A 56419-nucleotide genomic window follows, 5' to 3' on the forward strand; every position below is an offset into this window, starting at 1 on the left:
TGGAATCGAGAAATACATCATACACCTTCACGCCTTCTGCGGGACGATAGATCCGTGCCGCAGACACAGTCTTCCAGCCCGCATCCGCTGCAGGAAGCTCATCACCGGGCCGCAGATCACGAGCAGCCACAAGCCCGCGACGACTCACAAACGGATGAAGGCTTGTCACATGAAGGATCTGAGTACCCAACTTGATTTCCACCATGGCTGTGGGCGGCGCTGTTTCATGAACATGCAGAATCCTTGCGGCTTCCTTGAAGCGAGGATTCCAAACCTGGTCGCCCAAGCGCAGATCGGAAATTTTCTTGAACGATCCATTCGCCATCTGCACCTGCGTTTCCGCTCCCCAGGAGTCCGTCGGAGAATTCAGAGCAGGACCGCGGTTCACATGCAGACCGGCCACGCATTTGCCCATCGAACCATCAGGCCCAGCCACATTCAGCTGAATCCATTGACTGTTGGCGGCAACGAATTTGATATCACGAAGGCCCGCATCGACCGCCTCGACCCGATGAGCACCGGGATAAGGAATCGCCTGCGAGCTTTTGGGGATTACCCCTGAAGCAAAATTCAAGGGACCTTCAAGTCCGGTCGCCTGCTGAATCGCGGCATCGACCACAACGCCGCTTCCAAAGAAATGCGCGGTAACTTCCTGGCCCGCGTCCGTATCAAAGGCCCAGCCACGGGACATGCCGGGACACTCCTGATAGGTCGCGGGTTTCTCGACCGTTTTGGGTTTGCCGGTAGCAGGATCCATTTCAGGAAGTCCCGTTTTGGGATCGACGACCTCAACTTTTTTAGCCGGCGTTTTCACACAGGTGAAAGGCTGAGTGGAAGGCGTTCCGGTAAAACCAATTTTGCAGCTCGGCGGTGGCGGCGGCGCAAGACTCACGGTGGCTTTCGAATTGATGTTCTTATCCGCTTTGTTCAAGGTCATATTCACACCCGTATCCGCCTTCACAGCCGCGTGTGTGATCAGATAAGGCCTGGCCGCGTTTTTGGCTTCCAGCTGCGTGGACTTGATATCCGTGGACGTCCGCTTTCCTTTGGGATTGCCATGATAGGACGTCGAGAAAATCGTGACCTGATCCGTGGCGCCCTTCCAAAGATTATTAGGCGCCGCTTTCGAGCTGACCACCATGCGGGCGCTTTGAATCGGCAGATAGGGATCGGGATAGATCGCTGGCGTTGGGCCCGCAGCAAGGGCTTGATAGACGCTAAAGGCGTTGTAGTTCAGATCACCAGCTTCCTGGCTCGCGTTGCGCACGTCCGAGGCTTTCAGCACGGACTGGGAGCGCAGCACGTTGTAGCCACCCACAACACCCGCAAGGCCTGCTACAATAATCACGAGGCCCATCGTACTGAATCCGGATTCCCGGTCGCAAGAGCGTCGCATGTTGACTCCTGAATGAAACTGAGCTGCAAGTATCGAATCGGCCGTCCTTTCCAACGTCTTTATTGTTTTCCCTAAAACTTCGGAATTCCTCAAGGAATCAACCCAAAAGAGGAAGGTTTAAATATTCCGACTGCGCATGTCGAAAAGAAGAACGGCAAACCTGAACCTGACGAGGAAAGCTTGAAAAATCAGATAAATTCAGGCTTTAGCTTGATTGAAATGTTGGTGGCCTTGGCGATCTTCGGACTGATCGCGCTGGGCACGCGAACCATGCTGCTGCGGGCGCAGGAGGGCAGCGTACGGGAAGGATTGCGTAAGAATCATGCGGAGATGTCCCAGGATCTTGCGCGGCGGCTCAATCATCATTTCAAACGCCAGACAGCCCATACGATCACTGCCGCCAATCGCCTTGTGATGATGCTTCCCAGTGGTCGGGTTGTGGTGGAAACACTCTGCGTGAAGAACGAAATCGATTGGCAGGCATCCGAGGCGCTTCTGAACCGCTGCATCAAATGTGGCGAAACTCAGCACCCGGTCATACGAATTCAGGATCCTGCAGGCGCTCGAATGTTCCCGGCTGGCCAGCAAAAGCCGGATCGCCCCGCAGCCGCTTCGATTTGCTTTGGCAATGGCTCTGACCCCAATGAAGTCGCCACGACAGTGGAGATGCTGGTGGTGGACCCGGTGAATAGGAAGGAAAAGAAGGTCAGCAAGGTGGAAAGCTTTTTGATCAAGGACTCCAGTTCTTTCACTTCATTCGAGTAAACCATGAAGGCAACGCAGTCCAAGGAAGCAGGCTTCTCGCTGGTGGAAACACTGGTCTCCCTTGTGCTGCTCAGCCTTGTAGGCTATTTCGTGCTGGTGTCGCAGAACAAAGCTCAGAAGGCCATGTTCAAGGGCACGAGCCGCGATGCGCACGCCCAGATTGTTTCCGTTGTAAAAAGCAAGACAGGCAAAGCCCTGGAAAAAATCCTGGCTTCCGCCCTTATCAGCCCAGGCGGGCTGGCTCCGCTCTTTAACAGCGAACTTGCCTTTGGCGAAGGCATTCGATTGAAGTGGGCCAAGCCTTCAGATCCCAGAAAAAAGACGGTGATCATGGACTATGTGAGCAATCCCGATAAGGTTGCGCAGGAGGCGCTGGAGAGCTGCCGCCAGTCCAAGACTTATATCCAGGCCTGGACGGGCCAGGAACTACCGCAGCGTCTTGCATCCCAGAATCTCACTTTTTGCGGTCAAATGATCATGCCCGCGAATCCCGATAGCAACTATGGTGCGCAGAACATTGCTCAGGCCAAGGTAGGATTCGTGGCTTTGGATGTGAGCTTCACCAAGGTCATCGATGGTTCGCCTATTCCGCTTTCACAGTTCGGCGTTGGAGGAACTCTGGCCACGGTTACCTGGACCATGCTCTGGAGCTATGAAAAAGGCCAGGAAAACGTTCAGCAGTTCCGCAAGGGTATCTATCACATCGTCCCCTGAGTCCTTCGACTAGAGCTTTTGCTTTTCAAACCAGCGGGCCACCAAGGCCCTTTCCTCATCGGTCATTTGAGTGATGTTGCCGAGCGGCATCGCCTTCAGCTGCACGACCTGAATGAAAATCGTATTCGCATGCTTCCTGAGGTCTGCTTCACTTTCAAAGACCACAGCTTTGGGCGGCGGGCCACTCATCAGAGTCGGCTGCGTCGCATGACAGCCCGTGCAGCGGGTTTGGAGGAGAGCGAGCATGCGGGCATCATCGGGAACCTCCGCATCCTGCGCCTGAACGGATGCAGGGCGGGGCGCGATCCAGATAAAAACAGCCAGCATGATGGCCACACCACTCAAAGGGAAATACCAATTGATCTTTCGTTTGTGTTTCAGAAGGAAGAACTGACGAATCAGTACACTGCCGATCATCATCAGCACCAGAACCAGCCAATTCATAGGGTGGTTATACATCATGCTGTAGTGATTCGAAAGCATGGCGAAGAGCACAGGCAGTGTCAGGTAGGTGTTATGCACACTCCGCTGTTTTCCCCTTTGGCCATAGATGGGATTGACCTTCTCTCCAGCCCGCATGGCAGCTGTCACGCGTCTTTGTCCCGGAATAATCCAAAAGAAAACATTCGCGGTCATCATGGTCGCAAGCATGGCGCCGACGATCAGAAAAGCGGCGCGCCCTTGAAAGATCTGCGTGCTGAGGTAGCTCGCCGCCGTGATCAGCAGAGTCATGGCTGCAGCGACGAGCCAGGGTTTTTGGCCTGAAAAACGGCAGATGGCTTCATAAACAAGAAGTCCAGAAGCCAAAAAGCCAAGGGCGAAGAGCACCGCCGTGGATGCCGTCATCGGGTAAATCTGCGGATCAATCATATATGTGCGGGCATTCATGAGGTAGAGCGCCACAAAAAGCGCAAAACCCGAAAGCCAGGTGGAATAGGATTCCCAATAAAACCAGTGGAGATTGGCCGGCAACGTCTTCGGTGCCACTAAATATTTCTGCGGGTTATAGAAGCCGCCGCCATGAACGGCCCACAATTCACCATCGACACCTTTCTGAAGAAGGTCGGGCGCCTGGGGTTTTTCCAGACTGTTATCGAGCCAGACAAAGTAAAAGGACGCCCCGATCCAGGCAATAACCGTAATCACGTGCACCCAGCGCAGCAGCATGAGTGCCCAGTCCATCATATAGGATTCCAACGAAACCTCCTCAGCTGCCCCGGTAGGTGGAATAGGACCATGGTGATACCAGAAGGGGCACATGGTAATGGGAAGCAGCATCAGCGATGCTGAAGCGAATGGTGATCACATCGAAAAAGGGAGGTTCACTGACCTTGGCGCCGATTTTCAGAAAATACGGCGCGACTTCAAAAGCCAGCTCATAGGTGCCCACTTTGAAATGCGGGCCCTGCAGCAAAGGTTCCGGCGTCCGGCCATCTGCATTGGTCTGTGTCTGGGCCAGTTCCTCCAGACTCTGATCATGGCGAACCCGATAAAGGGTGATCATCATCTCCGCTGCGGGTTTCCCGTGCGCCGTATCCAGGACATGCGTGGTGAGTCGGCCCATGGTTGGTCTCTTTCCTGCTCAGGGACTTTGGCTTCAGCTTATCGAAGGCCAGGGGCGGCGGTCAAGGCCTCAACAGGCTTTTTGTCGATGAATCCTCGCTTCCTTTCGTGCGAAGATGATAGGACTATCCTGCGCCCTTGTAACGGATTGGAATCAAGATTGAGGTGGTCCATGGCAGATATTCCTTATTACGCAAAATTTCTGTCACCGCGGGTGAAAGAACACCTCCTGCAGCGGGCTCGTCCTGTGAAGGGCGTGACGGGACTTCAGGAGATAGGAGTTTCAGGCGGTCTTGAAACCCCTGCCGCACTGCAGTTTCTCTGTGAGCTGCATGATGAACTCCTGCCGCATCTGAATGCGGTTCTGGATCAGCGTGAGGCGGACCGTGCATTCCTGGATCAAAGATGCCGGGCCCTGGCGCAATTCAATCAGGATCATGGCCGGGACTATCAGGCGTCCGATTATCAAACTGTTTTGGGTCTTGAAGACGGCAATGGCCGCATCGTCTTTGGTCCGAAGCGCCCGGATTATGTGAAACAGGGTGGGGACCCGATCGCGCCTTTGCCAGCCTATCTGAAAGGTCCGCATGTCACTCTGTTTGGGCCGCCCGATACAGCGAAGATGGCGATCAATGCGGTGAACTGCTACCACCGAAAACTCCCGGGTGAGCCGCCCATTGTCGCCGAAATTCTAGGGGACTGCCCCTATCTGCCGAAATGGGGAGCGGATGATGAGGACTCCAAAACTCCGCTGCGCGAGGATCTCATCGCAGCTGGTGAAAACCTGACCCGCTGCTTTGATAAGAGTCTTTCGGTGGTTGATGCCGCCACGGGCAAAAAATATGAAATCCAGCCTGAAAAGTCCGCTCTACCCATCAAGCGTTTTCCTGGTCTGGCCTTGCCCTGCTCCTTTCTTTTTCGCAATAAAACGCCCATTCCTCTGCATCTCTATGACTTCGCCCTGCATGTATTCCACAACTGGTCAAAGCCCGAGGCGCTGGTTCTTTACGTGCCCAAACTAGAAAACGAAGAGGAAGCGGGCTACATCCATCACATGGTTAGCGCGGCTGAAGCGCGTCTGCGAAAAAATTTCCCGCAGTATAAACTGGGTACCATCCGCCTTATGATCGTGCTCGAAAATCCGCGCGCCATCTTCCGTGTGCATGAAATCATGGACGCTCTTCATCCTTATTTTGCAGGCGCTTCCTTGGGCTGGCATGATTACCTTGCGTCCACGGCACGTCTTTTCAAGGAAGACCGGAACTACCGGATACCTGCGAAAACCGATCCGCACATCGTGATCCGCTATATCAAAGCCTCGCATCGGCTTCTCGCTGATGTCGTGGGACCGCGCGGCGGCATCAAAGTCGGTGGAATGTATGGGGTTCTGCCTTCCGGCGCCGAGCTGAATCATCCTTCCTTTCAGGTGACCCTTAAAGGTTACATGAAGGATGTCGTGACTCAGTTCAAGCGCAGTCTTTCCGGATTCTGGGTCGCGCATCCCGACTTTGTGCGCATCGGTCTGGCTTTGGTCACGGCCTGGGACAAGCATCTCGCTGGCAACAAAGAGCCTTTGCAACAGCTGGTGCACGGCCTCTTGCAGGAGCCGCATGCTCAGGAGGTGATGAACTTCGTGAATGGTCCCGACATTGAGGGACTGGATCGGGATCATCCTCTTTACCCACGATCTTTGATTGTCGCGGACCTGAAAGCCGACGAAAAAACCCTTAATCATACACCAGACGAAGTTCGCTATAACGTTTTTCAATGTCTCCAGTACCTCGCCGACTGGCTCACGGGGAACGGTTGCGTGGCTCTGCCGGCCAGCCTGGAAGGGATTCCCGTGCGTGTGATGGACGACCTTGCGACAACGGAACGCTCCCGCTGGGAAGTCTGGCATGAGATTCGGCATGGACGTTTTCCTCTTCATGACTTTCTGCGTATTGCGTTCGAGGAACTCACCTTCATTCGTAAAGATCTCGCGACGCCACAAAAATCCGTGGCGGTAAAATGGAACGAGCAAACGGCCAAATGGTATCCCATCGCCTTTAAGCTCATGATCCGCTTCATGACCGATGCAAAACCCGTGGAGTTTGTGAGCGAGCTGCTCCTGCCTTTCACAGTTCCTGAACTGCGGACCGCGTATAATCCCTGGCAGGCGCTGGAAGCCATTGATCCCGAAATCCTTGCGTTTGAGCCCGCAGTCGACCGCTTCATTACCTGGTTTGAATGCCTTGGTCATCAGGACTTCGCTGCGACCATGGCAGCGGACCTTATTCCTGATTTGGCCAAGGGCGAGGCCTTCGTCCGTCAGCTTCCCCTGCAGGGCCTTGTAGCCGCCGCCGCCTTTCACGGTGACATTGGGGAATCGAAGAAGACGCTCGATCATAACGCGGCGCGGGAGCAGGCTGCCGTCTTTAAGGACGAAGAGAAAGTGCGCGCCGAGTTGCAGCAGCTGGGCCAGGAGTATAAGAAAAAGTTCGGCATTAAGTTTTTGGTTTCAGCGCAGGGAAAAAGTGGCAAAGAGCTGCTCCGGATTCTGCAGCAGCGCCTTCACAACAGTCAGGAGAAGGAACTCGATAACGCCCGCACGGCCCTGTGGGAAATCGCCCACAAACGGTTCATGAGCAGCCCTTATGCGGCCCGTCTGAATCTGATTTCGGACATCAAAAACCGCTATAAGATCCCTGCAGCCATGATCACGCTTATCAGCCCCGAGTCATGCCAGGACCTTTGTCTTGATACCCAGCCTCACACCCTCTTTGAGATCGCTTCGCTGAGTAAAACCATAGCCTCGGCCTTTGCCATCGAGACCTTCACCAAAAAAGGCATCAGCCTTCAGACTTCGGTCAATCAACTCCTGGGAAAAACCCGGTCCTCATTCCGCCTCACAGGCCCTTGGGGTGACAGGGTTACCCTGGCTCATCTTATGAATCATAAGGCCCTTAACCTTCATTACGTGAACGGTGTACCCGCAAACGAGACGATGCCACCGATCCAGGACTTTTTAAACGGCAACGCACAGTATGGCTATGAACCCGTGGCTGTCGTGAATCCACCCGGAGAAGTCTTTAAATATTCCGGAGCCGGCTTTCTGGTTCTGGAGCATCTGATCCAGGAGTTGGAAGGGCAGTCCATTGAAGCCTTGACGCGTCCTTTCCTTGATGCGCTCGGCATGCAGGACTTCACATTTCAGCAGGAAACTCTTCCTGGTCGATCCTATGCCGAAGGCCGTCGTGATGATGGCCAGATGGTAGCGGGTGGCCGCCTCATGTTCCCGGCATTCGCCGCGGGTGCCATGGCCACAAGCTCAGCGGTGGCCCGGTTTTTAATGCACCTGGGACGGGCGTATCATTCCCTGGATGGATCAGGCCCTCTTTCTCACGACACCGCCCGTCTTATGCTGCATGGAACGGATCTCGGCTGTCAGGACTTTATGGGCTGCAACATGGGCCTGGGCGTCTTCGTCGCGGAAGCCGGGGATAATCGCCTGGCCATCCATCAGGGCGCGAATGATGGCTTTCGTTGTCTTTACGTCTATTGCTTTGCCGGCCCCGACTCCGGCAAAGGTCTGGTCACTCTTTGCAGCGGTGATTTCTCGGGAGTTCTCTTCAATGCCGTCGTAGCTCAAACAGCTTTGAAACTCCTGGATATGAAGGGGATCGACTTTACCCAGTTCGCCGAGCGTTTCGAACCCAGAAATTTGAAACCAGAGGAAATCGTTAACATCGGTTACCGCGATCTTGTTTTCAAAGCTTTCCGCCCGCGCCTCCCGGAACCCATCCTGCGCCAGGGCCCGCGCTCGCCACTGGCTCACTTGAATCTGCTCACAGACGCCCGCATTGGGAAAGTCAGCAATCAGCTCTTTGGTCGCGCCGAGAATTTGATCAGTCCCTATGATCCCACCTTTGATCCTGCGCTCTTCGGTAGGGAAGGCAAGATCATGGATAGCTGGGAAACCGTGCGGCATAATCAAAAGCCTTGTGATGAAATGATCCTGGACCTTTCAAAACCAGGAACCATTCGCTACGTTTCGCTCTCCACGCGATTTCATTTGGGGAATCAGGCCGCATACATCCGGCTTGAAGGGCTTGCAGATGGTGAGTGGCACGAGATCCTGCCCAAGGTTCCGATGGAAGGGCATGCGCTTTTGAGGGTTGATCGTGGTGACGATCCACGGGTCTATACAAGCATCCGCGTTCAGAACTATCCGGACGGAGGATTTTCCCGCCTCGGTCTTTACAGTGATCTTCCCGAGACGGAAAAGAAATTCTATCAGCCTTTACAGTCCGCAAAGTGCGAGCGTTTCCCCGACCACATTCCCCAGACGCACAAGCCCATGAGTATCCCTTATCGCGCGCAAACCGAGGACATTAGAAAAAATCAGGCCCGACTTCGCGCGGGTGAACTTGTCAACGTTGCCTCGGCGGCTCTGGGTGCAAGGGTTCTGCGAGCCTCGAATGAACACTACGGTCCGGCCATCCAGGTTATCTCACCGTTCCCGCCCTTGAATATGTTCGATGGTTTGGAATCCGCACGGAGCCGCAAGCCTGGGCATCATGAGGAGGTGATCATTCAGCTGGCTCAGGCAGGGCGATTGGAAAAGATCGTCGTGGATTTCAGCTATTTCGTGAATAACAACCCTCTGGAGCTTGCTGTGCAAGGCCAGGCAGGAGACGATTGGTTCGAACTAGTGCCGCGAACATGGGTTAAAGGTTTTGCCGCAAGCCAGAAATCCTTTCTCATTCATGAATCGCGCGCCTTTGAAGTCATTCGTGTTCAAACTTTTCCCGATGGTGGTTTGAATCGCGTGCTGGCTTTCAGTCGCTGGAAGGTCTGATCCCGGCCTTCCGACCGATGATGGCTCCTGGTGCATCCCGCGCCAGGAGCAATTGGGCGGCGATGCTGATTGCAATCTCCTCAGGCCTTCGTGATCCAAAGTCGAGTCCAATCGGACTATGCAGGCGTTGGATGCGTTCGGGACTTAAACCGGCGCGGCCCAGGTCGGCACGCATGGTTCGTGCCTTGACTTTGCTGCCGATGGATCCCACAAAAGGCAGATCATCGCGCGCGAGCAAAACCTTCAAAACCGGCAGATCCGTTCCATGGCCCATGGTCATGACCGTGCAAAAGCTTCCTGGAGCAAGGTCTGCAGCCCAGGCCGCCATATCATCGACGACCAGTTTTTTAAAATGCGGTGCCTCGGGCAGGCGTTCCACCCAGTCCGCACGGGTATCCACGCAGCTCAGCCGGCAGTTTAACGGCAAAAGCACGCGAGTGAGAGCCTGCGCAACATGCCCTGCTCCGAAAATGCAGATGGTCCAGGCGTGGGTGCCAAAGACTTCGAAAAGCAAGGTCGCACGTCCACCACAGGACATGCCGATATCCCTCTGCAGATCCCAATCGTGGATGATAGGCTGCGAATCTGCAGGCGGTTGCTCCAAAAGGGAACGAGCGGTCTGAATAGCCTTGTTTTCCAGCTTACCGCCGCCGACCGTGCCTTCACAAAGCCCTTGCATAGTCAAAAGCGCTTTGGCTCCTGGTTCCTGAGGGGCATGCCCCATGCTGGAAAGAAGCGTACAGACCACAAAAGCCTCGCCCTTCTCACTCAGTTCATGCATACGCCGAAACAAAGCTAAGGCTTTCATGACCCGTTCTCCCAGGCAGCAAAGGCATCGGGATAAAGGGAACGCATGATCCTTTCCTTGCTCGCGGGTATGGGCAAGCTGGGATTTCGAATCGCCTGCATGATAGCCGCCCATACGGAAAAGCAGAGCAATAGAGGAGGTTCGCCAACGGCCTTGCCGCGATGGAGAGTTTTCGGCTCGTCAGTATCCAAAAGATCGACCCGGAAATCCCGCGGAATATCATGAATGGAGGGGATTTTATAGGTACTGGGTGCATGGGTCAAAAGCCTGCCGCCTTTATCATAGACCAGCTGCTCTGTCGTTACCCAGCCGAGGCCCTGAATGAAAGCGCCTCGTATCTGGCCCACTTCCAGATCGTAATTGATCGGCCGCCCCAGATCCATCAGAATATCCGTGCGCAGTACCTTGACCTCGCCCGTATAGCGGTTGACCTCCACCTCGCTGCAGGCCACGCCCTGGCTATAGTATAGGAACGCATTGCCCTGACCTGTGACCTTATTGAAGTCAAGGCCTTCCACCTTATAAAAGCCGTACTCACTCAGGGAAACCCTATTAAAATAGGCTTCCCGTATCACGTCCAAAAGCGTCAGCGCGCGTTCCGACTGATGCTTTGCAAAAATTCGGCCGCCCTCGAACATGATCTCCTGTGTCAAAGGCTTATCCCACACAAGGTCCGGCCGGGTGCCGGGACCTATCGTGCGACTCGGCCACAGCTCAGGATCCAGATCCAAAAGCGCCACAAACATTTTACTGAGGCGTTCCTTCAAAGGCCGGCAGGCCACCAGAGCCGCAGCTCCATTCAGATCCGTTCCGCTGGAAGCAGCCGTGGCCGATGTGTTGGCGTTCTTATCCGTTTGGGTCGGCATGATGCGAACGCGATCAGGCGTGACACCAAACTCCCGGGCCACAAGGCTCCCGATTTTGGTTTGAACCCCTTGCCCCATCTCCACCGCGCCCGTCGAGACTTGAAAACTCCCATCCTGATGCAGGATCACCAGGGCATTTCCCTGATTCAAAAAACGCGTGATGAAGGAAATTCCAAACTTCACAGCGGTCAATGCGATGCCGCGAAGGGCAGGTGACTTCGGATTCGCTTCATCTAGAATGCGCTGACGTCGGGCCTTATAATCACAGCGTTCAGCCAGTGTTTCAAAGAGCTGAGGCAGGGCATCACCTTCAACAAGCTGTCCATAAGGAGTCGTATTACGATGCGGATGCCGATAAACGTTTCGCATCCGCACATCATAGGAATCCATCTTCAGATGATGGGCGATCCTTTCAAGGGCCTGCTCGATCATGGCCACACCCTTCGGTCCCCCAAATCCACGGAAAGCCGTATGCGGATGAATATGCGTTCGGCAGACCTGACCGCGAAGACGAACGGCAGGCAAAAAATAAGCATTATCCGCATGGGTCAGCGCACGTTCCATGATAGCCGTGGAAAGATCCGCGCAGGCTCCGCCATCCGAAAAGAGCATGGCATCCAAAGCCACAATCTCCCCATCATCCCGGAACGCGATATCGTAATGAATCTGAAAGGGATTCCTCTTCCCGGTGATCATCATATCCGTGTCCTTATCCAGGACAAGGCGCGCCGGTCTTTGACAGGCGCGGGCAACCAGGGCCGCATACACAGCGAAAGGAGCGGCCTGCGTTTCCTTCCCTCCGAATCCACCCCCCAGACGTTTGACAATGCAGACCACATCCTTCTGCGGAAGGCCCAGGGCTTCGGCAACAAGATGCTGCGTTTCCGTCGGATGCTGCGTGGACGAGTGAACCTCGATAAGGCCGCCATCCCGCGGATAGGCAATGGCCGCCTGATTCTCCAGGTAAAAATGATCGGCACCATCAATCTGAAGGGTTCCCTGCAGACGATGCGGTGCAGTGGCCAGGCCCTTTTCCCAATCACCGCGCTCGATTTTCCGCTCCACTCCAATGAAGCTTTGCTGCTTCACGGCGGCATCAATGGAAAGGATCGCCGGCAGCACTTCATAATCAATCCGAATAGCCTGCAGCGCGGCCTTCAGAATCGCGGGATCTTCGGCAGCCACGACCAGGACGACTTCGCCTACGAAATGCACCACATCCTGGGCCAGGAACTCCTGATCATGGAAGATACTGCCCCAGGTGTTATGAGCCAGGGCTTTATAATCAAAGATCCAAAGCTGTCCGCTCCATTTTTGAACACGGCTGACATCAATGGACAGCACCCGGGCATGCGCATGAGGGCTCCAGATAAGCCCCACTGTCAGCTCCCGCGCTTCACGGGGCCTGTCATCCACATATTCCGCCGAACCCTGAACGTGCGCGCGGGCCGATTCATGCGCCGGCCCGTGGCTCCCTTTAAGAATGGACATGGGAAAGCTCCTGGCTTTGCATGATTTCATCACAGTACTGCTGAAAAAATCCCTGGACCAGAATACGGCGATAGGCGGCGCTGCCACGCAGGTCGGAAAGAGGCTCGATCTCTTCCTGCAGTATCTTATGAGCCGCTTCGACAACCGAAGCATCCAGGACTTTATCCTTCAGCCAATCTTCCAGGCGTTTGATGCGAAGAGGAATAGCCGCCACACCACCGAAGGCCACGCGGGCGGATTGAATCACGGGCCGGTTGTCCTTGCGGCTTTTTTTGAAATCAAAAAGAAAGGCGGCACTGACTGTGGAAATATCGAGGTCCTTGCGCGTCGCTGCCTTATAGAGACGGAGCACCTCGGTTTTCTGTGGCGCACGAAAGGAAACGGCCCTTATCCATTCGCCGCTTTTCAAGGCCATTTTCCGATAGCCCTGGAACAGTTCCGTCAAAGGAATTTCTTTTTTCGCAACGGCCACCCGTCCATCAACGACCAAAAGAAAGGGCAGCGTATCACCAATCGGTGAGGCATTGGCAATGTTGCCAACCAGCGTCGCAGAATGTTTAATCTGCGGCGAGGCGAATACATTCAAAAGGGAACTGAACTCCGGAATGCCTTTGTCGCAGCGGCGGCGAACCTCTTCCAGGTTGACCTTGGCTCCGAATTGATAAACGGCCCCCTTCTGTCCGGATTCATAAAGCTCAGGAATCAGATGCAGACTGATAACATCCCCAAGAGCGCGTTTGCCTTTATTGATCTGCACGCCCAGGTCGGTGCCGGATGCCAGGATCATGGCCTTGGGATATTTCTTCAGGAGCGTGCTCACATCCGCGATCTTAACCGGCGCAAAAATCTTCCCCTGGTCGGTTGTGATCGCAATCGGCTGAGCCAGCGATTCTTTCAGTGCTTTTGCCAGCGCCCGGGTGACAAAGCGTTCCGCCAAGGGCGGCAAGGCTTTGGGATCAAGGCTCATGGCTGCTGCGACGATCGGTGTATAACCCGTGCAGCGGCAAAGGTTTCCGGTCAGATGATTCTTCACGGTCTGTTCATCCGGTTTGGTGCTGCAGCTTTCGAAAAGACCGCAGAGCGCCATGACAAAACCCGGTGTGCAATACCCGCACTGGCTTCCCTTGGCTTGAACCATGGCTTCCTGAACGGGGGCCAGGACTTTATCCTGGCTCAGAGCATCCACGGTTACGAGGTGCGAACCATCGATTTGCGCGAGCATCGTGATGCAGGCATTGATGGGCTCGAAGCGCAGGTCACGCGCGCGGCCGAGGCCGGGAAAAGCCCTTAGAACAGTGCAGGCGCCGCAGTCGCCTTCGGCGCAGACGATCTTGGTTCCGGTCAGGTAAAGGCGCGTGCGCAGCCAGTCAGCCAGCATCATCGAGGCCTCGGATCCACTGACTTCCTGAAGGGATCCGTTGAGTGAAAAGCGAAGAAAGGAGCGTGTCGACATAGGTATGTCCTTGCTGGCCCAATTGTTCTGGAATCGCTACAAGCGAGGCTACAGGATGCAGAAAGGAAGGTCAACGGGCGCGAAAATCCCTGGTTTTGGATTTGCAGATGTCAGCAGGCTGTGCAATTGTTTGGAGCTGTTGATAACCCGTCCTTTGATAACGAGAGTCGTATGCAGAACGCGTCCCATCACAGTTCAGCCACTTCGCTTCGCTCCGATCTTATCGGTGGTCTTACTACCTTTCTCACCATGGCGTATATCGTGGTGGTGAACCCTTCGATCCTTTCGACAGAAGGCACTGGCCTGCCCTTCGCTGGCGTGATGACAGCCACGATCCTTCTGGCCGCCGGGATGAGCATTCTCATGGGTGTTTACGCTAAACTCCCGTTTGGCGTAGCTCCCGGCATGGGCCTCAACGCCTTCCTCGCGTTCAGCGTGATTTTGGGTCGCCAGATCCCCTGGCCGATCGCGATGGGTCTTGTGTTCTGGGCGGGTTTATTTTTTCTTCTCCTCAGCATTTTGCCAGTTCGCATGGCAATAGTGGGAGCCATACCCGTCCACCTTCGTTCAGCGGCCGCTATGGGGATCGGACTTTTTCTGGCCTTCATCGGTCTTAAAAATGCGGGTTTGGTGGTGGCCGATCCTGTGACCTTCGTGAAATTCGGAGTCTGGACGACATCGAGTATGCTGGCCGTCCTGGGACTTTTCATTATGGCCGTCCTGCTGCAGAGGGGCTGGCCTGTCGCCTTCCTGCTCGGCATTGTCATTGTCACCGCGCTTGCGTATAGCCTGGGGTTTGTTACGATTCCCGATCAGCTGCTCAGCACGCCGGATTTTTCGAGCACATTTTTAAAACTGGATATTCTGGGTGCACTGAAAGTGGAATATCTTGCTGTCATCTTCGCCATCATGATGACAGATTTATTCGATTCCGTGTCCACACTGTCCGGAGTCTCGCAGGCCTCGGGCCTGGTCGATGAAAGCGGACAACCGAAAAATCTGCGGCGCGGTCTCTTCGTGGATGCCTGTGCCACTCTCTCCGCAGGGCTTTTGGGAACTTCAGCCGGGACGGCCTATATCGAAAGCGCAGCGGGAATTGAAGCGGGTGGCCGCAGCGGGCGCGCCGCGGTTGTAACCGGACTTTTGTTTCTGCCCTGTTTATTCTTTGCGCCCCTGGCAGGAGCGGTTCCCGCTTATGCGACGGCGCCGGTCTTGATTTTAGTCGGGGCCATGATGATCAAAGGCGGGTCTCAGGTTTTCAAATCCAATCACTATGAGGATCTGATTCCCAGCTTTTTAACGCTGATTCTGATGCCTCTGACCTTTTCCATCACCCAGGGTCTCTTGTGGGGGCTGATCAGTCACGTTCTGCTTTATCTTGCGGCGGGACGCTATCGCGAATTGCCCATCTACACCTGGATCATGGCGGGACTTTCTGCGCTCCTGCTCTGGCTGCATTAAGTCGAGCGCAGCCTTTTGCCATTGACCCACACCGACTCCACACAGCGGTCGTCGGCAAGATGAATGAGCGCCGCAAGAATCTCTTCGGCGCTGTTCGCCATCTTGATCCGGCGCTCCAGCAAAGGTCGGGTTCTTACGTTGAGCACCTGAAAATCCGCCTGGTAACCGACACTGAGGGAACCAAGATCGGAAAGCCCCAGAGCCTGGGCTGCCTTCAGCGTGGCGGCGGCCAGAAGATCAATGGGCTGCACCGCAGCGCCGCGCAGGGCCGCGACCTTATACGCCTCATTCATGGTTTGCCAAAGGGAGAAGCTCGTGCCGGCCCCGACATCGGTCCCAAGGGCGATGGGTACTCCGGCCTCTTCCATGGTCTTCCACGCAAAGAGTCCGCTGCCTAAAAAAAGGTTGGACGTTGGGCAGTGACTGATGATCGCCTGGTGCTGGGCCAGCCTCTGCCTCGCATCCGCTTCCACGTGAATACCGTGAGCCAGCAGGGTGCGTCCGGTGATCAAGCCGAATGCTTCATACACGTCCAGATAATCATGGGCCTTGGGAAAGAGCTCTTTGATCCACAATAGCTCGCCCGTGTTTTCCGCATAGTGGGTCTGGATATAGGTATCGGGATGCTGGGCATGCAGCTCACCCAGGGCCCGCATCAGCTCGGGTGTGCAGGACGGCGCGAACCTTGGGGTAAGCGCCAGCGACAGTCTTTGATCGAACCCATGCCAGCGCTGAAGAAGAGCGCTCTGTTGCGCAAGGTCGTCGGCCATGGGAACTAAAAGCGCCTGCGGCGCATGGCGATCCATGCTGGTTTTGCCAATGATGCCGCGCAGTCCTCTTTGGGCAAAGACTTCGAACAGAAGATCCGTCACATCATGATTGGAACTGCTGTAGACGCAGGCGAGCGTCGTGCCGTTGCTCAGCAGCTCATCCACGAACTGGTGGGCAGCCTTGAGCATCAGATCCGAGCGTCCGCGATAGGCGACTTCCGTGGGGAATGTGTGCTTTTCAAGCCAGGGCAAGAGGGAAGGCTCCATGGCTCCAATCATATCCATCTGCGGAAAATGAATATGCGTATCCAGAAATCCGGGAATCAGCAGCCGGTCGGTATAATCAAAGCCCTGGGCCTTCGGATACTGTTTTTGCAGGTCCGCGAGCTTGCCTTTGGCCTGTATCCTGCCATGATCGTCGATCAAGAGGGTCGTATGCGGACTGTATTCCAGCTCCACAGGGCTTTTGGCAAGGCAGTGCAGAAGAGTTCCGGTGACAAGCTGCATAGGGTACCGCATGAATGATGAAGATGCTGAAACGGATCAACGCGCTGGTTTTCCACCGGCACGTCATGGGCTATTATCGCGATTGAGGACAGCGGAGGTCAAGGGCTACCTGATCCCACCCCGCATGGGAAACGCCGTCACGACAAGGAGAAAGCATGGAGCCGAGATCGGTAACAATTCGTTTCCATGAGGAATTGAATGACTTTCTTCCCCGGCATCAGTTGGGTCAAAGAATTGCGGTCACCTTTCACGGTCGCCGCACGGTCAAGGATCTGATTGAATCTCTCGGCGTTCCCCATGTCGAAATTGATACGATCTGCGCCCAGGGTGCGGCGGTCGACTTTGACTATATCGTGCAGGATCAGGATGAAATTCACGTTCATCCCGGGTTTCGCGTGACGCTGCCACCACGTTTTGTGATTGATGAGAATGTGGCAAAGTTATGTCCGCTGCTGCGGATGCTGGGGTTTGATACCCTGTATGTGCAAGGGGCCACCGACTCCTGGATTGCAACCATTTCCAAACAGGAGGGGCGCACGATACTGTCGCGTGACAAGGGGCTTTTGAAAAGAAAAGAGGTTCACTCCGGACTTTATCTTCGCTCCACCGTGTCTCAGGAGCAGCTGCGGGAAGTTGTGGAAAGGCTTAAAATAAAGGCGTTTTGTGAACCCTTTACGCGATGCATGAGCTGCAATCATCGGTTGACTTCGCTCCCGGCTCAAGAGGCCGCGGTGAGTCCCCACATACCCCCGGGGGTGAGGAAATGGACGAACGAGTTCTTCCATTGTCCAGGCTGCCACAGAGTGTTTTGGAAGGGCAGTCATCATCAAAGCATGGAAAAATTGGTTCGCCAGATCCTCCACCAAGCCTGAGTCTCTTCATCGAATCTTAACCGTGGACGGTCGGGGTCCGACCATGGAGCGTCGTATCGGTTTCGGTGCGATGACCAAAGCCAAAGTAGGCGGCGACGGCAGCAGTCAGAGCATGCAGCCACACATCATGACCGAAGAGCGGGAGTATGCCACCCACCACGTTCAGGCCTGGAATAAGGCCCATAACAGTCAGAACAGCGTAAATCACGGCCACTGACTTGGAGAAGGCGCGGGCACCGGTGAACGAACGATAGGCGAAAAGACCCCAAAGTCCAATAGCTATGTGAACGATGTTATGCAGGACATTGACCGGGAAGAGACCGAAGAGATAGCCATACGATCCTTCCACCGCAAGGTGCGGTGCGTGCCCTGGAGGCATCATGCGAAAGGCTGGAAAAAAGCCAAGAACGCCAACGGCAAGATAAGCAATACCGGCAATAAGAGCGAATTTTCTTGTCTGCATAATAAATCCCTTTCTCATCCAGTGAAATGCCGTGTGTGTCTATTCCAGTTTTGTGCCAGTCCTTTCCCTGCCATTATTGATGCAAAGACTTTCCCTCAAGTTTTTCGCCGAGTCGCTGTATATTTATCGGGCTCCCATCAGCTGAGGTTGGACCATGAAAATATATGAGTACTCCAATCACCGGACTCTGATCCGGGATTTGATCCAGGCGAACAAGAAGGCCGGACACGACATTAGCAGTCAGAAAGTTGCGGAGGCCGCCGGCGTCACGGGATCGTTTCTGTCTCAGGCTTTGAATGAAAAGCAGGAGTTCAGCAACGATCAGGTTTTTGCCATCTGCCGTTACTTTGAGCTGTCCGAAGAGGAAGCGGAATTCGCCGTCCTGCTGAATGAACACGCTCGCTCCCAATCCAAAAAAAGGCGTCAGGAACTTTATCGTCAGATCGAGGAGGCGCAGCATGCTCATCTGCGTTTTGTCGAGTATGTGCATTTTGATAAGATCGACCGTGAAAGCTCGCCCGTGGATGATTATCTTTGTGATGCCTATGCGCCGGTGGTGGATTCCTATATGGACGAGGACCGCTATCTGAAGAACCCCGAGGCTCTGCGCAAGAAGCTTGGCCTTGATCCCGGGCGCTTTGAACGGGCCCTGGATTTGAATGTGCGGGCCAATATCCTGGGGCTCGATGACGAGGGTTATCATCGCAAGCACGGCGAGCTCATGGTCTATAAAATCAACCTGGCTGCCAAATACAACGCCATACTCTCACGCCTCAAGTCGATCGAGAAGATCTTCAAAGGTGATGATTCCGACTTCACGGGAACCCTGATTTTCTGTGCAAATGACGAATTCGTGACACGCATCAAGGCCGAGATCCTGACCGAGCACAATACCATGAAAACCCAGTATCAGAGCGAGCCGGACAAGGAGGACCTCCTTTTCGTGAATCTCGATCTTTTCTGCTTTGATGAGCTATGACCCATGGAAAAAGACCTTCCGCACGACAGCTATCGCAGCATCATTCGGGAAATCGTGGAGGCGCGGGCCGCGAAGAAAGACGGCATGTCCTTCACGAAGCTGGCCAATGTCTGTCGGATCCAGCGCAGCTATCTTTCCCAGGTCATCAATTTGAAAAATCATTTCAGCAACGATCAGCTTTACAGTATCTGCGAGGCGCTCGAACTGCCGAAATTCCAGCGTGATTACCTTCTGCTCCTAAGTGAATATGAGCGTTGCAGGAACACGGAGCGCAAGAATTTTCTTCTGCAGAAGATCCGTAAGCTGAAGCAGGCCGAGTCCAAAAGCGCGAGCGGCATGTCGGAAGCCCTAAGGGACGCGCTGGATGATTACTTCTGTGATCCCTGGGCCGAGATCATTCTGAACTTCTTTCGCATTGAACACTATGCAAAGAACCCAGATGAGGTGCGCGAGGTCCTGGGTATCACGCGGCGGCGCTGGGACATCGTGATGAAGACGCTGCGCGATTGCCAGTTCGTGTTGGATGGGCCGGATCGAATTCTCACGCCGCAGGGCTTTCCAGTACCCGAGGAAAATTCCCCGGCCGATCGCATTCGGCACATCATGGCCCGCATGCGGGTGGCCCAGCAGAAGCTGAAGCAGCGCTACATCGACGATTTTCTCTATAACCTTTGGTATACGACCACGCGCGACGCCAAGAAACAGATCAAGATCAATCAGCTCCACCTTCTGCAGCGAATCCATGAGGAAGCGAGGCATACAAAACAGGAAAAGATCTACCAGCTGACGCTTGATGTGCTGTCCTTCTAAAAAGTTGCCGCGCCGAAGACCGGAGAGCGCAATCCGGTCATGGAGCCGGCAAACGCTGGCGGCCTTGTGATGTTTGCATGACAAATGCAGAAAACTTGTTTTGACATCTTGAGCACATAAAAAAATATGGTAATCTTCCCTGGGAGGTCCCCCATGGAAATTCGTTCAAAACTCTCCATACTCGCTGACGCCGCCAAATACGACGCATCCTGCTCCAGCAGTGGTATTCAAAGAAAGAACGTCCCCGGTGGCCTCGGTAATTCCGAAGGCATGGGAATATGTCACAGCTACACCCCTGACGGCCGCTGTATTTCCCTGCTCAAGGTCCTGCTCACCAATTTCTGTGTCTTTGACTGCAGCTATTGCATCAATCGCATTTCCAGTGACGTTAAACGCGCTCGATTTACCATCGAAGAGCTGGTTTGGCTGACCATGGAATTTTATAAGCGGAATTACATAGAAGGCCTTTTCCTGAGTTCCGGCGTCATGAAAACGCCCGATCACACGATGGAAGAGATGATTGAAGTCGCCCGCCGTCTGCGTGTCGATCACAAGTTTCAGGGGTATATTCACCTGAAAGCCGTGGCCGGCGCATCTGCGGAACTTCTGCAAAAGGCCGGGCTGTGGGCGGACCGTTTGAGCGCGAACATCGAGCTGCCGAAACAGGACGACCTCGATAAGCTGGCGCCAGCCAAGACGCATGAACAGATTGAATCGGCCATGGATTCGATTGCAACGAAGATCGCTGAAGTCAAGGAAGACAGAAAAACTCTGAAATCCACGCCAGCTTTTGCTCCCAGTGGTCAGACCACCCAGATGATCGTGGGCGCAACACCCAGCAGCGATGCTGATATACTGGCGACGGCCTCGCATCTTTATGAAGGTTTTTCCTTGAAGCGGGTTTATTACTCCGCCTTCAGTCCCATTCCCAGCGGTGATCCGCGCCTGCCGCTGCAAAAACCGCCTTTGGTCCGTGAAAATCGCCTTTATCAGGCGGACTGGCTTTTGCGCTTTTATGGGTTTCGGCATCACGAGCTGACCACCACGGATACGCCGAACCTCGATCTGCATCTGGATCCGAAAACATCCTGGGCTCTGCGATCGCGGAATTTTTTTCCGGTGGATATCAACAGGGCCCCGCGCGAGGATCTCTTGCGCGTGCCTGGCCTTGGCGTTCGAACGGTGGATCGCATTCTTAAGATGCGGCCGCATCGTTCCATTACGCTGGCTGATCTGGCCAAACTTCGCGTGTCCCTCGACAAAGCGCGGCCTTTTATCCTGACAGCCGATAAAAATACGGGCGTAACGCTGCTTGATGATCAGAATCTCGAAGCCCAGCTGCTTCCCAAAAAACCCAAGCAGCCGACTCTTTTTGAGCTGATGGGTGAATCGGCGGAGGGCTGGTGACGTGATTCGCTGTGAAATGCCGCAGGATTTTGCGGACTGGCGTCTTCAAGGTCGGCAGCTTATTCATGCGCGCATTCGACCGGAGGCTGTGCAGTGGCGTGAGGCAAGTCCCCAAATAGCCGGACGCCTCGCCCTTGATGAAGGCATTTGGGAAGCGCCGCCCCTCCCAGCGGAAGCTCTGCGCGCCTTTTCCGTGCCTCGTGATTTTGTCGAGAAGGCGGAGCGGGTCTTCTATCATCGTTCGGAAAAAAAGTGGTCCCTTCTCTATCGCATGCTCTGGCGTATCGTGCATGAGAATCACAAGCTGCTCGATGATCGCGTCGATGATGATGTCAGCGCGTTTATGGATATGGAGCATCAGGTTCGCCGCGATGCCCATAAAATGAAGGCTTTTGTACGCTTTCGAAAGGTTCAGAGCCAGGACCATGAAGAGTATGTCGCATGGCATGAGCCGGATCATCCTCTCCTGCCTTACGTTGTTCCCTTCTTCAAGGATCGCTTTTCATCCATGATCTGGACAATCCTGACGCCGGATGCCTCGGCCCGTTGGGATGGGGAAAGGGTAAGCTGGGGCCGCGGCTGTGCCCAGCATGAAGCCCCCACGGCGGATTCCCTGGAGGATCTCTGGTCCTGCTATTACACATCCATTTTCAATCCAGCCCGCGTGAAGCTGAAAGCCATGAGGGCGGAAATGCCGACCCGTTATTGGAAATCCATGCCGGAGACGCGAGAAATCGCCCGGCTTCTTGCCGACAGCGATCGCCGTGTGGCCGAGATGATTGATCGGAGTCCGCGCGACGCCTCAGCCTTCGTTCCGCACAATGGGTCCTATGACGAATTGAAAACTGCGGCATCCCGCTGCACAGCCTGCAAACTTTGTGAGGCGGCTACGCAGACTGTTTTTGGCGAGGGTCCACTTACGGCCCGCATTATGATCGTAGGCGAGCAGCCCGGAGATCAGGAGGACCAAGCCGGCCGTCCTTTCGTGGGACCAGCCGGTGAGATCCTGGATCAGGCGCTCAAGGCAGCCGGCATTCAACGGGAAAATGTCTATCTGACCAATGCTGTCAAACATTTTAAATTCACCTGGCAGGGCAAGCGGCGTCTGCACGAAAAACCTGCACCGCGTGATGTCGCGGCCTGCAAACCTTGGCTCCTGGCCGAGCGTCATTCGATTCAGCCCGATCTTGTCATTTGCCTCGGACTGACGGCGGCTTTGAGCGTATTTGGACGCAGTTTTCGTCTCAAGGACGTTCGCGGCGTTGTGCAGCCCTCCAGTTTTGCTAAACTTTCCATGATTACCTATCATCCTGCGCATATTCTGCGACTGCCCGATCCTCAACAGCAGGCCGAGGCTTTTCGGGAACTGGTTCATGATCTGCGCCAATTGGTAACGCTTTGGCAGCATTCGCACGTGAAACTGTCATCTGCACAAGACAGTTTTCCTGGCCAATAAGGGACAGGCTTCCCCGCTTCCCCTTGCTATTCTCCCCCCGTGCGATTACGGTCTTTGCGGCTTTACCTTGGATTCGCATCGGAGGAAGGACGGGCGTGCGCCGCTTGAAAAAGCCTTATTCGCTCAGTTGGCATTTGGTTGTCCTGGTATTGGCTTCCATGATTCCATTTTTCATCTTTTCCGCTTTTATGGTGGATAGGCTGGTTCGTCTGGAAAGGCAGGCCGGTGAGCGTCTTTTGCGGCGTGAAGCGCAAAAACTCCGGGTATCGGTGGATCAGGAGTTTTCCAGCATCATACGCACGCTTCAGGCCCTGGCGACGTCTCAGGACCTTGAGCAGCACGATTTGAAAGCCTTTCATCAGGATTTGAATCGCATTCAAAAATCCCAGCCTGCGTGGCTTGCCATTCTTGTGCATGATATGCAGGGCAGGATGCTGCTCAGTTCCATGCGCGACTACGGTGATGTTCTGAAGACTCCACCGGAGCCGGACAGTCTGCGTGACGTCATAAGTTCGGAAGAGGCAGTCATTGGAAAGGTGATCAAGGTACCGGCTGGCTCTGTGATCTCCAACTCCTTCGCTTTTCCGATTCGCGTCCCCGTGTTCGTCAAAGGGAAGATGACTTATGTGCTCACTGCAGTGATTTCGGTGAACAGGCTTCAGGCCATTGCCAATGATGGCTTGGCGATGGAATGGACCCGCACGATCGTGGATCGCGCCAGCACTGTGGCTGCTCGTTCGCTGCGTCCCGAGGATTTTGTGGGTGACTTGGCCACACCCTCCTATATCAAACACACGAGTTCGAGTTTCGAAGGAATGGTTCGAGAGACCACCTTGGATGGCAAGCCTGTTTATCTCGTTTTTGATCGCTCGCGTCTTTCCGGATGGATCAGCTCCATAGCGGTGCCGGTGGAAATTCTGGAAGCCCCAACGCGGCGCTCCCGGGCCCTTGTCCTCGCGACAGGCAGTTTCATTCTTCTTGTTTTCGGTGGGCTCGCGCTCCTGTATTCGCGCCGGCTCGCTCTTCAAATCCGCTCGGCTGCAAAAGGCGCCATGAACCTGGCGGATGGCAAAGTCCCCGAGGTGGAAGCTTCCATGGTTACCGAGGTGCAGCAGCTGCGAAGCGCATTGATCACGGTGGCCAATCTTCTTCAGGAGCGGGAACAGGAACGCAACGAACATTTGAATCAGGCCATCGCTGCCCGATCCGAGGCGGAACAGGCCAACCGTGCGAAGAGCGAGTTTCTGGCCAACATGAGCCATGAACTCCGAACCCCTCTGGGTGTGGTACTGGGCTTTGCTGAGCTTTCGGTGCTGGATGATATTTCTCCGGAAGAGAGGGCGGAGAACCATGCCATCATCCAGCGCAACGGTCAGCATCTTTTGCGATTGATCGACGATATTCTGGATCTTTCTAAAGTCGAAGCGCGGCGCTTGACGATTCATGCTCAGGATTTCTCCTTGCCGGACATGATGGCAGGAATTATGGGAGATCTTAAGCCCAAGGCTCTGGAAAAAAATCTGGCCCTTACGCTGACGAAATCGGGAATGCTTCCGGGTCAGATTCATACCGATCCCGTTCGTTTGCGCCAGATCATTTATAATCTGGTGGGCAATGCGATCAAGTTCACGGAAAAAGGCGAGGTTAATATTCATCTTGAAAGCATGGATGATGATCTGATTATCACCGTGCGGGATACAGGTATTGGTCTGACAGTCGAGCAGCAAAACACCCTGTTCCGTCCCTTCACCCAGGCCGATGGCAGTCACACCCGCAGATACGGTGGGACAGGTCTTGGTCTCGCTCTGTCCCGCCGTCTGGCCGAGCTCTTGGATGGCAGCGTCGAGCTTTTGGAAAGCGCCCCAGGGCAGGGCTCGGCCTTTCAGTTTCGCGTGCGAGTCCGGTAAGGCCGTACTCGCCCGAATGAGGAGAGTCATCATGAGTCGTTCTGCAGTTGCATGTTAGGACTGACGTGCCCTTAAGTGTGATGTCCTCCAGGGAGCCATGGTTCCCAAATACATCATCCCCACAGACTACAAATGTATTCCGTTTCCAAGAGGTCTGCTGCTGTGGCAATTATTGAAATTTAAGGAAAATATGCGAATATTACTGGGTAGTTAGTGCGATCGTTCTGACTGAGAGCGATTTTATAGTGGAGAATGATTCGTGTAACATATTGAAACTATAGTTAAAATAGAATTGAAACTTTGCACTGTTTCAATTTCAAAATCTTCGTCTTTGATATTGAATATTTCTCCTTGCCAGCAAACCAACAAAAGGCATTTTTCTTCCTCGAGACGGCTTCACAGGCAATTCCAGACGCAGCTTCATCCGCCGAGAGATTCTCGTCGACATATTTTTTTCGCAGGTATTCTTGATGGAGATATAGAGGAGTGACCGGGAACTCAAACCACTCAGAAAACGTGATGACATATTTTTCAGGGGTTCTCGTCGAGGGTCGTATGGGGTGGGTGATGGGGATTGAACCCACGTATGTCGGAATCACAATCCGATGCGTTAACCACTTCGCCACACCCACCATACGGGAGAGCGTGATATTACCCGGCCTATTGCTTTTGTCAACCCAATAGCCCGGGGCATTTCAAAGATTTTTAAGAAGCCCATTCTCGATGGCGAATGACATGGTTTGCTCCTGGCTCCAGCTCTCGCCGTCTTCACTCAGGCTGATATGCATGTCAAACGCGTCGCCGTTGGCAATGGCCTCGTCCAGGAACTTGGTATCAGGCAATCCTCCGGGTCCGTTCAGAGTCAGCTGGAAGGTCTCCGTCCGATTCCGACGCGGTCCGAGAGTCGTATTGCTGATATCCGGAGACAGACGCACGATATTCTCCGTCAGAACGAAACGCCCGAGATTAATCGCCCCATGCTGCTCAAAGCGCACGTAAACCTGCAGATTCCCGTGTGCAATTGACATATTCCGAATGGAAAGCTGCAGCCGAAGTTCCCCGCCGGACCGACCAAACGGCCCCGAACGATCCAAAGTAACCTTGGTCTTCAAAAGCTTGGGAGTCGGCCGCGGATCCCGATAACCACCCGGCAGAAAATTCGCCAGTTTTTCTTCAACGCTCTGATCCCGTTTCAAAGGCGGAATCGGCCACGGCGATTCAAAAACCTTATCATTCAAAGTTTCAAACTGCTTTTTAGCCGTCCGCACATCCTCGCTATCTTTCCCGCGCTCCTGACTTTGCGCATTGAATCCCACCACGATCGGCACCGGCAAACCCTTGGCCATTTCCCCGAGCGCCTGCATGAATTCCACAGGATGCTGCGTATCCATAATCTTCTGATAGGCCTCAAGGATATCCAAAGGCTCCTTGGCCTTCAGAAGGGCATCAAAACCTTTCCGCAAACGCCTCGCCTCCGCTGCCACTTCCGGATAACCCGGCTCAATATTCAAAAGCCGCAGAGGCATCAGAGCATAAGAACCCGCAAGGTTCGCATAATAATACATGCTCTCATCCGGTCCCTCGCGGGCCCACTTTTTGGGACTGGCGCCAAAGGCATTGGCCAAAGCCATCCACATCGCGCGCTCATCCTTCCGCGCCAGGGCAATCATCAAATCATGCGCAAAATAAAGGTGAGCCGTCGCACTCAATTTCCCAAGGTGCGTTGCGGAAACAGGCTGCGCAAATACCTCATCCATCGGATTCACCAGCGCCTGCTCACGCATCAGCCTCTTCTCAACATCCTTCGCAAACAGCTCGATCTCCGGCACGTCATCAATCGCCAGCCCTGTATAGCGCCGCAGAAGTTCAAGCGTCCGATTGTAATCCCGCACATCCACAAAGTTATCAATGATGCGCAGCGACGCCGTCATATACAAAGGATTCGCAGCGTTCGCCGTCAGCACAAACCGACTCGATTTTCCGGGGCCTTTTTCCTTCCGAACAGGAATCGAAAGCTTATGCCGAATCTCCATCGTATCGGCGCCAACCAAAAGGTTCCAATTCCGATCGTGCAGAAACTGCTCCGCTTCCAGGTTCATAAATTCACCTTCGCGGTCCGTCGTCAGGCTTTCACCAACCCCAAACGTCTTCTGCCTTTGACTCTGCGAAACATAAAAGCTGCGCTCCTGTTTCAGCCCCGTTTCATTGCGTGTCGTCACGCGATAGAACTGAAAGGTCACGCCGCTCGTTTTATCCGGTTTGCTCGTCTGTCCCTGCAGCTGTCCGGTCAACGCCCGCGCTTTTTTAAAATCCCCATGCAGCGCCTCGGTAAACGCCTGCCGGGCGCCTTCCCGCGTCAGGTCAAAGTCATAAAGCTCATCAATCTGAAAAATTCTCGCGCGTTGCAGATCAAAATCCACGGGAGTAATGGGCGCCGGCACCCCCGCCCACCACTTCACCATCTTCTGAAACACCATGTAATCCTTGCCCAAAGTCGTCTGAAGGGCGGTACCGATCCGCCGAACCTCGCTCAGGGCCAGCCAAACATGGGACTGATTCCGACGTAACACACTGATTTTATGTTCCCCATCTCGAAAAACAGAGAGCGGAATGGTCAAATCCAGGTCGCTCAGACCCAGGGATTCCTGAAGGGATTTCGCAGTGCGGCCAGCGGTATCAATACCCAGGGAGGCCCCGCCGCTGATACCGTAACTTCGGATATTGCCGATGGGAAGTTCCAGGGCATGCTCGATCGTCGAAGGGAAAAGGAAGGGTGTGCTCAGATAGGTGACGGGATCGTAGAGTTCCAAAGGGTTGAAGGACGGCGGAAGGATCGTCGTCAAAAACGGGAGTCCACCAAACCAATTCGCGAAAAGCTCCGTCCAGAATCCAGCCTTCTGCTCCTCGGCCTTGCGCGAGGCTTCACTTCGATACGTGGCGTTGGTCACGAAAAGCTGACTTTGACCGTTGAACGTCAAAGGCAAACCGCGCACGCGCCCAAGTTCCCGCAGAAAATCCGGCCCCAACTGAAACCTGTCGACCACCACATAGGTGCCGATGTTGGTCGGATGCACATCACGTCGATAGCTGCTGACGAGCGACATGCTGTCGCTGGCGCGCAGGCGGATATCCTGATCCATCAGGCTATAAAACAAGCTTTCCATGAGCGAATCGACAGAACGATTGATGCTGTCCGCACCGGATGCGAGGCTCGAGGCCAGCGTGGAATTTTTGATGACCCGGCTTATGGATTCATAGGCATCAATCTTATCATCGTTTTCCTGGCGGAAGTCCTTCTCGAGCTGCGAGGATTGCGCCAGGGCCAGCTGCGAACACAAGCAAAATAGAAGCCACCAAAATCTCATGGAACCTGTTCCTCCCAAGTCCATGCTCGGCCGTAGCCCACTCCCACCATCACCACCCAGTGATGACGCGGCTCTGTTCGCTCCCTTTGATAATGAAGGCTCATACTGCCCACCAGATCGTAAACCCAGGGCCGCCGGGCCCCCCAGCTGATGCGATAGGAATCCTTGCGCAGCTCCTCGATCCCAAGGACCCAGTTCCAGTCTTTCAGCTGCTGCTCATGCACAAAGCGAAAAACCTGATCGAAGTAATCCGGGATCGACGCTTCCGTCACCCGAATCCATTCGAAACTCGTGCGGTTTTCTTCATGATGAACCAGCGTTGCCAGCCCCATCCGTCTCTGCCCATAGTCCGAAGACGCCGCATAAGAGGCCATGAGCCGGGCGCCTTCGAGAAGGTCGATGGTGCGAACAATGCGGCCGCTGATGACATTACGTTCCTCGCCCGTGACAGGATCGGGTTGAACGAGATTGCTGGTGCCGACTTCCAATCGGTAGCCTTCCCGTGAACCAATCCCAATGCGACCGCCGTTAACACTCGTGAGCCATAACCTTCGGGCCCGACTTGGCAAATTCAGGCGAAACACATCGTGATTCAGTCCAAATGGGGCATCCAGGCGTCCAGCCGACGCGTAGAAGGGATCCACCACGGGATGCCCGAGCTGGATAAAAGCCTGCTCCGCGCGTTTATAATCGCGGACTCTGTCCTCGTTGATCGAGGCCTGCCGTGTATAAGCACCCTTGGCGTGCAGTGAAATCCAATGCCCGAGAGCAACTGAACCATAGAGTTGAGCCAAGGCAGCGGTGTCGTCTCGTGTTTGATTAGTATCACCCAATGCTCGTTCGGATACTTCGAGGTAGCCCGACACGCAGGCAGTGTAGGGATTATAGATCAACCATTTGTCAGACTTCAGCTGACAGGGTAAAAGTCCTTCCGCATGGGCGACCGAAGTCATTACGCCCAGCATCATGGCGACGGCGTGTTTCATTCTGACTCATTCATCAAAAGCCTTGATTTCCCGGCGAAGCGTCGGGTTTCATCATCATGCCCAAGTCGATACGACATTGGAAGATGAATTCTAACTTCTCCAAAAGCTTCCTATAAAAACCTTGACACCCAAAGGCCTCAGTAATATAACCCGGTCTCCACTATCGAGGTAAGCCTGCGAACAAGCAAGCCAATGCCACATGCCGGTGATGCTCATCACTATCTTGCCTCGGTTTGTTTCGTAACCCTATCCAGATTGACTAGGTTTGGGAATTATGAGTAGTCAAAACATTAGAATTCGTCTCAAGGGGTACGACCACCGATTGCTTGATCAATCTGCGGTCGAAATCGTAGAGCGTGCGAAACGGACGGGAGCGCGAGTCGCTGGTCCTATACCACTGCCCACCTCGATCAACCGTTTCACAGTCCTGCGCAGTCCGCACGTCGATAAAAAATCGCGTGAGCAGTTTGAGATCCGCACACACAAGCGCGTTCTCGACATCATGGATGCTAAAGCGCAGACAATCGATGCTTTGATGAAGCTCGATTTGGCAGCTGGAGTCGACGTCGAGATCAAACTCTACTAAGCAGAGTGCGGTTGTTGTCGTTTTCTGAACGGTCGCTTTAGGAACCGAATAACTCAACAGCAGGTTGAATATAAGTCATGACAATTCACGGACTAATCGCAAAAAAAGTGGGAATGACCCGGGTCTTGGACGCTGAAGGTCAAATGATTCCCGTGACTCTTCTCAAAATCGAAGGTCAAAAAGTTACCAAGATCCTGACTCCTGAGCGCGATGGCTATCATGGCATTCAGGTGGGTTACTACGAAAAACCAGAGCGCAAGCTGAGCAAGCCCGATGTGGCTCGTCTTCGCAAGGTCTCGGTTGGCGAAAGTTACACCCGTTTCAAGGAATTCCGTACCGAAGGCACGCTTGATGGCGTGAACATTGGTACCGCAATGAACGCTTCCGCATTCTCGGAAGTGGGCGCTGTTGATGTCACCGGCGTGACCAAGGGTCACGGCTTCGAAGGTGCGATTACACGCTGGGGTCACTCCTCGGGTCGCCGTTCGCACGGTTCGAACTTCTATCGCTTGCCTGGTTCGCTCGGTATGAGAACGACCCCAGGTCGCGTATTTAAGAACAAAGAAGTTCCGGGTCACATGGGTTGCGTGCAGGTTACTGTTCAGAACCTGAAAGTCGTCGATGTCGATGTGGAAGCCAATGTTATTGCTCTCAAAGGCTCCGTTCCCGGGTTCCGCAATGGCTTTGTTATCATCAAACCTTCTGTGAAAGCCAAAGAACTCAAAAAATGAGTTCTAGGGGGAATGGATAATCATGCAAGTCCAAGTCAAAGACATCAAGGGTAACAACGTCAAGTCGATCGACCTTCCGGATTCGATCTACAACGTTGAACTTAACGATCACGTTCTTCACCACGTGGTAAAAGCCTACCTGGCCAACCAACGCCAAGGTACGCACGCTACCAAAACCCGCGCCTACGTGAGCGGCGGTGGTAAGAAGCCTTATAAGCAAAAGGGTACTGGTGGTGCTCGCGCTGGTTCGACCCGCGCCCATAACCGTCCAGGTGGTGCTGTGGCCCACGGTCCTCAGCCTCGTGACTACCGTCTGAAGATCAACAAGAAGGTGAAAGATCTCGCCATTCGCGTTGCTCTCTCCGACAAAGCTCGTCACGGCAAACTGGTTGTTGTTAGCGACTTCGCAGGCGTTAACGCGTATTCGACCAAAGCTGTGCTCGGCGCCCTGAAAGCCCTGAACGCGCCAAAAGCTCTGCTCTCCGACGTTCGTGAAGACGATTTCCTTTATCGTTCGGCACGCAACATCCACGGTGCAGAAGCCAAGTCGCCTCTGGATTTCAACGCTATGGATCTGCTTCGCTACGAGACTCTGGTCATCAGCGAAAAAGCTCTGGAAGCTCTCAACGCTCGCGTTAGTGAGGAAGCATAACATGCATCCATTTCATGTGATCGTTCGCCCAGTTCTGTCGGAAAAATCGAACGGCGTTCGTGAAGCTCAAGGCAAATACACTTTCATCGTGCAGAAAGATGCCACCAAAGAAGACGTCAAGAAAGCTGTTGCGGCTCTTTGGGATGTGAAAGTGGAATCGGTTCGCACTTTGATTCAACGCGGTAAGTTCAAGCGTCGCGGCGCTCGCTACTCCCAGACTTCGCTGGTCAAAAAAGCGATCGTGAAGCTGGTTGCTGGTTCGAAACTGCCGATCTTTGAAGACCAATAACGAAGGGACTGGTAAACGTTATGGCTATCAAGCAATACAAACCGACATCAGCATCTCAACGCGGTACCTCCGTTGTTGATTACAGTGTCCTTGATCGCGTGGAACCGTACGGTCCTCTCGTAGAGTCTACAAAGAGAAACGGCGGCCGCAACAACACGGGCCGTATTACGGTTCGCCATCAGGGCGGTGGCGCTCGTCGCCACTACCGTCTGATCGACTTCAAGCGCGACAAGCGTGATATCTCGGGACGCGTTGAGTACATCGAATACGATCCTAACCGGACCGCATTCATCGCTCGTATCGTCTACAAAGACGGTGAGCGTCGTTATATCCTGGCTCCGGACGGCCTTAAAAAAGGTGACGAAGTTCTCGCGGCTGCGACTGTAGACGTGAAACCCGGTAATGCCATGCCTTTGAAGAGCATCCCCTTCGGTACTCCGGTACACAATATCGAGATGAAGGTGGGTAAAGGCGGTCAGCTGGCTCGTAGCGCTGGCGTTTCCGCTCAGCTGGTCGGCCGTGTAGACGGTTACGCTCAGCTCCGCATGCCTTCCGGTGAAATGCGCCGCGTTCGTGAAGAATGCTACGCAACCATCGGTGTGGTCTCCAACTCTGACCATTTCAACGTGAAAATCGGTAAAGCCGGCCGTACTCGCTGGTTGGGTATTCGTCCCACTGTTCGCGGTGTGGCTATGAACCCGGTCGATCACCCTCACGGTGGTGGTGAAGGTCGTACATCCGGTGGTCGTCACCCATGTACTCCTTGGGCTGTGCAGACGAAAGGTCACAAGACCCGTCATAATAAGCGCACGGACAAGGATATCATCCGCCGTCGTAAAAGCAAGTAATGGGAGGTATGCTCAGTGGCTCGTTCAGTTAAAAAAGGCCCCTTCGTGGATGGCTATCTCTATAAGAAAGCCGAGCAGGCTCTTAAAGATAAGAAGCCGATCAAAACCTGGAGCCGTCGCTCGACGATCGTTCCTGACTTTGTCGGCCTGAATTTCCTCGTACACAACGGGAAGAAATTTGTTCCAGTGTTCGTGTCCGAGAATATGGTCGGCCATAAGCTAGGTGAATTCGCTCCAACGCGCACCTACTTCGGCCACGGGTCTGACAAAAAAGGCAAAAAGTAAAGATAAAGGGAGCTAGCTTTGGAACGTCAGTATCAAGCAGTTCTTCGGAACACGCGAATCGCCCCGCGCAAAGCGCGGCTGGTAGCTGATCTCGTTAGAGGGATGCCCGTCGCGGTCGCTCTGGATGCACTCCGGGTGACCAATAAGAAGGCTTCTCCTCTTTTCTCGAAACTCATTCAGTCCGCCATGGCGAATGCAACTTCGACCTCGACTGTCGACATCGACCGTCTCGTTGTGCAAGAAGCCTATGTCAACGAAGGTGAGAAGTTGAAGCGTTACCTGCCCCGCGCGCAAGGTCGTGCGACACAGGTGAAGAAGCGTTCGTCACACATCATCGTTAAACTGGCTGAGATTTAAGGGAAGGGTAGGATCCGTGGGACAGAAAGTAAATCCAATTGGTTTTCGTACCGGTATCACACGCCCCTGGGCCTCGCGCTGGTATGCAAAAAATGATTACGCAAAATTCCTGCACGAAGACCTGCGCATTCGCGACTACATCATGAAGAAGTTCGACAGCGCCGGTGTATCGAAAGTAGAGATCGAGCGTGCAGCCGCTAACATGCGCGTGAACATCTTTTCGAGCCGCCCTGGTATCATCATCGGCAAGAAAGGTGCAGGCGCAGAGAGTCTGAAAGACGAACTGGTTAAGATCTGCAAACTTTCGTCGGGCGATCCCAATGTGAACGTCTACGAAATCCAAAAACCAGACGCCGATGCCAACCTTGCTGCTCAAAACATTAAGCAGCAGCTGGTTCGCCGGGTATCCTTCCGCCGCGCGATGAAAAAAGTGATCGCTTCCGCGATCAAAGCCGGCGCCAAAGGTATCAAGGTCAGCTGTTCGGGTCGTCTCGGTGGTGCGGATATGTCCCGGATCGAGAAATATCGCGAAGGTCGCGTTCCCCTCCATACCCTGCGTGCGGACATTGACTACGGCACAGCCGAAGCTTTGACCACCTATGGTTTGATCGGGATTAAGGTCTGGATCTACAAAGGCGACATTCTGACCGATCAATAAGCGGTCCGTAGCAGCAAGAGGAAAGTGCGATGCTATCTCCAAAGAAAATGAAATTCAGAAAGCAGCATAAAGGCCGCATCAAAGGTGAAGCCGAGCGCGGATCGAAGCTGTCTTTCGGTGACTTTGGCCTTCAGGCTCTGGAAGCAGGCAAAATCACTGCTCGCCAGATCGAAGCAGCCCGTATTGCGATGACACGCCACATCAAACGCGGTGGTCGCGTCTGGATCAATATCTTCCCTGATCATCCCGTAACCAAGAAACCTCTTGAGGTGCGGATGGGTAAGGGTAAAGGTAACGTGGAATTCTACGTTGCTTACATCAAACCCGGTCGGGTCCTCTACGAGATGGACGGTGTTACACCTGAAGTCGCAGCGCAAGCTTTGGAACTCGCAGGGTCGAAACTGCCGATCAGAACCAAACTGCTGACTAAATCGGAGGATCCCTGGTCATAATGGATTACTTTAAAATTACAGCCGATGAGCTGCGGTCGAAAGACAAAGGTGAATTGCAGAGTGCTGCAGGTGAAGTGCGAAAAAAGCTTGCTGAAATTCGTATGGACATCTATACAGCGCCAGCAGTGAATGTGAGCAAAGTGAAGAAGCTGCGCAAGACCCTTGCCCGTCTCCTCACTGTGCAAAACGAAAAAGCTCGTGCGAAAGCTTGAGGGGTAGTGAGCAATGTCTGAACAAAAAGAAAAGAAGTCCAAGCCAGTGTTCGGTGTTGTCACCTCTGACAAGATGCAGAAATCGCGCGTTGTCACTGTTGAGCACCTTGTGAAACATCCCCGTTACGGCAAATACATGAAACGCCGTACCAAACTGATGTTCCACGACGAAAAGAACGAAAGCCGAATCGGTGATTCCGTACTGATCATCCCTTCTCGGCCCCATAGCGCTCGTAAGCGCTTTGATCTCTTGAAAATCGTGCAAAAAGCGGGCGAGCTTGTCGCCGAGTAATGGCAGATAGATGCAAGACCAAAGGGCTTTAATATGATCCAGATGGAATCCGTACTACTCAGTGGTGACAACTCCGGGGCGAAAGTCCTGAAGTGTTTCAAAGTACTGGGCGGCAGTAAAAAGCGCTTCGCGACCGTAGGCGACACCATCGTCGTGTCCGTGAAAGAAGCTCTGCCCAATAGCAAAGTGAAAAAAGGTAGCGTTCATAAGGCTGTGATCGTGCGGACTGCAAAAGAAGTCCAACGTAAAGACGGCAGCACGATCAAGTTTGACGAGAACGCAGCGGTGCTGATCAAGGGTAAAGACAACGAGCCCGTTGGGACTCGTATCTTTGGACCGGTAGCGCGTGAAGTACGGCAAAAAGGTTTTGTCCGTATCGCGTCTCTGGCACCTGAAGTCCTCTAATCATCGACAGAAAATAAAGGTGTCCGTGATGGCTAACGTTCCTCGTCTACAAGACCAATACAACAAGATCCGTGAGCAGCTGGGGAAAGAGCTGGGATTGGAAAATCCTAACGAAATTCCACAGATCAAGAAAATCGTTGTCAACATCGGCCAAGGCGAAGCCGTTCAGAACCATAAGATTCTGGAAGGCGCTGTGGCAGACCTTGAGAAAATCACAGGTCAAAAAGCTGTGACAACCAAATCCAAGAAAGCGATCGCAGGCTTTAAGCTGCGTGCTGGCTTGCCCATCGGCTGTAGCGTGACCCTGCGTCGTCAGCGCATGTACGAGTTCCTTGACCGTCTTATCAACGTGTCAATCCCTCGTATCCGCGACTTCCGCGGTTTCTCGCCCAAGGCTTTTGATGGTCGCGGCAACTATACTCTCGGCGTGAAAGAGCAGATCATTTTCCCAGAGATCGAATACGATAAAGTCGATCGTATCCGCGGTCTGGGTATCACGATCGTGATGAGCGCCAAGAACGATATCGAAGCCAAGGCGCTGTTGGAAAAGTTCAACTTCCCCTTCAGAAAAAGCTAAGGAGCGACCATGGCTAAGAAATCAATGATCGAAAAAGCTAAGCGCACGCCGAAGTTCTCGACTCGCGCTTATACTCGATGCAACAAATGCGGTCGGCCAAAAGCCGTTTTCCGTAAGTTCGGGATCTGTCGTATCTGCTTCCGGCAAATGGCCTTGAATGGTCTGCTGGCCGGCGTGACAAAAGCATCCTGGTAACAGAGCAGTCGGAGAAGAGAGACGATGCAAGTTAATGATCCAATCGCAGACCTTTTGACACGAGTTCGGAACGCACAAAAAGCGGGTCATGAAGTCGTGAGCGTACCAGCCTCGAAGATGAAGATCGCCATCGCTCATATCCTGCGCGAAGAAGGCTTCGTACGTAATTACAAAGCCATTCGTGACAATAAGCAAGGCATTCTGAAGATTGCCCTCGCCTATTCGGAAGATGGCAAGCCTGGTATCCGTACAATCGAACGTCAGAGCACAGCTTCCCGTCGCCTTTACGTGACGGCTGACAAGCTTCCCTACGTGAAGAGCGGTTTCGGTGTCGGTATCCTTTCGACCTCGAAAGGTATCATGACCGATCGCGATGCTCGTAAGCTTAATATCGGTGGCGAGTATATCTGCTCCGTCTTTTAATAGAGGTTATATATGTCACGCATAGGTAAACAGCCGATCACGGTCCCAAGCGGGGTCGAGGTTAAAATAGAGGGCTCACTTATTAAAGTGAAAGGCCCCAAAGGCAAACTGGAAAGAGCCCTTCACCGTTCGATCAAGGTCGCTCAGGAAGGTTCTACGCTGAACGTTAGTCCAGTGGCTGACACCAAAGAAAACAAGAAATTCCATGGCCTTACCCGCACTCTGATCGCCAACATGATCGAAGGTTGCCAAAAGGGCTATGAAAGACGTCTGACTCTCGTCGGCGTAGGTTATCGCGGTGCGAAGCAGGGCAAAGGTTTGAACCTTTCTCTGGGTTACAGTCATCCTGTTTACTTCGAAGCTGTTGAAGGCGTCGATCTGAACGTTGACAAGAACACCACCATTATCGTCACCGGCGCCTCGAAAGAGAACGTTGGCGAGACAGCCGCGAAAATCCGCTCGTTGCGTCCACCTGAGCCGTACCACGGTAAAGGCGTCCGCTACGAAAGCGAGAAGATCGTCACCAAAGTTGGTAAATCTGGCGGTAAGAAATAACGGGGTAGGATTGCGTCATGGCAAGCACAAATTCGAAATATGCGCAGCGTAATAAGCGCAAGACCAGGATCCGTAAAAAGATCTTTGGAACGACTGAACGTCCCCGTCTGAGCGTATTCCGCTCGGCCCGGCACGTTTACGCTCAGGTGATCGATGACACTAAAGGCGTGACTCTGGCTCACGTTCACAGCTTCAAAAAAGGCAGCGAAGAGCGGGCTGACAAAGCTGTTTGTGCTGAACTTGGCAAAAAGCTGGCAGAAGCCTGCAAGGCCAAGAACATTACAAAAGTTGTGTTTGATAAAAACGGTTATGCTTATCACGGCCGGATCATGGCTTTGGCCGAAGGTGCCCGTGAAGGTGGCCTGGATTTCTAAGAGTCATGCTGGAGGCATAAGTCAGTGGCTAAAGAAATAGGAATTAAAGATAACAAGCGCGAAGACAGACGTGATCGTCAAGACAAGCGCGACCGTGACCAAGGTAACACTGCTGGTGAAGACAACCTGCAAGACAGAGTTGTGAACATCGCCCGCGTTGCCAAAGTTGTTAAAGGTGGTCGTCGCTTCAGCTTCTCGGCTCTGATCGTCGTCGGCGATAGCAAAGATAAAGTGGGCTTCGGTCTTGGCAAAGCCAACGAGGTTCCTGATGCGATTCGTAAGGGATCGGATCAAGCGAAGAAGAACATGATCACTGTTCGTAAGAACGGTGGAACGATTCCTTTCGAAGTCGTCGGCAAGTACGGCTCCGCTACGGTTCTGATGTATCCTGCCAAAAAAGGTAAGGGCATCATCGCTGGTGGTGCAGTGCGTATCATCGCAGAACTCGCAGGGATTCAGGACATCGTGTGTAAGGTCCATGGTACACGTAACCACCAGAACGTGGTTCGCGCTGTGATCAACGGCCTGCAGCAGCTGGAAAGCCTGGAAGAGTATGCGAAGAACCGCGGTAAGGAAGCCCATGAGGTTTACCAGGTTCGTCACGCGCAAGCACAAGCTTAATTTAACGCGCTAGGCGGAGTTCCCCTATGTCGAAGATTATTGTCAGACAAACCCGGAGCCTGATCGGCAACAACCCGAACAATCGCAAGGTCGTTCGCGCTCTCGGTCTGGGCCGGATTGGCAAAACGAAGGTCCATAAGGATAACAATTGCATCCGCGGGATGATCAACAAAGTCCGCCATCTCGTCGAGTACGAGTTGGTAAACGACTAAGGATGCTTAAGTGGAGTCTATCATGAAGTCGTTGGAAAATTTGCATCCAGCCCCCGGATCGAACAAGAACAAGAAGCGTCTTGGTCGCGGTCCTGGTAGCGGTAAAGGCGGCACTTCGGGTAAAGGCCATAAAGGTCAAAAAGCCCGTAAGAGCGGTAACGTCCGCGCCGGTTTCGAGGGTGGTCAAACCCCTATGTACCGTCGTCTGCCCAAACGCGGTTTTAAAAATCCTTCTCGGATTGAATACAATCCGATAAACTTGGATGCTCTAAACGCTTTTGACGCGGGTACCGTGGTAACCGCAGAGTTGTTGGCTCAAGGTGGATTGTTGCGCAAGCCTGATATGCCCGTTAAGCTCCTTGGTCGCGGCCAGCTGACCAAAGCCTTGACTATCAAGCTCCACAAAACAAGTGGCGCAGCAAAAGCAGCAGTGGAAAAGGCAGGCGGTAAAGTTGAGGAGATCTAATAGTGGGACAGCGGATATCATCTCTGCCTGAGGTGACACTCAATCATTTGACCAAGAAGATCCTGTTTACTCTGGGCTTCTTGGCTCTCTACCGGATTGGGGTGCACGTTCCGATCCCGGGGGTCAATTCGGAGGCTTTGGCTGAGTTTTTCAGAAGCCAAGGCGCCAACCTCTTTGGCATGTTTAACATGTTCTCAGGTGGTGCCCTCGAAAGGTTCAGTATTTTTGCCTTAGGCGTGATGCCCTATATCTCGGCCTCTATTATCGCTCAGCTTTTGACCGTTATTGTTCCCCACCTGGAGGCGCTTTCGAAAGAAGGCGAAGCCGGTCGTAAGAAAATCACTCAGTACACGCGTTACGGCACGATCGTGATCGCTCTGGTTCAGGGCTTCATGATCGCGCGGACGCTGTCGACTTCCTCGATGGGGACGGGCGCTTTTGTGACCGATCCCAGTACGAGTTGGGCTGTGCTGACAGCCATTTCCTTGACCGCTGGTACCGCCTTCGTTATGTGGTTGGGTGAGCAGATCACCGAGCGCGGCGTGGGTAACGGTATCTCGCTCATCATCTTCTGCGGTATCGTGGCCGGTTTGCCTAAGGTTATCGGTAACACGTTCGAGAAGTTCAACAGCTCCGAAATGGACCTTGCCCATATCGCTATCCTTCTGCTCATCGTGATTGCCGTCACCGCAGGTGTGGTCTTCATGGAACAGGGTGCGCGTCAGGTGCCGGTTCAGTACGCAAAACGTCAGGTTGGCAATCGGGTTTACGGCGGACAGACTTCGCATCTGCCCATTCGTATCAACACCGCAGGTGTGATTCCTCCGATCTTTGCCAGCTCGCTTCTGCAGATTCCTGTGACGGTGGCTCAGTTCGCCAAAACCGGTCTTTTTGCAAGCGTCGTGGGAACGGTTTTGATCCCAGGCGGGTGGCTCTACAATGTGCTGTACCTGTCGATGATCATCTTCTTCTCATTCTTCTACACGTCGATTCAGTTCAAGCCCGACGATATCGCGGAAAACCTGAAGAAGCATGGTGGCTTCATTCCTGGTATCCGTCCTGGTGCTCGAACCTCGGAATATTTGGGTAAGATTATCAATCGTCTGACCCTGACCGGTGCTCTTTATCTGAGTGCGATCTGTTTGATCCCCTCATTGATCACCGATAGTTTCAACGTTCAGTTCTACTTCGGTGGAACCAGCCTTCTGATTATCGTAGGTGTGGCGTTGGAAACATTTAGACAGATTGACGCGCACCGCCAGTCTCTCCGTTACGAGGCGTTCATGAAGAACACAAGTATCAGGAGCAGAGGAGGCCGGCGTTGATAGTCATCCTTACGGGCGCCCCAGGCGCAGGCAAGGGAACTCAAGCTGACCTTCTCGCCGAGCGGGAAGGTTTTAAGAAGATATCCACCGGCGATGCCCTCCGTAAGCAAATCAGGGAAGGCACCGAGATCGGCAACAAGGCCAAGTCCATTATGGCCGAAGGCAAGCTGGTCCCCGATGATGTCCTTCTTGGCATCCTGAAGGCGGAGCTGGACGCAGCGCGCGGTTTTCCCATCCTTTTGGATGGTTATCCTCGCAACGTGGCGCAAGCGAAGGCCCTTCAGGAGTTGGTCGGTAAAGAAGGCGTACGCGGCGCGGTTCATCTTGAAGTCGATCCTAATGCGTTGGTTCAGCGTATTAGTGGCCGTAGGACCTGTGTCAACTGTGGTGCGAGCTACCACGTGACCACAAGCCCTCCTAAAAAGGATGGCATCTGTGATCGCTGTGGATCAGGTGTTATACAGCGCCCTGATGACACAGAAGAGAAGGTGAAGGTCCGTCTGGGTGTTTACGAGAGTGAAACCCGTCCGGTTCTTGATTTTTACAAGAACCTTGGCCTCTACCATCGTGTTGACGGCAACGGAACGACGGAAAGTGTGTATAAGGCTCTCGCTGCTCAGCTTCGTTCGCTCGCCTGAGCGAAGCAGTTGTGGGTTCTGGGAATCAGCGGTTTTCACTTGCTGAACCAGGGGCAAGTGTGTAAAGTTTCGCATCTGTCAACCCTGGGCGGGCATTCAGGCGTAAATCCGAGGAAGGCTATATGGCCAAGGAAGATGTTATCGAGGTCGAAGGGGTTGTGAAAGAGCCACTCCCCAATGCGATGTTCAAGGTTGAACTCGAAAACGGCCATGAAGTTCTGGCTCATATTAGCGGCAAAATGCGTATGCACTTCATTCGCATCCTGCCCGGTGACAAGGTCAAACTGGAGATCTCTCCGTATGATCTGGGTCGTGGAAGAATAGTTTACCGCGCAAAGTAAAAGAATAGGGCGGGCACAGCGAAGGATGACGACGCAAATCGTGCCCTAGTCATACGAGAGGGTTCTTGATGAAAGTTAGAGCAAGTGTGAAGCCTATCTGTGATAAGTGCAAGGTCGTTCGTCGTAGTGGCGTGCTGCGCGTGATCTGTGAAGTCAAAAAGCATAAACAGAGACAGGGCTAAGGAGTTAGGGAATGGCACGTATTGCTGGTGTTGACCTTCCTGGTCAAAAAAGAGTTGATATTGCACTGACGAGCATCTACGGCATCGGCCGTCGTTCCGCTGTCGTCATCGCGGAAAAAGCTGGTATCCCTGCGACCAAGAAAGCTGCTGAACTCAGCGCTGAAGAGGTCAACTCCATCCGTAAAGTGATCGACGGTGAAGGCATTCTGGTTGAGGGTGACCTCCGCCGTGAAGTTTCGCTGAATATTAAGCGCCTCATCGACTTGGGCAATTACCGCGGTCTGCGTCATCGTAAAGGCCTTCCTGTTCGCGGTCAGCGTACAAAGACCAACGCGCGTACGCGTAAAGGTCCTCGTAAGACGATTGCTAACAAGAAGAAGTAACCGCGTTAAAAGGAATAGGTTGATATGGCAAAGGCTACTGTCGTTAAAAAGCGCAAGACGAAAAAGAACGTCCCTATGGGGGTCGCTCATATTCAAGCCACCTTTAACAATACTATCGTTACAATCACCGACCTTAACGGTGAAGTGGTGGCTTGGTCGACAGCTGGTGCCAAAGGCTTCAAGGGTTCGCGTAAAAGCACTCCCTTCGCAGCTCAGGTTGCAGCTGAAGAATGTGCCCGCAAAGCCATGGACGCCGGAATGCGTTCCATCTCGGTTTTGGTCAAGGGTCCAGGCTCGGGTCGTGAAAGCGCCGTTCGCGCTTTGTCGGCTGTCGGCCTGAAGGTCAACTTGCTGAAAGATATTACTCCGGTTCCGCATAATGGTTGCAGACCGCCAAAGCGGCGTAGGGTCTGATACGGGGCTGGATGGTCCAAGTCAGCGGCCTGATTTCGAGAAGGCCGTGATATTTCTAGACCAGCAGAAAAATGCTGGTAGAATGACAGTACTGGGCCATCAAAACAGCCGCGTTCATGGGTCGATTTCCGACGATCTCCTCTCATGAAGTCAGGTCTTATTCATCATTAACGGAATCAAGACGGAGAAGCGTTCATGCATCGCAATTGGCAAGACTTGATCACTCCTAATAACGTAGAAATTGCCGCCTTGACCGATACCTATGGCAAGTTTATTGCGAAGCCGCTCGAGCGCGGTTATGGTATCACGCTTGGTAACTCGCTGCGACGCGTGCTTCTCTCAAGCATCAATGGTGCGGCTATCGTTGCCGTCCGTATCGAAGGCGTCGATCACGAGCTGAGTACGATCACGGGCGTCAAGGAAGACGTGACAGATATTATATTGAACCTGAAGCAGGTCAATATTCGTTATTTGGGCGAAAACGACGCCCGCATTACGCTGAAATCCAAAGGCGATGGCGTTCTGCGCGCTGGTGATATTCAAGCCAGCAGCGACGTGGAAATCCTGAACCCTGAGCAGCATATTGCAACAGTCGGTGAAGACGGTTCCTTGTCGATGGAAATGATCGTGCGCCACGGCCGCGGTTATGTCTCGGCTGATGCCAACCGTACGGAATCGATCCCTACGGGTTATATTGTGACTGACTCGATCTTCGCTCCCGTTCGCCGCGTTGCCTACAACGTTTCGAACGCTCGCGTGGGTCAGATGACTGACTACGATAAACTCACGCTGGAAGTTTGGACCAATGCTGCCGTTCGGCCGGATGATGCACTGGCTTACGCTGCAAAGATTCTGAAAGAACAGCTGACGATCTTCATCAACTTTGATGAATCGGAAGAAGTGGAAGCTCGCGGTTCGGAAGAAACCATTGAAGCTCGTCCTCAATTGAACGAAAACCTGTTCAAGACGGTCGACTCGCTGGAACTGTCGGTGCGCGCTGCCAACTGTCTGGAAAACGCCAATATCAAGTATATCGGCGAGCTGGTAACGAAGACAGAGGCTGAGATGCTGAAAACCAAAAACTTTGGTCGTAAGTCGCTCAACGAGATCAAGGACATCCTGGCTGAAATGGGCCTGTCCCTTGGTATGAAGATCGACGGATTTGATCCTTCGATGCTGAGACAAAAAGAAAGCGAAAGCAATTAAAGGTTAAGAGGCTAGTTATGAGACACAAGCACGGCTATCGGAAACTCGGTCGCGATTCAGATCACCGTAGAGCACTTTTGCGGAACCTGGCCACGTCGTTGATCACCCATGAGCGTATTACAACGACTTTGCCAAAAGCCAAAGAACTGCGCCGCGTCGTTGAGAAAATGGTGACTTTGGGTAAGAAGGGCAGCTTGCACCACCGCCGTCAGGCCGGTGCCTACCTCTTCGAAAAAGAAGCTGTTGTGAAAGTCTTCGGCGACCTCGCTACCCGCTTTAAAGACCGCCAAGGCGGTTATGTGCGCATCCTGAAGCGCGGCCTTCGCGTTGGCGACGGCGCTCAGATGGCCCTGATTGAGTTCGTGGACTTCGCCCCTAAAGCGAAAACCGAAGCTCAGTAAGCAAAAGACCCGCCCTTCCCGGCGGGTTTTTTTTCGCCCAAATTCCGACAGCTCACCTGATTGGCCCAGCCTGTGGTAGAATATGCCATATGTACTGGGAGGTGGCCTATGATGTCCTTTCGCAAGCCAGGTCTGTCTTCAACCGTTCTGCTGCTCGCACTTTCAAGCATTTCCTGTCAGAAAATCCAGGGCCTCAAAGATGATATCGACATCAGAAGTTTCTCACGGACCGGAGGCACGGTCTTCGGCGAACCGTTTCAGGTCACGACCAAGCAGCTGCATTTTGATACCGGGGATCTTTTTGGAAAAGATGTGATCCTGGAAGGTGATATCCTGGAGCGGGGCGAGTCAAGCACCCACCTTGTGATGTCTGATCCCGACGGTCGCATCCTGGTGGTTCTGACTTCGGTGGATGAATCCTATCAGATTCTCGGTGAACCTTCGGTCAATCGCGTGAAAATACTGGGACGCCTGGAACGCGGAAAGAAGGGACTCCCATATCTGCTTGCGAAGGCAGTGAGGCCGGGAGTAAAGTCGTCGCAGTAGAGTGGTAGCGACGAAGGCGGAACATGACTTTATTTTTCTACGTGCTGCGGGACTTCATAAAATACGTTGTAGGGACCTTGCTGCTCTGCGTCTTTTTGTTTTTACTGTTCGACTTCATCCATAAGACCACGCGCTACATTCCCCGCTATAACCCGGAAACCGGGCTTTTGATCAAATATTATATTTATTTTCTGCCGAGCCTGATTATTCAGGCTCTGCCGATCGCTTCGCTTCTGGCTTCGGTGATTACGATGGTTCTTCTGAGTCGAACCAACGAAATCACCGCAATGCGGGCTGCCGGCATGGGCCCTTTGCGCGTGGGCCTTCCCATCGTCATCGGTGGACTGGGGCTTTGCGTCGTGGCCGTTTTTCTGGGCGAATATATCCTGCCCCGTTGGGCAGAGCGGATGCATTATGTTCAGGAAGTCCAAATCGAACGTGGGTCGGAAACTCAGATAGCCGAAGGCGCGCGCTGGGTGAAAGATGAGAACGTTCTTTATAATTTCCGTGATTACGATCCCATCACCAATGTGATGACCGGCGTGCGTGTGATCGAGACCGGCGATAACTTTCGACCGAAAAAAAGCCTGGAAGCCCGCCTTGCCACCTATCGCCCGGAAAGCACCGACTGGCTCCTGGAGGATGTTAAAATCCTATATTTCTGGCCCAAGGGCACGCTGTCCTATACCGAGCGGAAGGACGTCATGCCGGTCAGCATTCCCGTCGAGCCGGTGAAGCTTAAAAAAGAGCGTCGCTATCCTAACGAACTTTCTTCCGCCGAACTCATGGACACCATTCGTAAAGGGGCCGCATCAGGCGTTGATATCCTATCGTATCGCGTGGAGCTCCACACCAAGCTGGCCTTTCACCTTGCGCCTTTTGTGGTGTGTTTGATTGGTCTTCGCTTTGGTTATCGCTCCGAGCGAACCATGGAAACGGCGCGCGGTGTTCTGCTCGCTGTGGCCGTGGGAATGAGCTACTGGTTCTTTCTGAATGCCGCCAGAGCCCTGGCCAAGCGTGGGGTTCTGCCGCCCATACCCGCGGCCTGGTCTGCCGATGTCATCCTTCTTGCCTATTCACTGATTAATATTTGGAACCTGCAGCGCAAACGGATATGAAAACCGTGCGATTCGCTTTATCATCGGCGGCCACGAGGCCCTGATCGGTCAGCTCCCGCATGTAGCGGCGCAGAGTGCTGGCAGGAATTCGCGTCATTTCCCTTAGGCCTTCGATGGACCTTGGACCCTGCTGCAAGGCCCGAAGTATCTCTTGCCGACGCTCAAGCTGCAGGTTGGCGGGCATCGGCTCGAAAATCAGAGCCTCCAGATTCAAATGAAGTGTGCCGTGCGACTGCATCACGAGCGGGGCCATGATAAAGCGAAATTGATAGCGCAGACGTGAGACGGCATTGCGAAGTTTCTGCTTCCAGCCTTCCAGCGACGCTGTCTGACGCCACACCAGATCCTGAACATCCTGTGTGGGAAGGGTTTTCTGTGGATGCCGCAGAATCTGCTGCAAAAGACGATTCAAGACCGGATAATGGCCCAGATCAACCTTGTAAACATCGTTGATCATATAAATGCTGTGACCAAGACTCTTCAGACTCGGCGCGAAAAAATAGCGCAAAAGCCGGAGGCTGACAGCGGCCAGTTCCGGAGGTACATGCCTGGGCATACGTCCGCGGGCATGAGCCAGCCACAGGCTGACTATGCGTCGCCGCAGACGGTCCTGCGATAGACGCCGCGCGCGCCGCAGGATTTGAATGCAGTCCTGAAATTCCCCCTGCCGATACTGATGCGCGGCCTGCAGAAGCGCCCCAAAACTCTGCAGTTCGTTATAGGGCATGCTCTGCAAAAGCCTGAGTTCCTGGAACCAAAAATCCATAAGCTCGGGCTCACGACGCAGCGGATGATGATGCAGGATATGCCCCAGGAGCCTTGAACGCGCGCAGGCCGCAAGAAGGCCGTTACCCAGCCTTTCCTGTTGAAACAGCACCTTTTTTAAACCGGGAATGCTTTGTTCCCGCGAAGCCTTTTGAATTTTGGCAATGCCTTCCATGCAGTGCGTAAGCCAAAGCATTTCTGGAACATGATGAAAGAGCGGCGGTTCGGGAACACCGGAATCGGGCAGCTGACTTCGCCACAAAGCAGCGCCCAGTCCCTGTTCCGGGTTTAAGAGATAGGTCGCCACGGCCACCAGCTGGGATTGATCCTCGCTATGAGCAAGCTCATCCAGTGTTTTGCGAAGCTGGTTCTGCAGACGAATCTGATCGAACCAGCGCGCTGAAATACTGGCTATATAAAGGTGGAAGGCCAGCCCATAAACCTCTGCCAAGGGCGTTCCCAGCCAATGAAAGCCTTGACTGCGAAGAAGTCCTATGACCGTGTCATTGTCAAGCTTGCCATTCAGATAACTTACAATAGTGGCTTTCAGTTCGGTTAAACGCTGCCATTCACTCACAGCTCCCGTGCTAGGAAAACAGGCATAGAGCTCCCAGGCCTCGTCCAGCTGCTGCAGGGATGCCAGCCGATCCGCCGCGCGGACCCAGGCCACCTGCATCAGCAGATCCTCGGGAAAGCAGAGGGCCTTCTTCAGATCGTCGGCCACGCGATTCAAATCTTTCCCTGTCTGCAGGCTGAGAGCACGAAAGGCAAGATGCTCCCACTCATCCTTGAATACCCGCTGCCTGAGTCGCATCATACTCCGCTGCCAACCCTCGTAATCCTTGCAGCGTTCACGCGCGTAGCATACGAGCATTTCCTCGCGCGTTGTGAAGCGTTCTGTCTGCTGATCCGCCCAGCGGACGAGGCCACAAAAATCCCAATTGCGCAGTCGAGCTTCAATCTGCTCAAGGCGAGTCCTGTCAGCAAAGGCGGGGCGACGGTCCACACGATAAGGCGCCAAAATTTGGTGGCTCCATAATGTAAATTGCTTAAATAATTGATTTTTATACTGTTTGGAAATGGCTTCTGGATTGTTCGCTCCATCCTAGCGCTTTTCCGCGTGGAAGGCCAATTTACAACTCTTATTGCGCGGGCTTGGAGGTGCAGAAATAGGTCAAAAGAGTTGACTTTCCTGGGGGGACCTGTTAAACGTCGTTCGTTAGATTGTACGCCGTGAACCCAGGCAATACTCCACGCGAGTGACGGGGGGTTCAGCGTACTGCTTCTGCACGTCAGCTCGCAAGTACCAGCGGGCGATCGGCCCTCATGTTGACCCAAATCAATCATGGTTTATATGAATGCCTTGCTCACTGTGATGGTGCGTGCTGGGCTTTTTTATTTGTGGTGTTTGAACTATGAATCGCCAGCAATACGACAAGATTATCGACCTTATTAACCCGAAGGTTGCTCCGCTCGGCTATGAATGTGTCGAGGTTGAGTGGGATGGGACTGAGGAAACGCTTCGCGTCTACATTGACAGGCCGGAAGGCATCAAAATGGAAGACTGCCTGCGCGTCAACGATCTCTTGATCGAATCCAATGAACTCGACGCATTGGTTCCTGGCGATTATCGCCTGGAAATCAGTTCCCCCGGAATTGAACGCCCGCTCCGTACCCGTGAACATTTTTCGCGAGTGATCGGCCAAAAAATAAAGGTGCGTTTGAACGAAAGAACGCAGAACAGAATGGAAGGTGCAGGGAAGCTTCTTGGAATAGACCAGGATGATATCGTATCCTTAGAGTTGCCGGCAGGTGTCTGGAACTTTCCATTCCAAGCGATTCGCAAGGCCAATGTTGTGTTCGAGTGGTGAAAAACACTGAGCATGATGTTGGAACTACGGATCTTTTTTAACTTTTTTGACAACTTCTTGAGAAGGAACGACCGACGATGACTCTAATCGATAGTTCAGAATTAGAATCCGAGCTCCGCAAAGTCATTTCCGGCGTCAGCCGCGACAAAAATCTGGACAAAGCAGTGATCATCGACGCTCTCCAGCAGGCCGTTGTGCATGCCGCACGCCGGACTTTGGGTGCGACGGCCGACCTTGAAGCTCATTATAACGAAGAAACCGACGAAATCGAACTCTACCAGTTCCGTACTGTCGTCGATGATGACGACGTCGCCAACGAGAGTTTGGAAATCGCTTTGTCAGACGCACGGAAACTCGATTCTGAAACCGTCCTGGGTGACGCGATCGGTATTAAAATCGACACCACCAAATTCGGTCGTATCGCAGCGCAGTCGGCGAAACAAATTATCGTACAAAAAGTGCGTGACGCAGAGCGTGCGCAGGTTTTTGATGAATTCAAGGATCGCGTGGGTGAAATCCTCAGCGGTTATGTTCGTCGCTTCGAACGCAACGACATCATCGTGGACCTCGGCCGTACTGAAGCCGTGATTCCCTATAAAGAGCAGGTCCCAACGGAAAAATTCCGCGTGAAAGACCGGATCCAGGCCTATGTGGTCGACGTCAAGCGTTCGAGCCGCGGTCCTCAGATCATCATGTCTCGCGCCCATCCCGGATTTTTGGTGGCTCTCTTCAGTCAGCATGTGACCGAAATCTATGACGGTATCGTGACGATTGAGAGCGCGGCTCGTGATCCTGGCTATCGCTCCAAAATCGCTGTTTATTCCCGTGATTCAGCCGTCGACCCGGTCGGCGCCTGCGTGGGTATGAAGGGTTCGCGCGTTCAAGCCGTTGTGAATGAAATCAACGGTGAGAAGATCGACATCGTGCCCTACGACCATGACCCGGCCCGCCTTGTGTGTAATGCCCTGGCCCCGGCCGTTGTCAGCAAAGTGATCGTGGACGAAGAAAATCACAGCATGGAAGTGATCGTTGCGGACGACCAGCTTTCGCTGGCCATCGGTAAGCGCGGTCAAAACGTACGCCTTGCCGCGCAACTCACCGGCTGGCGCCTCGACATTAAGAGCGAGTCGTCGATCGAAGAGAAGATGGCAGGTGCCAAGTCGAATCTTGTACGGATCGAAGGCCTCGATGACATGATGGCGGATCTCCTCCTTCAGGAAGGCTTTACGACGCCTGCTGAAGTAGCGCAGATGTCGCCACGGACTTTGAACCGTCTTTTGAATATGGATCAAGAACAGGCTCTTGAACTGATTGAACGGGCCAAGCGTGTTGCCAGCAGTACGCCGACACCCAGTCGTCCTGAGCCTAAAAAGCTGGTTCAGGTGGACGATGTCCTGGCAAATTCCTCTGCGTCCCCCGTTACACTTGACAATAAGGCCGAAGACTCTCAAATTAGCGAGCGTGTGAAGGTCTTTTTGGAACTGTCCGGGGTCGGTGAGGCAAGTGCACATGCACTGGCCGAAGGTGGCTACGTCACAATAGGTGACATCGTGGCGGACTCCGTTGAGGAAGTAGCTCAAAAAACGGGATTGTCGATAGGCGTCGCACGCACCATCCAGATGGCTGCCGACCGCTACCTTCAGTCCGAATAAGCAAAGCGAAGGGAAAGCGGTTTAAAAAACGAAACCACTTTTCCCTTTCCATTTGCCATCAATATACTGATTGAATGCTAATGAGATACCTTGGGGGACTCAGAGCGAATGTCCAAAATTCGTGTATACGAATTAGCCCGCGAGCTAAAGATCGAAAGTAAGTTGCTTGTCAACAAGCTGAAGGATATCGGAATCGAGGTCTCCAGCCATCAAAGCACTTTGACAGCTGATCAGATCGTCCGAATCAAACGCGAGTTGAGCGGTGGAGGAGCTGACAAAGCTCCTAAAACAAGCCCTTCTGTTATTCGCCGCCGCAAAGGTCCTGGTGAAGACAGTCAAGCAGCTGCGTCCTCGGACGACGTCGATCATGAGGTGGCGGCTCAAAGCTCTGAAGCCACCTCTTACGAAGAACCAGAAGAAGAAGTCGCTCCTGCTGTTGCTGCTGCGCCTGCGCCTATGCCGGAACCTGAAGAGGAAGTGGCACCGCCTGCTCCAGCCCCCATGCTGGCGCAAGAGGCTGCTCCTGCTGAAGCTGAACCTGAAGTCAGTGAGCCTGAACCTATTCAAACAGCTCCTCAAATCGAACAACCTGCAGCCAGCGCCGCTCCGGCGACTCCCGCTGTTGAAGAGGCTCCCAAACAGGAGGAGCCAGAAACCCCAAGCCCGCGGATGGATGTCCGGCCTCCGGCCCCGACTCCTGCCCCCGTGCGTCAAGAGGCGCGTGCACCCAGCTCTGCGCCTGTCAGCGAAGGACGACCCATGCAGCGCGCCCCAGAGAGTACGACTTCCAACCCTGAAACGGCGAAAATTGTCAGACGTGAGGCGCCACCAGCGCCAGCGCCGGCACCAGCGTCGTCCGCAAGACCGGGTGGTGCGACGATCGTTCGTCGAGCTCCGCCTCCTGAGGAAGAGCAACCGAGACCACGCTCGGCTTCAACAGCCCGCATTATGCCTGTCGGCCGCGGACCAGCTCCTCGGATCGGTGGTGGCGAAGGCGGTGGAAGCGGTGGGAGCGGTATCACCATCGGTCCTCGTATCGGTCAGCGACCGATGGGACAGATCGCCAAAGGGCCCAGTTTGGATTTGCCAGAAGACGGCGGCCTTGGAATTGGGACCAAGACTTGGCGGGATGATGGTTCCAAATCGAAAGAAAAAGATAAAAAACGCTCCTTTGCAAACGTCGAAGGACCGGAAGAAAACGTTCTGAAGAAAGCGCAGAAAGCCAAGCGCGATCAGCTCAACCTCAGAGCTTTGCTCAACCAGGCTGAACCCTTGGATGAGGAAGGCGAAGACATTGAGATTTTGCCGGAAGCTCCGGTCGTTGAAGAAAAGAAGAAAATGATCTACACGCCTCAGTCTTCCGGTCGTCGGAAGGATCTGAAGCGTCGTAAGGATCTGAAAAAGACTCAGCTCACGACACCTCGCGCGTCTTACCGCGTTGTGAAAATGGGTAACGAGATCACGGTCGCCGAGCTGGCCAAGCAACTGTCGGTAAAAGCTGCAGAACTCATTAAAAAGCTGATGTCGCAAGGCATCATGGCAACGATGAACCAGCCGCTCGACTTTGATACGGCCACTCTTTTGGCCTCGGAATATCACTTCGAAGTGAAATCCAACGTGGTGTCGATCGAAGATATTCTGTCGGATAAGAAAAAGGCTCAGGATGATGCAGCCCTGGAAGAGCGTCCGCCGATCGTGACCATCATGGGTCACGTCGACCACGGTAAAACCTCGATCCTGGATGCGATCCGTAAAGCCAAGGTTGCCGCGGGCGAAGCCGGCGGTATCACCCAGCACATCGGTGCTTATACAGTCGAAAAAGACGGTCGCAAGATCGCCTTCCTGGATACCCCGGGTCACGAAGCCTTCTCGGCTATGCGTTCCCGTGGTGCGAAAGTAACCGATATCGTGGTTCTGGTTGTAGCGGCCGACGACGGCGTCATGCCCCAGACCATCGAAGCCATCTCGCATGCTCGTGCGGCGAATGTGCCGATCATTGTTGCCATCAACAAGATCGACAAGCCGAACAAGAACCTCGATCGCGTCTATCGCGAACTCGCGGATCAGGGCATCCAGTCGGAAGAGTGGGGCGGTGAGACACAGTATGTGAAAGTCTCGGCTCTGCAGGGTATCGGCATTGATGACCTCCTGGATGCGATTGTCCTTCAGGCGGAAGTCCTCGAACTCAAATCGCCGATCGACGTCCCAGCTTCGGGTGTTGTGGTGGAAGCCCACCTCGACAAGGGTCGCGGTCCTGTTGCGACGATGATGATTCAAAAAGGTATGGTTCGTGTCGGTGACTATATTGTGGCTGGTACCACACTGGGGCGCGTCCGCGCCATGCACGATCACACAGGCAAGCGCCTGAAAGAAGCCGGTCCTTCGACTCCTGTCGAGATCGTCGGTCTTTCCGAAGTGCCCATGGCCGGTGATCAGTTCGATATCGTGGAAGATGAAAAAACAGCCAAGGATGTTGCCAGCTGGCGTCGTGATCAGGAGATGAATAAATCGCAGAGCCGTTCTTCGGCTGCGACTCTGGATCAGTTGCTCGCGAAAGCCAAGGTCGCCGATGCTTTGGAAGTGCCAGTCATTATTAAAGCTGACACCATGGGTTCGGTGGAAGCGATTGCTGAAGCGGTGATGAAACTCAACACCGATCGCGTTCGCAACCGTATCGTTCACAAGGCTGTGGGCGGTATCAATGAATCGGACATGTCTTTGGCCGCCACCTCGGGCGCTGTGATTATCGGCTTCAACGTACGGGCCGCTCGCGGTCTCGACGATACGGCTGAAAAACAAGGCGTTCTGATCAAGTACTTCAGCATCATCTACGATATCGTCGATGTTCTGAAGTCGATCATGGCTGGTAAGCTGCCTCCGGTGCAGAAAGAGGTCATCCTCGGTCACGCCGAAGTCCGCGCGACGATCAAGGTTCCGAAAATCGGCCTGATCGCTGGTACTTCGATCCTTGATGGTAAAGTCACCAGAAACTCGCTCTTGCGCCTCGTCCGTAACGATGTGGTCATTTACAGCGGTAAGATCGGTTCGCTCCGCCGCTTTAAAGATGACGTCAAAGAAGTTGTGCAAGGTTACGAGTGCGGTATCGGTATCGAAGGCTACTCCGACATTCGCGAAGGCGATGTGATCGAGGCCTTCATTATCGAAGAACACGCACCCGCGCTGTAATAGAAAAACACGTTTATGGAACCCCTGATTCATCAGGGGACAAGGGCTCAGGACGGCCGCCACTAAATGGCTGTTTTTGAGCCTTTTTTGTTAAGGATAGAAGTTATGAGTCTAAGAACAGAACGCATGGCCGATGAAATCAGGGATATCCTGGCTGCCAACTTCCAAGGCGGTCGGATGAACGATCCCCGTCTGGAATTTGTGACCATCACCGCGGTGAAGATCTCGCCGGATCTGCAGGTGGCCACCGTTTATTTCCGCACCTACGATAGCAGTGCGCCCGAGCGGGCCCAGAAGGGTCTGGAATCGGCGACGAACTATCTGCGCAAGCAACTGAAGGTCCTCGATATCCGCCGGGTTCCTGAGCTTCGCTTCATCTATGACAGCACCCTTGAATCAGCTGAACGCATTGAAGGGATATTGCACAAGATCCACGAGGAAGAATGAAGCTGGAGCCGCGCGTGAATCGTCCCCAAGTTCAAGTCCGCAAGATCGTTCCGATTGATGGTCTCCTGCTGGTGTATAAGCCGGCAGGCATGACCTCGAAGGATGTGACCCGTTGGTTTCAGCAGCGCATCGGCAAGGTGAAGATGGGCCACGTCGGGACCCTCGATCCTTTGGCGGAAGGCCTTCTGCCGCTCCTTTTCGGCAAAGCCACACGCATCCAGGACTTCCTCCTCGCCGGGACCAAAGCCTACGAATTTGATGTGGGTTTTGGTGTCGCCACCGATACCCTTGATGCTGATGGACAAGTCGTGGCGCATGCTCCCAAGGAGCATATTACCGAAGAGCAGTTGCATAAGATCTGCGAATCCATGGTCGGCGACTTCATGCAGGTGCCGCCGATGTATTCCGCGATCAAATTCCAGGGCAAACCCCTTTATGAATATGCGCGCCAGGGTAAGGCCGATCAGGTGCCTTTGCAGCTTTTGCGCAAGATCATTCAGATAGAAGAGCTTCAGTGTCTTCGCTTTGTTGATGGCGTGGGAACCTTCCGAATTCGTTGCTCAAAAGGCACTTACGTAAGGGTCGTGGCCAGCCAGATCGCAGAACAGGCGGGCTCTTTAGGGACTATCACCCGCCTTCTGCGACTCGGCAGCGGTGATCTTTCCTGTGACAAAGCTTTTAAGCTGGACGAGCTCGAAAATAATCTGGAGAATCTGAACCAGTTTATCATCCCTATACAGGACATCAACCTGGCAATCCCGAGCTGGCGTGCTCTGGACACCGCGCTGGTCGAGCGTTTGAAGATGGGGCAGGAAATGCACGTGGAAATGAAGGCCTTTGAAGGCGGGCTCACCCATGATGGCGTGCGGCGCGCAACAATTAGATCGCTTGACCACGTGATTTTAATTGATAACAATGGAAAGTCTTTCGGAATAGGTAGCGCTCAGGTGCTCAATACGGGGCGCATAGCGGTTAGAATGAAGAGAGGACTCGCATGAGCTCACAACTCAAGAATTATCTTTTTACGTCGGAATCTGTCAGCGAAGGTCATCCGGACAAAGTCTGTGACCAAATTAGTGATGCAATCCTGGACGCTTTGCTGGCTCAGGACAAATATTCCCGCGTGGCCTGCGAGTCCTTGGTGAAGACCGGCCTCGTTGTTATCGCTGGTGAAATCACGACCAAAGCCGTCGTCGATTACGCTAAAATCGCCCGCGAAACGATTGACGAAATCGGTTACAACCATGGCGCCCTCGGCTTTGATGCCAAGAGCTGCGGCGTGATCCTTTCGATCGAACAGCAGTCGCCCGACATCTCGATGGGCGTGACTGAGGGTGAAGGCCTGCACGCCGAGCAGGGCGCAGGCGACCAGGGTATGATGTTCGGTTATGCTGTGAACGAGACAGCCGAATTCATGCCGGCGACCATCAGCTATGCGCACCAGCTGCTGTCGAACCTTTCCAAGCACCGCCGTAATAAAACCGTTCCGTTCCTGCGTCCGGACGCCAAGTCCCAGGTGACCGCAGAATACCGTGACGGCAAGCTTTCCCGTATTGATGCTGTTGTGGTTTCGACCCAGCATTCCCCTGAAGTCGCGCACAAGGACCTCGAAGCCTTTGTGATCGAGGAAGTGGTGAAGAAAACCATTCCTGCTCACATGCTCGATTCCAAAACCAAATATCATATCAACCCCACGGGCCGCTTTGTTATCGGCGGACCCCAGGGTGACTGCGGTCTGACCGGCCGTAAGATCATCGTTGATAGCTACGGCGGACACGGCGCGCACGGCGGTGGTGCTTTCTCGGGCAAGGACCCCACGAAAGTCGACCGTTCGGCTGCTTATATGGGCCGTTATATCGCAAAAAATATCGTCGCTGCTGGCGCCGCTGACCAGTGTCTGGTTCAGCTGGCTTATGCGATCGGCGTCGCGGAACCTGTCAGCGTTTTTGTGAACACCTACGGCACAGGCAAAGTTTCTGAAGAGAAGCTGGCCAACGTGATCCGCGAAGTGTTCCGCTTGACCCCACGCGGAATCACCGAGAGCCTCGACCTTCTGCGTCCTATCTACAAGAAAACCGCTTCCTATGGCCACTTTGGTCGCGACATCTTCCCCTGGGAACGTCTCGACAAAGTCGACGCCATCAAAGCCTGCTTGAAATAGAGCCCGGACAGGCCCTGCAGAAGCAGGGCCTTTTCGTATCCTCTTTACGATTCCCAAGCGCCCTACCGCCAGTTATAGTGGTGGGTATGAAGCAAAAATTTCAGCGTCAAAAGCAAAGGCTCATCCTGATCAACAGGGACTTTCAGTTCCGTTATACAGGTGCGGCTGTATTGGTAGGTCTTCTCTCCACAGGTCTGACCACGAGTGTGATCCTCTATCCGCTCTTTCAATTCGAAATCCTCCGCATTCCGCGCTTCCTTCCCTGGCCTATCCTGGGTGTGATGGCGATGGCTGCACTTTTGAATATTCTCCTGGTCGGATTTATGGGAATTTTGATAACGCATCGGCTGGCCGGACCCATGTATTCGTTGGTCAGGCAGTTTCGTCGCGTCGAGGAAGGCCGTTGGTACGGCCAGATGAAAATTCGCGACGGTGATGACATGCGTTATGTCGTGCGGAATTTCAACGCCATGGTGGATGCCATCAACAAGCAGACCCAGATGGATTTTGAAAAGCTGCGCCATGTCCGGGAGCTTTTGGTTTCGACGGGAATGAATGAGAGTGAGCGGATCGCCAAGGCCCTGCTTGAACTCAAATCCGTTGATGAAAAAATGCGCGAGCGTTTGCATGCTGAATCCGAGCATGATATCGAAGCCGAAACGGAACCTCCCACCCGTTTGCACTGAACTTCTTTCCTGGATTGACTCATGTATATAGAACGACTGACCGGAACCTTTTGCGCCAGTCTTCCAACCGGCATCATCCTGGACGTGCAGGGTGTCGGTTACGGTCTGGAATTGCCGCTTTCCACCCTCTGCCAGCTGCCCATGGTGGGCTCGAAGATTTCCCTTTGGATCTACACTTACGTGCGCGAGGATGCGATTCGCCTCTTCGGCTTTCGTAGCTATGAAGACCGTCAGGCCTTTGAAATCCTCCTGAGCCTGAGCGGTGTCGGCCCGAAGGTGGCTCTGGCCATTCTCTCGACGCTCACTGTGAATGCCATTGACCTTGCAGTCACCCATGATGAAGTGAAAGTGTTCGAAAGCGTTCCGGGTGTCGGTCCACGCCTTGCGGAAAAAATCATCGTCGATCTTAGGCCCAAACTCGTGAAGCTGAAATCCGCGCACATGATGGATCTGCGCGATAAGCAGACCCGACTCGATTCCGAGGATCTTGATGGGCCCTTGCCTTTGGATCACGATCACAACTGGCGTGAACGCGAAGACATGACCTTTTCGGATCTCTTTTCAGCCTTGGAAAACCTGGGTTACAAAGACAAAACTATAACGCCGCTGCTCGCCAAGCTCAGAAAGGAATCCGCGCACCTCGCATTTCCTGATCTGATGCGACAGGCTCTCAAGCAATTGAGTCAGGGAGCTTTGGGCAACACGGAGCAGAAAAAACGCGAAACCAAGGGCGCCAAAGGCCGCGATCTCGGTCTTGCCGAGAACGAGCCTTTTTAAAGGTTTCGTGAAGGAATCAAAAAGAAATGGATCCTATTCATATTCAGCTGCAGGAACCTGTCCTCCGGCGAACCGAAGAGTTGACACAAGCCACGTTTATGGATATTGACGAGAACCTGGAGCAGCAGCTCAGGCCGCATCGCTTCGTTGACTACCCTGGACAGGAATCGGTTAAACAGAACCTGGAAGTCTATGTGGCCGCCGCGCGCAAACGCGGCAAACCTTTGGACCATATTATTTTGCACGGTCCT

59 protein-coding genes, 1 tRNA gene and 1 pseudogene (1 of these 61 cut by a window edge) are annotated in these 56419 nt (G+C 53.7%); 49 read left to right on the forward strand and 12 right to left on the reverse strand.

Annotated elements, in window-relative coordinates; translation table 11 throughout:
- Window positions 1–1396: pseudogene (locus VFO10_RS19670) on the reverse strand (Hint domain-containing protein); the annotation flags it as partial.
- A 180-nt stretch (window positions 1397–1576) separates the two neighbouring features.
- Between VFO10_RS19670 and VFO10_RS19675 the strand changes: the two are divergent.
- Together VFO10_RS19675 and VFO10_RS19680 are read left to right on the forward strand one after the other, a co-directional pair.
- Window positions 1577–2161 (forward strand): prepilin-type N-terminal cleavage/methylation domain-containing protein, encoded by a 585-nt coding sequence (locus tag VFO10_RS19675; protein WP_325143363.1) that lies wholly within the window; start codon window positions 1577–1579, stop codon window positions 2159–2161.
- A 3-nt stretch (window positions 2162–2164) separates the two neighbouring features.
- Window positions 2165–2875, forward strand: a complete 711-nt coding sequence (locus tag VFO10_RS19680) for a prepilin-type N-terminal cleavage/methylation domain-containing protein (RefSeq protein WP_325143365.1) — start codon at window positions 2165–2167, stop codon at window positions 2873–2875.
- A 9-nt stretch (window positions 2876–2884) separates the two neighbouring features.
- On the opposite strand, the gene VFO10_RS19685 is transcribed toward VFO10_RS19680, so the two are convergent.
- Window positions 2885–4072, reverse strand: a complete 1188-nt coding sequence (locus VFO10_RS19685) for a urate hydroxylase PuuD (protein ID WP_325143367.1) — start codon at window positions 4070–4072, stop codon at window positions 2885–2887.
- Window positions 4073–4082: 10 nt separating this feature from the next.
- The gene (uraH, locus tag VFO10_RS19690; RefSeq protein WP_325143369.1) at window positions 4083–4439 is read right to left on the reverse strand and encodes a hydroxyisourate hydrolase; all 357 of its coding nucleotides are present in this window, start codon (window positions 4437–4439) and stop codon (window positions 4083–4085) included.
- 171 nt (window positions 4440–4610) lie between these two features.
- Here uraH and VFO10_RS19695 point away from each other — a divergent pair, with 171 nt between their 5' ends.
- Entirely contained in the window at window positions 4611–9278 is a 4668-nt protein-coding gene (locus VFO10_RS19695) for a serine hydrolase (protein WP_325143371.1), read from the forward strand.
- Here the strand turns inward: VFO10_RS19695 and xdhC are convergent.
- From xdhC to VFO10_RS19710, 3 genes are read right to left on the reverse strand one after another with little or no spacing between them, the layout of a single operon-like run.
- Window positions 9259–10086 carry a xanthine dehydrogenase accessory protein XdhC gene (gene xdhC / locus VFO10_RS19700; protein WP_325143373.1) on the reverse strand — a complete coding sequence of 276 codons (828 nt, stop codon included), beginning with the start codon at window positions 10084–10086 and terminating at the stop codon, window positions 9259–9261. The genes VFO10_RS19695 and xdhC overlap by 20 nt on opposite strands.
- The gene (locus VFO10_RS19705) at window positions 10083–12443 is read right to left on the reverse strand and encodes a xanthine dehydrogenase molybdopterin binding subunit (protein WP_325143375.1); all 2361 of its coding nucleotides are present in this window, start codon (window positions 12441–12443) and stop codon (window positions 10083–10085) included. The genes xdhC and VFO10_RS19705 overlap by 4 nt, the downstream gene beginning before the upstream one ends.
- Entirely contained in the window at window positions 12430–13896 is a 1467-nt protein-coding gene (locus VFO10_RS19710; RefSeq protein ID WP_325143378.1) for a xanthine dehydrogenase small subunit, read from the reverse strand. The genes VFO10_RS19705 and VFO10_RS19710 overlap by 14 nt, the downstream gene beginning before the upstream one ends.
- 171 nt (window positions 13897–14067) lie before the next feature.
- Between VFO10_RS19710 and VFO10_RS19715 the strand changes: the two genes are divergently transcribed.
- Window positions 14068–15357, forward strand: coding sequence for an NCS2 family permease (locus VFO10_RS19715; protein ID WP_325143379.1), 1290 nt, complete (start codon window positions 14068–14070; stop codon window positions 15355–15357).
- On the opposite strand, the gene guaD is transcribed toward VFO10_RS19715, so the two are convergent.
- Complete coding sequence (guaD, locus tag VFO10_RS19720; protein ID WP_325143381.1) at window positions 15354–16634, reverse strand: guanine deaminase; 1281 nt, start codon at window positions 16632–16634, stop codon at window positions 15354–15356. The genes VFO10_RS19715 and guaD overlap by 4 nt on opposite strands.
- A gap of 155 nt (window positions 16635–16789) precedes the next feature.
- On the opposite strand from guaD, the gene VFO10_RS19725 reads away from it, so the two are divergent.
- Window positions 16790–17506 (forward strand): Mut7-C RNAse domain-containing protein, encoded by a 717-nt coding sequence (locus VFO10_RS19725; RefSeq protein ID WP_325143383.1) that lies wholly within the window; start codon window positions 16790–16792, stop codon window positions 17504–17506.
- A 16-nt stretch (window positions 17507–17522) separates the two neighbouring features.
- Here VFO10_RS19725 and VFO10_RS19730 read toward each other — a convergent pair whose 3' ends face one another.
- Window positions 17523–17969, reverse strand: coding sequence for a DUF4383 domain-containing protein (locus VFO10_RS19730; RefSeq protein WP_325143385.1), 447 nt, complete (start codon window positions 17967–17969; stop codon window positions 17523–17525).
- Window positions 17970–18123: 154 nt separating this feature from the next.
- Between VFO10_RS19730 and VFO10_RS19735 the strand changes: the two genes are divergently transcribed.
- The 5 genes from VFO10_RS19735 to VFO10_RS19755 all read left to right on the forward strand — a co-directional run bounded on the left by VFO10_RS19735 (window position 18124) and on the right by VFO10_RS19755 (window position 24528).
- Entirely contained in the window at window positions 18124–18948 is an 825-nt protein-coding gene (locus VFO10_RS19735) for a hypothetical protein (protein ID WP_325143387.1), read from the forward strand.
- 3 nt (window positions 18949–18951) lie between these two features.
- Window positions 18952–19758 (forward strand): hypothetical protein, encoded by an 807-nt coding sequence (locus VFO10_RS19740; RefSeq protein WP_325143390.1) that lies wholly within the window; start codon window positions 18952–18954, stop codon window positions 19756–19758.
- Between the two features lie 153 nt (window positions 19759–19911).
- Window positions 19912–21165: a putative DNA modification/repair radical SAM protein gene (locus VFO10_RS19745; RefSeq protein ID WP_325143392.1), complete on the forward strand. Its 1254-nt coding sequence runs from the start codon at window positions 19912–19914 to the stop codon at window positions 21163–21165.
- A gap of 1 nt (window position 21166) precedes the next feature.
- Window positions 21167–22621, forward strand: coding sequence for a UdgX family uracil-DNA binding protein (locus VFO10_RS19750; protein ID WP_325143394.1), 1455 nt, complete (start codon window positions 21167–21169; stop codon window positions 22619–22621).
- A gap of 95 nt (window positions 22622–22716) precedes the next feature.
- The gene (locus VFO10_RS19755) at window positions 22717–24528 is read left to right on the forward strand and encodes a sensor histidine kinase (protein WP_325143396.1); all 1812 of its coding nucleotides are present in this window, start codon (window positions 22717–22719) and stop codon (window positions 24526–24528) included.
- A 556-nt stretch (window positions 24529–25084) separates the two neighbouring features.
- On the opposite strand, the gene VFO10_RS19760 is transcribed toward VFO10_RS19755, so the two are convergent.
- The 3 genes from VFO10_RS19760 to VFO10_RS19770 form a co-directional block, all read right to left on the reverse strand.
- Window positions 25085–25160, reverse strand: a tRNA-His gene (locus tag VFO10_RS19760).
- 63 nt (window positions 25161–25223) lie between these two features.
- Complete coding sequence (locus tag VFO10_RS19765; protein WP_325143398.1) at window positions 25224–27893, reverse strand: hypothetical protein; 2670 nt, start codon at window positions 27891–27893, stop codon at window positions 25224–25226.
- Window positions 27890–28879 (reverse strand): hypothetical protein, encoded by a 990-nt coding sequence (locus VFO10_RS19770; protein ID WP_325143400.1) that lies wholly within the window; start codon window positions 28877–28879, stop codon window positions 27890–27892. Before VFO10_RS19770 ends, VFO10_RS19765 begins: the two co-directional genes overlap by 4 nt.
- Window positions 28880–29153: 274 nt before the next feature.
- On the opposite strand from VFO10_RS19770, the gene rpsJ reads away from it, so the two are divergent.
- The 30 genes from rpsJ to VFO10_RS19920 all read left to right on the forward strand — a co-directional run bounded on the left by rpsJ (window position 29154) and on the right by VFO10_RS19920 (window position 44623).
- Window positions 29154–29465, forward strand: a complete 312-nt coding sequence (gene rpsJ / locus VFO10_RS19775) for a 30S ribosomal protein S10 (RefSeq protein WP_141736473.1) — start codon at window positions 29154–29156, stop codon at window positions 29463–29465.
- A 77-nt stretch (window positions 29466–29542) separates the two neighbouring features.
- Entirely contained in the window at window positions 29543–30196 is a 654-nt protein-coding gene (gene rplC / locus VFO10_RS19780; protein ID WP_325143402.1) for a 50S ribosomal protein L3, read from the forward strand.
- 22 nt (window positions 30197–30218) lie between these two features.
- Window positions 30219–30848, forward strand: coding sequence for a 50S ribosomal protein L4 (rplD, locus tag VFO10_RS19785; protein WP_325143404.1), 630 nt, complete (start codon window positions 30219–30221; stop codon window positions 30846–30848).
- 1 nt (window position 30849) lies between these two features.
- Complete coding sequence (rplW, locus tag VFO10_RS19790) at window positions 30850–31137, forward strand: 50S ribosomal protein L23 (RefSeq protein WP_325143407.1); 288 nt, start codon at window positions 30850–30852, stop codon at window positions 31135–31137.
- 20 nt (window positions 31138–31157) lie between these two features.
- On the forward strand, window positions 31158–31985 hold the full coding sequence (gene rplB, locus VFO10_RS19795; protein ID WP_325143408.1) for a 50S ribosomal protein L2: 828 nt from the start codon (window positions 31158–31160) through the stop codon (window positions 31983–31985).
- 15 nt (window positions 31986–32000) lie between these two features.
- Window positions 32001–32270: a 30S ribosomal protein S19 gene (gene rpsS / locus VFO10_RS19800; RefSeq protein WP_141736468.1), complete on the forward strand. Its 270-nt coding sequence runs from the start codon at window positions 32001–32003 to the stop codon at window positions 32268–32270.
- Window positions 32271–32288: 18 nt separating this feature from the next.
- Complete coding sequence (gene rplV / locus VFO10_RS19805) at window positions 32289–32627, forward strand: 50S ribosomal protein L22 (protein WP_325143411.1); 339 nt, start codon at window positions 32289–32291, stop codon at window positions 32625–32627.
- 16 nt (window positions 32628–32643) lie between these two features.
- Window positions 32644–33285, forward strand: coding sequence for a 30S ribosomal protein S3 (rpsC, locus tag VFO10_RS19810; RefSeq protein ID WP_325143413.1), 642 nt, complete (start codon window positions 32644–32646; stop codon window positions 33283–33285).
- Between the two features lie 29 nt (window positions 33286–33314).
- Window positions 33315–33737: a 50S ribosomal protein L16 gene (rplP, locus tag VFO10_RS19815; protein ID WP_325143415.1), complete on the forward strand. Its 423-nt coding sequence runs from the start codon at window positions 33315–33317 to the stop codon at window positions 33735–33737.
- Window positions 33737–33949: a 50S ribosomal protein L29 gene (gene rpmC / locus VFO10_RS19820; RefSeq protein WP_325143417.1), complete on the forward strand. Its 213-nt coding sequence runs from the start codon at window positions 33737–33739 to the stop codon at window positions 33947–33949. The genes rplP and rpmC overlap by 1 nt, the downstream gene beginning before the upstream one ends.
- A gap of 13 nt (window positions 33950–33962) precedes the next feature.
- Window positions 33963–34241: a 30S ribosomal protein S17 gene (gene rpsQ, locus VFO10_RS19825; RefSeq protein ID WP_141736463.1), complete on the forward strand. Its 279-nt coding sequence runs from the start codon at window positions 33963–33965 to the stop codon at window positions 34239–34241.
- Between the two features lie 33 nt (window positions 34242–34274).
- Complete coding sequence (rplN, locus tag VFO10_RS19830) at window positions 34275–34646, forward strand: 50S ribosomal protein L14 (RefSeq protein ID WP_141736462.1); 372 nt, start codon at window positions 34275–34277, stop codon at window positions 34644–34646.
- Window positions 34647–34674: 28 nt separating this feature from the next.
- Window positions 34675–35223: a 50S ribosomal protein L5 gene (gene rplE, locus VFO10_RS19835; protein ID WP_141736461.1), complete on the forward strand. Its 549-nt coding sequence runs from the start codon at window positions 34675–34677 to the stop codon at window positions 35221–35223.
- A gap of 9 nt (window positions 35224–35232) precedes the next feature.
- Window positions 35233–35418: a type Z 30S ribosomal protein S14 gene (locus VFO10_RS19840; RefSeq protein WP_325143424.1), complete on the forward strand. Its 186-nt coding sequence runs from the start codon at window positions 35233–35235 to the stop codon at window positions 35416–35418.
- Window positions 35419–35442: 24 nt separating this feature from the next.
- Window positions 35443–35841 (forward strand): 30S ribosomal protein S8, encoded by a 399-nt coding sequence (gene rpsH, locus VFO10_RS19845; protein WP_325143426.1) that lies wholly within the window; start codon window positions 35443–35445, stop codon window positions 35839–35841.
- Between the two features lie 12 nt (window positions 35842–35853).
- Complete coding sequence (gene rplF / locus VFO10_RS19850; protein WP_325143428.1) at window positions 35854–36396, forward strand: 50S ribosomal protein L6; 543 nt, start codon at window positions 35854–35856, stop codon at window positions 36394–36396.
- A 17-nt stretch (window positions 36397–36413) separates the two neighbouring features.
- Entirely contained in the window at window positions 36414–36770 is a 357-nt protein-coding gene (rplR, locus tag VFO10_RS19855; RefSeq protein WP_325143430.1) for a 50S ribosomal protein L18, read from the forward strand.
- A gap of 126 nt (window positions 36771–36896) precedes the next feature.
- Entirely contained in the window at window positions 36897–37391 is a 495-nt protein-coding gene (rpsE, locus tag VFO10_RS19860; RefSeq protein WP_325143607.1) for a 30S ribosomal protein S5, read from the forward strand.
- A 26-nt stretch (window positions 37392–37417) separates the two neighbouring features.
- On the forward strand, window positions 37418–37603 hold the full coding sequence (gene rpmD, locus VFO10_RS19865) for a 50S ribosomal protein L30 (RefSeq protein WP_141736456.1): 186 nt from the start codon (window positions 37418–37420) through the stop codon (window positions 37601–37603).
- A 22-nt stretch (window positions 37604–37625) separates the two neighbouring features.
- Entirely contained in the window at window positions 37626–38069 is a 444-nt protein-coding gene (gene rplO / locus VFO10_RS19870) for a 50S ribosomal protein L15 (RefSeq protein ID WP_325143432.1), read from the forward strand.
- Window positions 38070–38071: 2 nt separating this feature from the next.
- On the forward strand, window positions 38072–39394 hold the full coding sequence (gene secY / locus VFO10_RS19875; RefSeq protein ID WP_325143434.1) for a preprotein translocase subunit SecY: 1323 nt from the start codon (window positions 38072–38074) through the stop codon (window positions 39392–39394).
- The gene (locus VFO10_RS19880; RefSeq protein ID WP_325143436.1) at window positions 39391–40032 is read left to right on the forward strand and encodes an adenylate kinase; all 642 of its coding nucleotides are present in this window, start codon (window positions 39391–39393) and stop codon (window positions 40030–40032) included. Before secY ends, VFO10_RS19880 begins: the two co-directional genes overlap by 4 nt.
- A 122-nt stretch (window positions 40033–40154) precedes the next feature.
- The gene (gene infA / locus VFO10_RS19885) at window positions 40155–40373 is read left to right on the forward strand and encodes a translation initiation factor IF-1 (RefSeq protein WP_141736453.1); all 219 of its coding nucleotides are present in this window, start codon (window positions 40155–40157) and stop codon (window positions 40371–40373) included.
- Window positions 40374–40441: 68 nt separating this feature from the next.
- On the forward strand, window positions 40442–40555 hold the full coding sequence (gene rpmJ, locus VFO10_RS19890) for a 50S ribosomal protein L36 (RefSeq protein ID WP_141736452.1): 114 nt from the start codon (window positions 40442–40444) through the stop codon (window positions 40553–40555).
- A gap of 11 nt (window positions 40556–40566) precedes the next feature.
- Window positions 40567–40938, forward strand: a complete 372-nt coding sequence (gene rpsM, locus VFO10_RS19895; protein WP_141736451.1) for a 30S ribosomal protein S13 — start codon at window positions 40567–40569, stop codon at window positions 40936–40938.
- A 24-nt stretch (window positions 40939–40962) separates the two neighbouring features.
- The gene (gene rpsK, locus VFO10_RS19900) at window positions 40963–41352 is read left to right on the forward strand and encodes a 30S ribosomal protein S11 (protein ID WP_141736450.1); all 390 of its coding nucleotides are present in this window, start codon (window positions 40963–40965) and stop codon (window positions 41350–41352) included.
- 195 nt (window positions 41353–41547) lie between these two features.
- Complete coding sequence (locus VFO10_RS19905; protein WP_325143442.1) at window positions 41548–42558, forward strand: DNA-directed RNA polymerase subunit alpha; 1011 nt, start codon at window positions 41548–41550, stop codon at window positions 42556–42558.
- Window positions 42559–42575: 17 nt separating this feature from the next.
- Window positions 42576–42959, forward strand: a complete 384-nt coding sequence (gene rplQ / locus VFO10_RS19910; RefSeq protein ID WP_325143444.1) for a 50S ribosomal protein L17 — start codon at window positions 42576–42578, stop codon at window positions 42957–42959.
- A gap of 108 nt (window positions 42960–43067) precedes the next feature.
- On the forward strand, window positions 43068–43505 hold the full coding sequence (locus VFO10_RS19915; RefSeq protein WP_325143446.1) for a hypothetical protein: 438 nt from the start codon (window positions 43068–43070) through the stop codon (window positions 43503–43505).
- A 23-nt stretch (window positions 43506–43528) separates the two neighbouring features.
- On the forward strand, window positions 43529–44623 hold the full coding sequence (locus VFO10_RS19920) for an LptF/LptG family permease (protein WP_325143448.1): 1095 nt from the start codon (window positions 43529–43531) through the stop codon (window positions 44621–44623).
- Here VFO10_RS19920 and VFO10_RS19925 read toward each other — a convergent pair.
- Window positions 44589–46409 (reverse strand): winged helix-turn-helix domain-containing protein, encoded by a 1821-nt coding sequence (locus VFO10_RS19925; RefSeq protein WP_325143449.1) that lies wholly within the window; start codon window positions 46407–46409, stop codon window positions 44589–44591. The genes VFO10_RS19920 and VFO10_RS19925 overlap by 35 nt on opposite strands.
- A 394-nt stretch (window positions 46410–46803) precedes the next feature.
- On the opposite strand from VFO10_RS19925, the gene rimP reads away from it, so the two are divergent.
- The 9 genes from rimP to ruvB form a co-directional block, all read left to right on the forward strand.
- Window positions 46804–47259, forward strand: a complete 456-nt coding sequence (rimP, locus tag VFO10_RS19930) for a ribosome maturation factor RimP (RefSeq protein ID WP_325143451.1) — start codon at window positions 46804–46806, stop codon at window positions 47257–47259.
- Window positions 47260–47336: 77 nt separating this feature from the next.
- Window positions 47337–48911 carry a transcription termination factor NusA gene (gene nusA / locus VFO10_RS19935; RefSeq protein WP_325143453.1) on the forward strand — a complete coding sequence of 525 codons (1575 nt, stop codon included), beginning with the start codon at window positions 47337–47339 and terminating at the stop codon, window positions 48909–48911.
- Window positions 48912–49019: 108 nt separating this feature from the next.
- Window positions 49020–52097 (forward strand): translation initiation factor IF-2, encoded by a 3078-nt coding sequence (gene infB, locus VFO10_RS19940; RefSeq protein ID WP_325143455.1) that lies wholly within the window; start codon window positions 49020–49022, stop codon window positions 52095–52097.
- A gap of 105 nt (window positions 52098–52202) precedes the next feature.
- A complete protein-coding gene (rbfA, locus tag VFO10_RS19945; protein ID WP_325143457.1) occupies window positions 52203–52544 on the forward strand; it encodes a 30S ribosome-binding factor RbfA in 342 nt (113 codons plus the stop codon).
- 14 nt (window positions 52545–52558) lie between these two features.
- A complete protein-coding gene (gene truB, locus VFO10_RS19950) occupies window positions 52559–53542 on the forward strand; it encodes a tRNA pseudouridine(55) synthase TruB (RefSeq protein ID WP_325143459.1) in 984 nt (327 codons plus the stop codon).
- Entirely contained in the window at window positions 53539–54705 is a 1167-nt protein-coding gene (gene metK, locus VFO10_RS19955) for a methionine adenosyltransferase (protein ID WP_325143460.1), read from the forward strand. The genes truB and metK overlap by 4 nt, the downstream gene beginning before the upstream one ends.
- An 86-nt stretch (window positions 54706–54791) precedes the next feature.
- A complete protein-coding gene (locus VFO10_RS19960; protein ID WP_325143462.1) occupies window positions 54792–55391 on the forward strand; it encodes a hypothetical protein in 600 nt (199 codons plus the stop codon).
- Between the two features lie 21 nt (window positions 55392–55412).
- Window positions 55413–56168, forward strand: a complete 756-nt coding sequence (gene ruvA / locus VFO10_RS19965) for a Holliday junction branch migration protein RuvA (RefSeq protein ID WP_325143464.1) — start codon at window positions 55413–55415, stop codon at window positions 56166–56168.
- Between the two features lie 98 nt (window positions 56169–56266).
- A protein-coding gene (gene ruvB / locus VFO10_RS19970) for a Holliday junction branch migration DNA helicase RuvB (RefSeq protein ID WP_349259379.1) crosses the window boundary here: on the forward strand, window positions 56267–56419 show its 5' end (the start). It continues 819 nt past the right edge of the window; 153 of the gene's 972 nt are visible here — the first part of the coding sequence; its start codon is at window positions 56267–56269; the stop codon falls past the right edge of the window.

Origin of the sequence: Oligoflexus sp., from assembly GCF_035712445.1 — a bacterium.
Classification (GTDB): Bacteria; Bdellovibrionota_B; Oligoflexia; order Oligoflexales; family Oligoflexaceae; genus Oligoflexus.

What these genes read in the sequence shown, in the direction of transcription:
- VFO10_RS19730 (WP_325143385.1), bottom strand. Translation starts at nt 17,969, where the DNA reads ATGCAGACAAGAAAATTCGCTCTTATTGCCGGTATTGCTTATCTTGCC.
- VFO10_RS19715 (WP_325143379.1), top strand. Translation starts at nt 14,068, where the DNA reads ATGCAGAACGCGTCCCATCACAGTTCAGCCACTTCGCTTCGCTCCGAT.
- VFO10_RS19960 (WP_325143462.1), top strand. Translation starts at nt 54,792, where the DNA reads ATGAAGCAAAAATTTCAGCGTCAAAAGCAAAGGCTCATCCTGATCAAC.
- VFO10_RS19725 (WP_325143383.1), top strand. Translation starts at nt 16,790, where the DNA reads ATGGAGCCGAGATCGGTAACAATTCGTTTCCATGAGGAATTGAATGAC.
- rbfA (WP_325143457.1), top strand. Translation starts at nt 52,203, where the DNA reads ATGAGTCTAAGAACAGAACGCATGGCCGATGAAATCAGGGATATCCTG.
- rplP (WP_325143415.1), top strand. Translation starts at nt 33,315, where the DNA reads ATGCTATCTCCAAAGAAAATGAAATTCAGAAAGCAGCATAAAGGCCGC.
- metK (WP_325143460.1), top strand. Translation starts at nt 53,539, where the DNA reads ATGAGCTCACAACTCAAGAATTATCTTTTTACGTCGGAATCTGTCAGC.
- rplW (WP_325143407.1), top strand. Translation starts at nt 30,850, where the DNA reads ATGCATCCATTTCATGTGATCGTTCGCCCAGTTCTGTCGGAAAAATCG.
- VFO10_RS19920 (WP_325143448.1), top strand. Translation starts at nt 43,529, where the DNA reads ATGACTTTATTTTTCTACGTGCTGCGGGACTTCATAAAATACGTTGTA.
- ruvA (WP_325143464.1), top strand. Translation starts at nt 55,413, where the DNA reads ATGTATATAGAACGACTGACCGGAACCTTTTGCGCCAGTCTTCCAACC.
- VFO10_RS19745 (WP_325143392.1), top strand. Translation starts at nt 19,912, where the DNA reads ATGGAAATTCGTTCAAAACTCTCCATACTCGCTGACGCCGCCAAATAC.
- VFO10_RS19710 (WP_325143378.1), bottom strand. Translation starts at nt 13,896, where the DNA reads ATGTCGACACGCTCCTTTCTTCGCTTTTCACTCAACGGATCCCTTCAG.
- rpsQ (WP_141736463.1), top strand. Translation starts at nt 33,963, where the DNA reads ATGTCTGAACAAAAAGAAAAGAAGTCCAAGCCAGTGTTCGGTGTTGTC.
- VFO10_RS19905 (WP_325143442.1), top strand. Translation starts at nt 41,548, where the DNA reads ATGCATCGCAATTGGCAAGACTTGATCACTCCTAATAACGTAGAAATT.
- rpmJ (WP_141736452.1), top strand. Translation starts at nt 40,442, where the DNA reads ATGAAAGTTAGAGCAAGTGTGAAGCCTATCTGTGATAAGTGCAAGGTC.
- rpmD (WP_141736456.1), top strand. Translation starts at nt 37,418, where the DNA reads ATGTCGAAGATTATTGTCAGACAAACCCGGAGCCTGATCGGCAACAAC.
- rplN (WP_141736462.1), top strand. Translation starts at nt 34,275, where the DNA reads ATGATCCAGATGGAATCCGTACTACTCAGTGGTGACAACTCCGGGGCG.
- infB (WP_325143455.1), top strand. Translation starts at nt 49,020, where the DNA reads ATGTCCAAAATTCGTGTATACGAATTAGCCCGCGAGCTAAAGATCGAA.
- rplB (WP_325143408.1), top strand. Translation starts at nt 31,158, where the DNA reads ATGGCTATCAAGCAATACAAACCGACATCAGCATCTCAACGCGGTACC.
- VFO10_RS19765 (WP_325143398.1), bottom strand. Translation starts at nt 27,893, where the DNA reads ATGAGATTTTGGTGGCTTCTATTTTGCTTGTGTTCGCAGCTGGCCCTG.
- rplE (WP_141736461.1), top strand. Translation starts at nt 34,675, where the DNA reads ATGGCTAACGTTCCTCGTCTACAAGACCAATACAACAAGATCCGTGAG.
- infA (WP_141736453.1), top strand. Translation starts at nt 40,155, where the DNA reads ATGGCCAAGGAAGATGTTATCGAGGTCGAAGGGGTTGTGAAAGAGCCA.
- rplF (WP_325143428.1), top strand. Translation starts at nt 35,854, where the DNA reads ATGTCACGCATAGGTAAACAGCCGATCACGGTCCCAAGCGGGGTCGAG.
- rpsM (WP_141736451.1), top strand. Translation starts at nt 40,567, where the DNA reads ATGGCACGTATTGCTGGTGTTGACCTTCCTGGTCAAAAAAGAGTTGAT.
- VFO10_RS19695 (WP_325143371.1), top strand. Translation starts at nt 4,611, where the DNA reads ATGGCAGATATTCCTTATTACGCAAAATTTCTGTCACCGCGGGTGAAA.
- rpsJ (WP_141736473.1), top strand. Translation starts at nt 29,154, where the DNA reads ATGAGTAGTCAAAACATTAGAATTCGTCTCAAGGGGTACGACCACCGA.
- rimP (WP_325143451.1), top strand. Translation starts at nt 46,804, where the DNA reads ATGAATCGCCAGCAATACGACAAGATTATCGACCTTATTAACCCGAAG.
- rplD (WP_325143404.1), top strand. Translation starts at nt 30,219, where the DNA reads ATGCAAGTCCAAGTCAAAGACATCAAGGGTAACAACGTCAAGTCGATC.
- VFO10_RS19740 (WP_325143390.1), top strand. Translation starts at nt 18,952, where the DNA reads ATGGAAAAAGACCTTCCGCACGACAGCTATCGCAGCATCATTCGGGAA.
- rplC (WP_325143402.1), top strand. Translation starts at nt 29,543, where the DNA reads ATGACAATTCACGGACTAATCGCAAAAAAAGTGGGAATGACCCGGGTC.
- VFO10_RS19705 (WP_325143375.1), bottom strand. Translation starts at nt 12,443, where the DNA reads ATGTCCATTCTTAAAGGGAGCCACGGGCCGGCGCATGAATCGGCCCGC.
- guaD (WP_325143381.1), bottom strand. Translation starts at nt 16,634, where the DNA reads ATGCAGCTTGTCACCGGAACTCTTCTGCACTGCCTTGCCAAAAGCCCT.
- xdhC (WP_325143373.1), bottom strand. Translation starts at nt 10,086, where the DNA reads ATGAAAGCCTTAGCTTTGTTTCGGCGTATGCATGAACTGAGTGAGAAG.
- nusA (WP_325143453.1), top strand. Translation starts at nt 47,337, where the DNA reads ATGACTCTAATCGATAGTTCAGAATTAGAATCCGAGCTCCGCAAAGTC.
- rplQ (WP_325143444.1), top strand. Translation starts at nt 42,576, where the DNA reads ATGAGACACAAGCACGGCTATCGGAAACTCGGTCGCGATTCAGATCAC.
- rplO (WP_325143432.1), top strand. Translation starts at nt 37,626, where the DNA reads ATGAAGTCGTTGGAAAATTTGCATCCAGCCCCCGGATCGAACAAGAAC.
- rpsH (WP_325143426.1), top strand. Translation starts at nt 35,443, where the DNA reads ATGCAAGTTAATGATCCAATCGCAGACCTTTTGACACGAGTTCGGAAC.
- VFO10_RS19680 (WP_325143365.1), top strand. Translation starts at nt 2,165, where the DNA reads ATGAAGGCAACGCAGTCCAAGGAAGCAGGCTTCTCGCTGGTGGAAACA.
- VFO10_RS19735 (WP_325143387.1), top strand. Translation starts at nt 18,124, where the DNA reads ATGAAAATATATGAGTACTCCAATCACCGGACTCTGATCCGGGATTTG.
- rpmC (WP_325143417.1), top strand. Translation starts at nt 33,737, where the DNA reads ATGGATTACTTTAAAATTACAGCCGATGAGCTGCGGTCGAAAGACAAA.
- rplR (WP_325143430.1), top strand. Translation starts at nt 36,414, where the DNA reads ATGGCAAGCACAAATTCGAAATATGCGCAGCGTAATAAGCGCAAGACC.
- VFO10_RS19915 (WP_325143446.1), top strand. Translation starts at nt 43,068, where the DNA reads ATGATGTCCTTTCGCAAGCCAGGTCTGTCTTCAACCGTTCTGCTGCTC.
- VFO10_RS19840 (WP_325143424.1), top strand. Translation starts at nt 35,233, where the DNA reads ATGGCTAAGAAATCAATGATCGAAAAAGCTAAGCGCACGCCGAAGTTC.
- rpsK (WP_141736450.1), top strand. Translation starts at nt 40,963, where the DNA reads ATGGCAAAGGCTACTGTCGTTAAAAAGCGCAAGACGAAAAAGAACGTC.
- uraH (WP_325143369.1), bottom strand. Translation starts at nt 4,439, where the DNA reads ATGGGCCGACTCACCACGCATGTCCTGGATACGGCGCACGGGAAACCC.
- VFO10_RS19770 (WP_325143400.1), bottom strand. Translation starts at nt 28,879, where the DNA reads ATGAAACACGCCGTCGCCATGATGCTGGGCGTAATGACTTCGGTCGCC.